This window comes from Shewanella litoralis, assembly GCF_009828585.1.
GTDB classification, from domain to species: Bacteria; Pseudomonadota; Gammaproteobacteria; order Enterobacterales; family Shewanellaceae; genus Shewanella; species Shewanella litoralis.
The window spans coordinates 57,672-115,342 of record NZ_WSRZ01000014.1 but is presented as its reverse complement, the minus strand read 5'-3'; the positions used below and the strand labels follow the sequence as shown (position 1 = coordinate 115,342).

The 57,671-nt window shown below is 43.1% G+C and carries 49 protein-coding genes and 2 pseudogenes (1 of these 51 only partly in view); 23 read left to right on the top strand and 28 right to left on the bottom strand.

Annotation, left to right across the window (positions count from 1 at the left end; genetic code table 11):
• The 3 genes from norW to GQA99_RS12630 all read right to left on the bottom strand — a co-directional run.
• Window positions 1-1,021: the 5' portion of an NADH:flavorubredoxin reductase NorW gene (norW, locus tag GQA99_RS12640; protein WP_160054243.1), read on the bottom strand. The gene continues 125 nt to the left of window position 1, outside the view; only the first 1,021 of its 1,146 coding nucleotides appear in the window; its start codon is at window positions 1,019-1,021; its stop codon lies off the left edge, out of view.
• The gene (gene norV / locus GQA99_RS12635) at window positions 1,018-2,511 is read right to left on the bottom strand and encodes an anaerobic nitric oxide reductase flavorubredoxin (RefSeq protein WP_160054242.1); all 1,494 of its coding nucleotides are present in this window, start codon (window positions 2,509-2,511) and stop codon (window positions 1,018-1,020) included. The genes norW and norV overlap by 4 nt, the downstream gene beginning before the upstream one ends.
• A gap of 233 nt (window positions 2,512-2,744) precedes the next feature.
• Window positions 2,745-3,566 (bottom strand): LysR family transcriptional regulator, encoded by an 822-nt coding sequence (locus GQA99_RS12630; protein ID WP_229785880.1) that lies wholly within the window; start codon window positions 3,564-3,566, stop codon window positions 2,745-2,747.
• Between the two features lie 114 nt (window positions 3,567-3,680).
• Between GQA99_RS12630 and GQA99_RS12625 the strand changes: the two genes are divergently transcribed.
• On the top strand, window positions 3,681-4,871 hold the full coding sequence (locus GQA99_RS12625) for a YbfB/YjiJ family MFS transporter (protein ID WP_160054240.1): 1,191 nt from the start codon (window positions 3,681-3,683) through the stop codon (window positions 4,869-4,871).
• A 133-nt stretch (window positions 4,872-5,004) separates the two neighbouring features.
• A complete protein-coding gene (locus tag GQA99_RS12620) occupies window positions 5,005-5,463 on the top strand; it encodes a GNAT family N-acetyltransferase (protein WP_160054239.1) in 459 nt (152 codons plus the stop codon).
• A gap of 45 nt (window positions 5,464-5,508) precedes the next feature.
• Here GQA99_RS12620 and GQA99_RS12615 read toward each other — a convergent pair whose 3' ends face one another.
• Complete coding sequence (locus tag GQA99_RS12615) at window positions 5,509-6,078, bottom strand: VOC family protein (protein WP_160054238.1); 570 nt, start codon at window positions 6,076-6,078, stop codon at window positions 5,509-5,511.
• A gap of 38 nt (window positions 6,079-6,116) precedes the next feature.
• Window positions 6,117-6,599: a L,D-transpeptidase family protein gene (locus GQA99_RS12610; RefSeq protein ID WP_229785884.1), complete on the bottom strand. Its 483-nt coding sequence runs from the start codon at window positions 6,597-6,599 to the stop codon at window positions 6,117-6,119.
• Between the two features lie 210 nt (window positions 6,600-6,809).
• On the opposite strand from GQA99_RS12610, the gene GQA99_RS12605 reads away from it, so the two are divergent.
• Both GQA99_RS12605 and GQA99_RS12600 read left to right on the top strand, forming a co-directional pair.
• Window positions 6,810-7,640: an ion transporter gene (locus GQA99_RS12605; RefSeq protein WP_160054236.1), complete on the top strand. Its 831-nt coding sequence runs from the start codon at window positions 6,810-6,812 to the stop codon at window positions 7,638-7,640.
• Window positions 7,641-7,726: 86 nt separating this feature from the next.
• Window positions 7,727-9,220 (top strand): MATE family efflux transporter, encoded by a 1,494-nt coding sequence (locus tag GQA99_RS12600; protein ID WP_160054235.1) that lies wholly within the window; start codon window positions 7,727-7,729, stop codon window positions 9,218-9,220.
• Window positions 9,221-9,308: 88 nt separating this feature from the next.
• Here the strand turns inward: GQA99_RS12600 and GQA99_RS12595 are convergent, their stop codons facing one another.
• The 4 genes from GQA99_RS12595 to GQA99_RS12580 all read right to left on the bottom strand — a co-directional run bounded on the left by GQA99_RS12595 (window position 9,309) and on the right by GQA99_RS12580 (window position 14,028).
• Window positions 9,309-9,533: a DUF2986 domain-containing protein gene (locus GQA99_RS12595; protein ID WP_160054234.1), complete on the bottom strand. Its 225-nt coding sequence runs from the start codon at window positions 9,531-9,533 to the stop codon at window positions 9,309-9,311.
• Window positions 9,534-9,738: 205 nt separating this feature from the next.
• On the bottom strand, window positions 9,739-10,188 hold the full coding sequence (locus tag GQA99_RS12590; RefSeq protein WP_160054233.1) for a hypothetical protein: 450 nt from the start codon (window positions 10,186-10,188) through the stop codon (window positions 9,739-9,741).
• Window positions 10,189-10,351: 163 nt separating this feature from the next.
• Window positions 10,352-10,708, bottom strand: coding sequence for a glutaredoxin family protein (locus GQA99_RS12585; protein ID WP_160054232.1), 357 nt, complete (start codon window positions 10,706-10,708; stop codon window positions 10,352-10,354).
• A gap of 107 nt (window positions 10,709-10,815) precedes the next feature.
• On the bottom strand, window positions 10,816-14,028 hold the full coding sequence (locus GQA99_RS12580) for a DUF748 domain-containing protein (protein WP_160054231.1): 3,213 nt from the start codon (window positions 14,026-14,028) through the stop codon (window positions 10,816-10,818).
• 339 nt (window positions 14,029-14,367) lie between these two features.
• Between GQA99_RS12580 and GQA99_RS12575 the strand changes: the two genes are divergently transcribed.
• The 4 genes from GQA99_RS12575 to GQA99_RS12560 all read left to right on the top strand — a co-directional run bounded on the left by GQA99_RS12575 (window position 14,368) and on the right by GQA99_RS12560 (window position 16,222).
• The gene (locus tag GQA99_RS12575) at window positions 14,368-14,751 is read left to right on the top strand and encodes a GNAT family N-acetyltransferase (protein ID WP_160054230.1); all 384 of its coding nucleotides are present in this window, start codon (window positions 14,368-14,370) and stop codon (window positions 14,749-14,751) included.
• 155 nt (window positions 14,752-14,906) lie between these two features.
• The gene (locus tag GQA99_RS12570; RefSeq protein ID WP_160054229.1) at window positions 14,907-15,605 is read left to right on the top strand and encodes a DUF445 domain-containing protein; all 699 of its coding nucleotides are present in this window, start codon (window positions 14,907-14,909) and stop codon (window positions 15,603-15,605) included.
• Window positions 15,606-15,696: 91 nt separating this feature from the next.
• Window positions 15,697-16,047, top strand: coding sequence for a VOC family protein (locus GQA99_RS12565; RefSeq protein ID WP_160054228.1), 351 nt, complete (start codon window positions 15,697-15,699; stop codon window positions 16,045-16,047).
• The gene (locus tag GQA99_RS12560; protein ID WP_160054227.1) at window positions 16,022-16,222 is read left to right on the top strand and encodes a DUF1289 domain-containing protein; all 201 of its coding nucleotides are present in this window, start codon (window positions 16,022-16,024) and stop codon (window positions 16,220-16,222) included. Before GQA99_RS12565 ends, GQA99_RS12560 begins: the two co-directional genes overlap by 26 nt.
• A 17-nt stretch (window positions 16,223-16,239) precedes the next feature.
• Here the strand turns inward: GQA99_RS12560 and GQA99_RS12555 are convergent, their stop codons facing one another.
• From GQA99_RS12555 to GQA99_RS12535, 5 genes and pseudogenes are all read right to left on the bottom strand, one after another.
• Complete coding sequence (locus GQA99_RS12555) at window positions 16,240-16,746, bottom strand: GNAT family N-acetyltransferase (protein WP_160054226.1); 507 nt, start codon at window positions 16,744-16,746, stop codon at window positions 16,240-16,242.
• Window positions 16,747-16,833: 87 nt separating this feature from the next.
• Window positions 16,834-18,498 carry an asparagine synthase B gene (gene asnB, locus GQA99_RS12550; RefSeq protein ID WP_160054225.1) on the bottom strand — a complete coding sequence of 555 codons (1,665 nt, stop codon included), beginning with the start codon at window positions 18,496-18,498 and terminating at the stop codon, window positions 16,834-16,836.
• 439 nt (window positions 18,499-18,937) lie between these two features.
• Window positions 18,938-20,590, bottom strand: a complete 1,653-nt coding sequence (locus GQA99_RS12545; protein WP_160054224.1) for a M28 family metallopeptidase — start codon at window positions 20,588-20,590, stop codon at window positions 18,938-18,940.
• 125 nt (window positions 20,591-20,715) lie between these two features.
• Window positions 20,716-21,150, bottom strand: a pseudogene (locus GQA99_RS12540) (HAD hydrolase-like protein); the annotation flags it as partial.
• Window positions 21,151-21,230: 80 nt separating this feature from the next.
• Window positions 21,231-22,067 (bottom strand): DUF8453 domain-containing protein, encoded by an 837-nt coding sequence (locus GQA99_RS12535; protein WP_160054223.1) that lies wholly within the window; start codon window positions 22,065-22,067, stop codon window positions 21,231-21,233.
• 389 nt (window positions 22,068-22,456) lie between these two features.
• Between GQA99_RS12535 and GQA99_RS12530 the strand changes: the two genes are divergently transcribed.
• Together GQA99_RS12530 and GQA99_RS12525 are read left to right on the top strand one after the other, a co-directional pair.
• A complete protein-coding gene (locus GQA99_RS12530) occupies window positions 22,457-23,059 on the top strand; it encodes a hypothetical protein (RefSeq protein ID WP_160054222.1) in 603 nt (200 codons plus the stop codon).
• Window positions 23,046-24,152, top strand: a complete 1,107-nt coding sequence (locus GQA99_RS12525) for a helix-turn-helix domain-containing protein (RefSeq protein ID WP_160054221.1) — start codon at window positions 23,046-23,048, stop codon at window positions 24,150-24,152. Before GQA99_RS12530 ends, GQA99_RS12525 begins: the two co-directional genes overlap by 14 nt.
• A gap of 97 nt (window positions 24,153-24,249) precedes the next feature.
• Here the strand turns inward: GQA99_RS12525 and GQA99_RS12520 are convergent, their stop codons facing one another.
• From GQA99_RS12520 to GQA99_RS12505, 4 genes and pseudogenes are all read right to left on the bottom strand, one after another.
• Window positions 24,250-24,774 (bottom strand): hypothetical protein, encoded by a 525-nt coding sequence (locus GQA99_RS12520; protein ID WP_160054220.1) that lies wholly within the window; start codon window positions 24,772-24,774, stop codon window positions 24,250-24,252.
• Window positions 24,774-25,121: a hypothetical protein gene (locus GQA99_RS12515; RefSeq protein WP_160054219.1), complete on the bottom strand. Its 348-nt coding sequence runs from the start codon at window positions 25,119-25,121 to the stop codon at window positions 24,774-24,776. The genes GQA99_RS12520 and GQA99_RS12515 overlap by 1 nt, the downstream gene beginning before the upstream one ends.
• Before the next feature lie 13 nt (window positions 25,122-25,134).
• On the bottom strand, window positions 25,135-25,329 hold the full coding sequence (locus tag GQA99_RS12510; RefSeq protein WP_160054218.1) for a hypothetical protein: 195 nt from the start codon (window positions 25,327-25,329) through the stop codon (window positions 25,135-25,137).
• Between the two features lie 151 nt (window positions 25,330-25,480).
• A pseudogene (locus GQA99_RS12505) lies at window positions 25,481-25,795 on the bottom strand (UMP phosphatase); the annotation flags it as partial.
• Window positions 25,796-26,359: 564 nt separating this feature from the next.
• Here GQA99_RS12505 and GQA99_RS12500 point away from each other — a divergent pair.
• Window positions 26,360-27,940, top strand: a complete 1,581-nt coding sequence (locus tag GQA99_RS12500) for a methyl-accepting chemotaxis protein (protein ID WP_160054217.1) — start codon at window positions 26,360-26,362, stop codon at window positions 27,938-27,940.
• A 136-nt stretch (window positions 27,941-28,076) separates the two neighbouring features.
• Here GQA99_RS12500 and GQA99_RS12495 read toward each other — a convergent pair whose 3' ends face one another.
• Window positions 28,077-29,453, bottom strand: coding sequence for an L-serine ammonia-lyase (locus tag GQA99_RS12495; protein WP_160054216.1), 1,377 nt, complete (start codon window positions 29,451-29,453; stop codon window positions 28,077-28,079).
• A 220-nt stretch (window positions 29,454-29,673) separates the two neighbouring features.
• Here GQA99_RS12495 and nagZ point away from each other — a divergent pair, with 220 nt between their 5' ends.
• Window positions 29,674-30,681: a beta-N-acetylhexosaminidase gene (gene nagZ / locus GQA99_RS12490; RefSeq protein ID WP_160054215.1), complete on the top strand. Its 1,008-nt coding sequence runs from the start codon at window positions 29,674-29,676 to the stop codon at window positions 30,679-30,681.
• Between the two features lie 107 nt (window positions 30,682-30,788).
• Here the strand turns inward: nagZ and GQA99_RS12485 are convergent, their stop codons facing one another.
• From GQA99_RS12485 to GQA99_RS12475, 3 genes are all read right to left on the bottom strand, one after another.
• Window positions 30,789-31,784, bottom strand: a complete 996-nt coding sequence (locus tag GQA99_RS12485; RefSeq protein WP_160054214.1) for a peptidoglycan binding protein CsiV — start codon at window positions 31,782-31,784, stop codon at window positions 30,789-30,791.
• Window positions 31,784-35,308 (bottom strand): transcription-repair coupling factor, encoded by a 3,525-nt coding sequence (gene mfd, locus GQA99_RS12480; protein WP_160054213.1) that lies wholly within the window; start codon window positions 35,306-35,308, stop codon window positions 31,784-31,786. The genes GQA99_RS12485 and mfd overlap by 1 nt, the downstream gene beginning before the upstream one ends.
• A gap of 65 nt (window positions 35,309-35,373) precedes the next feature.
• The gene (locus GQA99_RS12475) at window positions 35,374-35,973 is read right to left on the bottom strand and encodes a hypothetical protein (RefSeq protein WP_160054212.1); all 600 of its coding nucleotides are present in this window, start codon (window positions 35,971-35,973) and stop codon (window positions 35,374-35,376) included.
• Window positions 35,974-36,130: 157 nt separating this feature from the next.
• Between GQA99_RS12475 and GQA99_RS12470 the strand changes: the two genes are divergently transcribed.
• The 5 genes from GQA99_RS12470 (at window position 36,131) to GQA99_RS12450 (ending at window position 40,098) form a co-directional block, all read left to right on the top strand.
• Entirely contained in the window at window positions 36,131-37,375 is a 1,245-nt protein-coding gene (locus tag GQA99_RS12470) for a lipoprotein-releasing ABC transporter permease subunit (protein WP_160054211.1), read from the top strand.
• Complete coding sequence (lolD, locus tag GQA99_RS12465; protein WP_160054210.1) at window positions 37,375-38,088, top strand: lipoprotein-releasing ABC transporter ATP-binding protein LolD; 714 nt, start codon at window positions 37,375-37,377, stop codon at window positions 38,086-38,088. Before GQA99_RS12470 ends, lolD begins: the two co-directional genes overlap by 1 nt.
• Window positions 38,085-39,326, top strand: coding sequence for a lipoprotein-releasing ABC transporter permease subunit LolE (gene lolE, locus GQA99_RS12460; protein WP_160054209.1), 1,242 nt, complete (start codon window positions 38,085-38,087; stop codon window positions 39,324-39,326). The genes lolD and lolE overlap by 4 nt, the downstream gene beginning before the upstream one ends.
• Before the next feature lie 17 nt (window positions 39,327-39,343).
• Entirely contained in the window at window positions 39,344-39,586 is a 243-nt protein-coding gene (locus GQA99_RS12455; protein WP_160054208.1) for a DUF3624 domain-containing protein, read from the top strand.
• 80 nt (window positions 39,587-39,666) lie between these two features.
• A complete protein-coding gene (locus GQA99_RS12450) occupies window positions 39,667-40,098 on the top strand; it encodes a MarR family winged helix-turn-helix transcriptional regulator (RefSeq protein WP_160054207.1) in 432 nt (143 codons plus the stop codon).
• An 89-nt stretch (window positions 40,099-40,187) separates the two neighbouring features.
• On the opposite strand, the gene GQA99_RS12445 is transcribed toward GQA99_RS12450, so the two are convergent.
• On the bottom strand, window positions 40,188-40,697 hold the full coding sequence (locus GQA99_RS12445; RefSeq protein ID WP_160054206.1) for a DUF2062 domain-containing protein: 510 nt from the start codon (window positions 40,695-40,697) through the stop codon (window positions 40,188-40,190).
• A gap of 31 nt (window positions 40,698-40,728) precedes the next feature.
• Here GQA99_RS12445 and GQA99_RS12440 point away from each other — a divergent pair, with 31 nt between their 5' ends.
• The 5 genes from GQA99_RS12440 (at window position 40,729) to GQA99_RS12420 (ending at window position 47,248) form a co-directional block, all read left to right on the top strand.
• Window positions 40,729-43,197 (top strand): DNA internalization-related competence protein ComEC/Rec2, encoded by a 2,469-nt coding sequence (locus GQA99_RS12440; protein WP_338091741.1) that lies wholly within the window; start codon window positions 40,729-40,731, stop codon window positions 43,195-43,197.
• Window positions 43,198-43,234: 37 nt separating this feature from the next.
• Window positions 43,235-45,046 (top strand): lipid A export permease/ATP-binding protein MsbA, encoded by a 1,812-nt coding sequence (msbA, locus tag GQA99_RS12435; protein ID WP_160054204.1) that lies wholly within the window; start codon window positions 43,235-43,237, stop codon window positions 45,044-45,046.
• Window positions 45,047-45,058: 12 nt separating this feature from the next.
• Entirely contained in the window at window positions 45,059-46,066 is a 1,008-nt protein-coding gene (lpxK, locus tag GQA99_RS12430; RefSeq protein ID WP_160054203.1) for a tetraacyldisaccharide 4'-kinase, read from the top strand.
• Entirely contained in the window at window positions 46,056-46,232 is a 177-nt protein-coding gene (locus tag GQA99_RS12425) for a Trm112 family protein (protein WP_160054202.1), read from the top strand. The genes lpxK and GQA99_RS12425 overlap by 11 nt, the downstream gene beginning before the upstream one ends.
• A 260-nt stretch (window positions 46,233-46,492) precedes the next feature.
• Complete coding sequence (locus tag GQA99_RS12420) at window positions 46,493-47,248, top strand: BUD32 family EKC/KEOPS complex subunit (RefSeq protein ID WP_160054201.1); 756 nt, start codon at window positions 46,493-46,495, stop codon at window positions 47,246-47,248.
• A gap of 151 nt (window positions 47,249-47,399) precedes the next feature.
• On the opposite strand, the gene GQA99_RS12415 is transcribed toward GQA99_RS12420, so the two are convergent.
• From GQA99_RS12415 to GQA99_RS12400, 4 genes are all read right to left on the bottom strand, one after another.
• Window positions 47,400-48,287: an MBL fold metallo-hydrolase gene (locus GQA99_RS12415; protein WP_229785881.1), complete on the bottom strand. Its 888-nt coding sequence runs from the start codon at window positions 48,285-48,287 to the stop codon at window positions 47,400-47,402.
• Window positions 48,288-48,391: 104 nt separating this feature from the next.
• On the bottom strand, window positions 48,392-51,457 hold the full coding sequence (locus GQA99_RS12410) for an efflux RND transporter permease subunit (protein ID WP_160054200.1): 3,066 nt from the start codon (window positions 51,455-51,457) through the stop codon (window positions 48,392-48,394).
• On the bottom strand, window positions 51,454-54,705 hold the full coding sequence (locus GQA99_RS12405; protein ID WP_160054199.1) for an efflux RND transporter permease subunit: 3,252 nt from the start codon (window positions 54,703-54,705) through the stop codon (window positions 51,454-51,456). Before GQA99_RS12405 ends, GQA99_RS12410 begins: the two co-directional genes overlap by 4 nt.
• A 12-nt stretch (window positions 54,706-54,717) precedes the next feature.
• Window positions 54,718-55,791 (bottom strand): efflux RND transporter periplasmic adaptor subunit, encoded by a 1,074-nt coding sequence (locus tag GQA99_RS12400; RefSeq protein ID WP_160054198.1) that lies wholly within the window; start codon window positions 55,789-55,791, stop codon window positions 54,718-54,720.
• Between the two features lie 315 nt (window positions 55,792-56,106).
• Between GQA99_RS12400 and rhlP the strand changes: the two genes are divergently transcribed.
• Window positions 56,107-56,955, top strand: coding sequence for a rhombotarget lipoprotein (rhlP, locus tag GQA99_RS12395; protein ID WP_160054197.1), 849 nt, complete (start codon window positions 56,107-56,109; stop codon window positions 56,953-56,955).
• 210 nt (window positions 56,956-57,165) lie between these two features.
• On the opposite strand, the gene GQA99_RS12390 is transcribed toward rhlP, so the two are convergent.
• Entirely contained in the window at window positions 57,166-57,657 is a 492-nt protein-coding gene (locus GQA99_RS12390; RefSeq protein WP_160054196.1) for an OmpA family protein, read from the bottom strand.
• Window positions 57,658-57,671 lie beyond the last annotated feature (14 nt).

Below are 57,671 nucleotides of genomic sequence, written 5' to 3'. Positions count from 1 at the left end.
TATCTACCTGCCAAGACGCCACATCTTTAACCGTGCTGCCACCTAATTGAATGGGCATTTGTGGGGTTTTAACCTTAACTAACATCGCCGGTAAACTTAACGTGGTGGGTTGGCCTAATAAGGTTTTTGCCAGTGCATTGGCGCTTAACAAAATGGGCTGCAAATACGACATCACTTTGCCATTGATTTCGGCGCAATCGCCTAAAGCATAAATATGCTTAACCGAGGTTTGCAGCTGCTGATTAACCACTATGCCGTTATTCACCTCAAGGCCTGTTTGTGCAGCTAAGGCCACATTAGGCTTTAATCCGGCTGCCGAAATAACGCAATCGATATGATGGGTTTTGCCAGAACTCAGCGTGGCACACAGGGTTGACTCATTTTCATTAAGTGCCGTTACCGTTTGGCCAAACTCAAACTCTACACCGGCTTCAGTAAGCTTAGTTTGCAGCGCAGACGCAACGAGGTCGGGCAACATGTTCGCCATTACGCCTTTACTTGGGTCGACCACCACCACGTGTTTACCGCTGCGACTTAAATCCATTGCGATTTCGGTGCCTATCAGCCCCGCGCCAATCAGCATTATGCGCTTCGCCTCATGCAATTGCTGTTGTGCGCTGGCAAACTCTTGCAGGCTGTTTAAGGTCATCACTTTGTTACTCGCGTCACCTTGCATAGTGGGGACAAATGTTTTGGCCCCAGTCGCCAACACTAATTGTGAATAAGGGTAGGCGACATCGTTAACCCATACACGTTGTTGTTGGCTATCAATGCTGTCTACTCGCGTTAAGGCATGCAAAGTAATGTTGTACTGTGCCGCAAACTCCTGCGCTGATTGGCGAATTAAATCAGTACTGGTTTGCTGATTACTAAATACATGGCTCAAATCTGGTTTACTGTAGTCGTGACCTTCATCAAGGGTAAAAACGGTAATCGGTTGTTGTGTATCTGTACGTCTAATGGTTTTAATTAATTGATATGAACCAAAGCCGCTGCCAATAATGATGATAGGTGCACTCATGATGCTTTCCTCTGTGCAATCGGTGTAAATACCTCTTTACCTAAACCACAATCAGGGCAAAGGAAAAAGTCTGGTACTTCGCACCAAGGCGTTCCCGGCTGTACATCTTGGTTTGGCTCGCCTAATACGGGTTGATATACCCAGTTACACACGGTGCATAGCATCTCTTGTGTATCGCTAATGCTTGCGCTTGATGCACATGGTGTTGGTGCTGCAGGTGCTACAGTTTCTGTTAATTTAACCGCTTGATTTTGGTTAAGAGGCGATGAAATAGAATCGACATTGCTGAGATCGTGTAACGCCCAGCTTTTGGCTATTTGGCGGCCATGTTCACGGCATTCGCGCATGGCTTTTCCGTCGGGTTTCCATTTTGCTTTTAGGCCGACAGTGGTTTCAAATCCGGCGTCGGTCAGGCGAGTGTGAATGCGGTCTACTGCGCCGCCATTCCAACCGTAGCTACCAAATGCACCGGCTTTTTTATCTTTAAAACGTAATCCAGTGATTTCTTCTAGCATGCCTGCCACTTTTGGCATCATGACATTATTCATGGTTGATGAGCCGACTAAAATCCCTTTAGAGCGAAATACATTAGCAAGAATGTCATTTTTGTCGTGGCGCGCCACATTAAATACTTTAACAGAAACGCCAGGGTCAACATCATGGATCCCCTGAGCAATGGCATCTGCCATCAAACGGGTGTTGTTAGACATTGAGTCGTAGAAAATAGTGATGCGGTCTTCTTGGTAGTTATCAGCCCATTGCAAATACTGATGGATAATCTGTGTTGGGTTATCACGCCACACCACGCCATGGGCGGTGGCAATCATATCAACAGGCAGGTTAAAGCCTAAAACCTCGTTAATTTTAGCGGTTACCAGTGCACTAAACGGGGTTAAAATATTGGAGTAATAGCGTAAGCATTGATCCATTAATTCAATCTGATCAACTTCATCATTAAACAAGCGTTCATCGCAGTAATGTTGACCAAACGCATCGTTACTAAATAACACGGCATCTTCGGTTAAATAGGTCATCATACTGTCTGGCCAGTGCAACATTGGGGTTTCAATAAAGACCAATTGCTTGCCGTTACCGATATCTAGGCTATCGCCAGTTTTGACAATATTGAAGTTCCATTCAGGGTGGTGATGCAAGCCGGTAATAGAGTCGATGGCATTTTCGGTACAATAAATTGGGGTATTAGGAATTTTTGCCATGAGTGCGGCTAATGCGCCAGAGTGATCTTCTTCAGCATGGTTTATCACAATGTAATCAATTAGATTAAGATCAATTTCCATCTCAAGGTTTTGAATGAATTGTAGGCTGAAACGATGGTCAACGGTATCGATTAAGACATTTTTTTGCTCACGTATAAGGTAACTGTTGTAACTGGTGCCTTTAGTGGTTTTATATTCAGTGCCATGAAAATCAAGAATTTCCCAGTCGCGTTGGCCAACCCAGTTGATGTTGTTTTTAATGTGAATAGTCATATTTACACCTGTAATAATTGAAAGTTAATCGTTAAAAAGTAAAGTTCTTATCTGTTAACGATGTTATTGCAGGTGTCGTGCCAATATTTTAAGTTGTTATTTATCAGTGCTTTATTGTTTTGCTGTAAATCTACAATGTCATATAGACAGTAGTGGCTGGTGTAAAAATGACACCGGTATAGTCATAATGACACCTTTGAGGCGTCCACTTCTGTGTGGACAATATGGTTAAGTTATTTTGTCAGCAAGGTGGCTAGGGTTAAAATACCAGACTCTAATGGGCTGCCTTTACGATAAACAATCGATAACTGAACATGTTTAGGGCCATGGCTCACAGGTGTCATCACCAATGATTTTTCATAGCGGCTGCCAGCCACCATATTCTTACCAATAATGGTATAACCTAAACCTGCAGCAATGCAGCCTAACACGCCATCTGCACTACTCATTATCATGAGTTCATCATTGCCTCGACCTGCTTGTTGGCGCCATAGCATGGCATGTTGTCGGTAACCACAGCCTTCATCTCTCACCAATAATACCGGGTCATATTCGCTGTCTCGCGGCGTCACCATGATCAATTCTTCTTTAACGATTGGGATCACTACCAGGTTTTCATGTTTTGGGGCATTGCCTATTGCGGCACAATCCACCTTATTGTTAAGCACTGAAAATACGAGCCTTTCACTGGTGTCGGTATGAATTTTGGTGCGAATTTCAGCATGGTTGAGCTTGAGTTGTTTAAGCGCTAATGGCATGTGTACGGCAGCAAATGTTTCGGGCATACCGACACGTAACTCGTAAGTGTCTTTATTACGTGAAATAGCTGAAATAGCTTGATGTTGTAATAACAATATTTGCTCAGCGTAATCGTATAACTGTTGCCCGTTTGGGGTTAACTGCAGCTTTCTGCCTATCAGTGTAAACAGTTTGGTGTCGAGCTCTGCTTCGAGCTTCTTAATCCGGTTAGTAATATTAGACTGCACGGTATTGAGTTTATCTGCCGCGCCTTTAATGCCTTGTTCATCGACCACGGCTTTAAACGTTTTGAGCATTAACATTTCCATATAGTTCTCAATATAAGAAGTTTTGGTTCAAAATAATTCAATTTTTAACATTAGCAGGTTGACGTATTGTTTGTTAATCATTTTTCGATTAGGCGCAAGATAATGTTAAAGGAATTGACCGCTTTTCGTGTGTATTTTGCAGGTATTTGCAGTTTAATTGTCACCGTTGGGGTGGCACGATTTTCCTATAGTTTGTTATTACCGATAATGCAGGACAGTGCTGGCTTAACTGAGTCTGGTGGTGGTTGGTTGGCGACCACTAATTTTATGGGTTATATGTTTGGCGTGTTTGTGGCGGCGAGCATGCATAATCTGCATTACAAATATAATTTACATCGTGTTTATTTACTCTTGAGTGTGGTGACTTCTGCCGCCATGGTGGTGACGACTGATATCGTCACTTGGGCGGTATTACGCTTTTTCGCCGGTGTTTGTGCCTCTGGCGGGTTTATCATTGCTTCTGGTCTTATCTTAAAGTGGCTGGTAAGACACAATCACCGTGCAGAATTAGGGATCCATTTTGCGGGTGCAGGCTTGAGCATTATTATCACTTCATTATTATTCGAGCTAATGCTTGGGCTGTCGGCTGATTGGCAGCAGCAATGGCTGGCCCTAGCGCTGCTGGCTGTTGTGGTTTCTATTCCAGCGTGGTTGTGGATGCCGCATCCAACAGCGGGTGAGCAGCAAGGCGAGGTTGCTAACGATAATCCACCCAGCCGCGAATTTAAGTTGCTGATGATGCTAGCCTATTTTTGTGCCGGTTATGGCTATGTCGTTAGCTCAACCTTTATTGTCGATATTGTCGAGCGCACAGAGGGATTACAAGGCCAGGGCAGTTTAGCATTTTTGTTAATTGGTATTGCTGCCACGCCTGCCGCATTAGTGTGGGATAGAATTGCCCGCAAAACCGGTTATGTAAAAGCGTTATTAGCCGCTTACTGTTTGCAAGCCGTGGGGATTATTCTGCCTGTGATGAACGACAGCTTAACCGTGGTGATTGTCAGCGCGTTATGTTTTGGTGGCACCTTCATCGCCTGTGTCAGCTTAGTGTTAACCATGGCGGGTAAGTTTTATCCCAGTAACCCCGCCAAATTTATGGGCACCATGACCTTATCCTATGGCGCGGCGCAAATTATTGCGCCTGTTCCGACGGGCTATTTAGCCGAATACTTTGGTAATTATGATATTGGTTTATATGTTTCGGCCAGTGTAGTGATGATGGGAACGCTATTTTTACTCGGTTTACTTAGACTCGAAAGTCGCGCTGTGGCTAAAAAGCTTGTTGTTAATTAAGGTGATTTTATTTAACGTGTAGGGGGTCATAATTACAATTTAGTTGCGAAATTTAACCCCCTAGCCGTGTGGCTAAAAATTGTATATAAATTAATGCTTAACTAAAACACTTACCCCTAAGGAATGTTAGTAGATGGAGATACAAGTGGATGACTTACAAGATGCAGGGGTCATTGAATTATTACAAGCGCACTTAGCTGATATGTATGCAACTTCGCCACCCGAAAGTGTCCATGCCTTAGATATCGATGCGCTAGCTCATCCTAGTATTACGTTTTGGTGCGCGAAGCTTCAAGGCGAGGTATTAGGTTGCGTGGCGATAAAACAGCTCAATGAAACCCATGGCGAAATAAAGTCAATGCGCACATCCGCAGCGGCGAGAAACCAAGGGGTGGCCACTGAATTGTTATTGCATTTGCTCAATGAGGCTAAGCGTCGTGGTTATCAGCAGTTGAGTTTAGAAACCGGCTCGATGGACTTTTTTGCCCCCGCAAGACGTTTGTATCAACGTCATGGTTTTGAGTATTGCGGCCCATTTGCAGACTATCAGGCTGATCCTAATAGTCTGTTTATGACACGATTCATTGATTGAGTGAATAGAGGTCAGTGTTGTTTTTGCTCGAGCCGAGTAATGTGCTTACTGTTCGCTGGCGATAATAGTTTGAATATCATGCGGATGCACTTTTACGCAAATGCCATTGGCTTTAAATGCAATGGTTGGGTTGGCTAAGCGTTCGTTATCACCTTTTGGTGAGCTCTGTTTCACCTTAATCTTTCCAACCCCAGCTTGAGCATTATCGATAATGCTGGCCAATTGTGGTGCGTGTTCAATTAGCTCGGCAACAAGGGCTTCACAGGTTTGCGCTTGTGATGGAAACACCAACTCAATATGTTCCCAACCTTCTACTGGGTAAGCTTTATCTGATGGAAAGGGCAGTTCAACACAGGTGATTTGCATAGAGCCGATCACTAACGGCTCAGTAAGCTTAATGATTAAAATGGGCCTGCCATTAATCATGTTATTCGATATTACCTCACCATATTGGCTAAATTCATCAGCAAGTAACTGCGCTGTTTGGTTGTTATTGACGCGCAATGCGGCGTGATCGGCCTGTAAAGATAAACGGTCTAATCCTAGCTGCTCAATAAAGGCGGTTATCCGAACGCTAAAGTCAGCCCAGGTTTGTTGTAGATGTTGGTAGTTCATGTGCTCACTCAAACAATTAAAAGCGAAAACGACAGTGGCTATGGCCAAATTTCAATTGGGGTGCCGGCATCAATCATTTGCCAAAGCTCGTCCATTTCTTTGTTGGTGACCGCAATACAACCATTGGTCCAGTTGTATTTTTGAGCTTCTTCTGGCGGTAACGGCGAGCGTGGGTTTTCTCCGTGGATCATAATCATGCCACCTGCAGGAATACCGAGTGCATCAGCACGTAATTTATCTTCTTCATTAGGGTATGAAATATGAATAGACTTATAAAAAGCACTGTCTGACTTTTTATAATCTAAAGTGTAGCGGCCCTGTGGCGTGCGTTGATCGCCTTCTTTGAGTTTGTGGCCTTGTGGCACATCGCCCATAGCAATCAGGTAACTCTTGACCACTTTACCGTCACGCATGACTGACATACGCGATTCTGATTTATTGACCACTACAAGGTCGACTTTGGCTTTTAACGATTGAGACGATGAAGCATTTGCCAACAGTGGGCAAAAAAACATAACCATGAATAATATAGGAAGCGCGCGCATGAAATCTCCGTAAACCAATGACCATTTTAATTTTTATTGTAAAATGACTGATTCCGAATGTTAAAACTCGGCAGTCAATGTTAGATTTTAACGACATCAAGGGTTAATTGATATTAGTTAACCGTGTTTATTTGCAAGTTTTTTGCAAGTTCGTCTAAAAGATTACCTAATATAGCGAAACCTGAAATGAATACCGAAGAAAAGTCCGACAGCCCGCTAAAACAAAAACTGCGAAATGTTATTTTTGGCACTGAAACACCAGAGGGTAAACGGTTCGATATCATATTGATGATATGCATTGTGCTGAGTGTAGTGTTGATTTTTATTGACACTATTGAGCACATCAATGAGCAATATGGTCAGCTTATTAGTATCGCAGAATGGAGCTTTACGGTATTGTTTACCGTTGAGTACATATTACGGTTATATTGTTCCCTCAATCGTTTACACTATGCCCGCAGTTTTTTTGGTGTGGTCGATTTAGTGTCGATTTTACCCAGCTATTTAGGCTTAATCTTCCCGGGAGCAAACGTGGCCTTGGCGCTACGGGTGTTGCGTTTATTCCGGGTGTTTAGAGTGTTAAAGCTATTGCGCTATTTAAGCGATGGCCACTTGTTATTAAAAGCCATGGTGCAGTCTAGCCGTAAAGTGTTTATGTTTTTCTTTTCGGTCAGCCTCATCATCATGGTGCTCAGTGTGATTATGTACGTGGTCGAAGGGCCAAATAATGGCTTTACCTCAATCCCTAAATCCATGTATTGGACGGTAGTGACCATTACCACCGTCGGCTATGGCGATATTACCCCGCAAACGCCATTAGGTCAGGGTATTGCCGCATTAACGATGTTGATTGGCTATTCGATTATTGCCATACCTACGGGGATTTTAACTGCGGAGATTTCTCATGAAATGGTGAGAACCCGCGATTTACGTAAGTGCAGTAATTGTGGCAAAAAAGGCCATGATAACGACGCAGAATACTGTAATCATTGTGGCAGCGAGTTAGAAAAACTCTGATGTGCATTATTAATTTTGCCATTTTTAGACCCAGCTCTTTATCATCGAAAATTGTTTTGCTGGGTGATTTTTATTAAAGGATAAGCATGACCACAGCTAAGTTTGTCGAAGGCCCAATTTTACGTCACATATTGGTGATGAGCTCGACCGCTGCGGTCGGTATTTCGGCGCTCTTCGTTGTTGATTTACTCGATATTTTCTTTTTAAGTTTGTTGGGCGAAGTTGAACTGGCTGCCGCGGCGGGTTACGCCAGCACTATCTCATTTTTCACCACCTCGATTGGTATTGGCTTGTCGATTGCGCTTGGCGCTTTGGTGTCCAAAGCTGTCGGCTCAAAAAATATCGAGTTAGCAAAACGGTTGTTTTTAAACAGTGCCATCGTGACGCTATTAACCAGTGTGCTGGTGGCCATTGTTGTGTACATTTTTATTCCTGAGTTATTAGCACTTGTTGGGGCGACAGGGCGCACAGCTGAACTGGCTGAAAGCTACCTAATCATCTTAGTGCCTTCGTTACCGTTTATTTGTTTAGCCATGGCGTTAGGCGGTGCACTGCGTGCGGTGGGCGACGCTAAATTGTCGATGATGTCGACATTAGCTGGTGGCGGCGTCAATGCGGTGCTTGATCCTATCTTTATTTTTACCTTATCTATGGGGATAGAAGGCGCAGCTGCGGCTTCGGTATTAGCCCGTATCGCGGTATTTATTATCTCTGCCCGTGGCGTGGTGGTTAAGCATAAGTTAATGGGGCGATTTTCCTGGGTGGAGTTTAAACAAGATTTAGGCGTGATTTTTGCCATTGCAGCTCCTGCGATGTTAACCAATGTGGCTACGCCCATTGGCAATGCGGTGGTAACGCGAGCCATTGCAGACTTTGGCGACAGTTATGTTGCAGGCTGGGCGGTGTTAGGCCGGTTAATTCCCGTGACCTTTGGGATGATTTTTGCTTTATCGGGTGCCGTTGGGCCCATTGTGGGGCAAAACTTTGGCGCAAATGAGTTCGAGCGAGTAAGGCTAAGCTTGACCAAGGCAATACAATTTTGTGTGGTGTACGTATTAGCCATGTCTCTCATCCTGTTTTTGCTGCGTAACGTAATTGTGAGCAGTTTTGACATGAAAGGTGATGCAGCCGAGTTGATTTTGTTTTTCTGCCAGTATATTGCAGTATTCTTTATTTTCTCGGGGATTTTATTTATTGCCAATGCCTCATTTAATAATTTAGGTAAGGCCAAGTATTCAACCTTGTTTAATGTTGGCAAGGCCACCGTGGGCACAATCCCATTTGTGTATTTTGGTGCCCAGTGGGGTGGGGTGTATGGCGTGTTAATTGGCCAGGTGATTGGCGCGATTATCTTTGGTGTTGTCGGTATGCTGTGTGCGTATCGCCTCGTTGATAAAATCAGTCAGCAAGGCCTGGTGTCTGTTGATGCCAATAAAAAGCTATTAGAAGATGATGCGATGAATATTGATATGGTCGCTGCGCCATTACCGACCTCGGGACGAACCCAAATGGGCCAGTTAGATGAAGAACCTTTGTGTAAGCAATTAGCCCAACAAGATGCTAAGGCAAACAAAGAGTAATGAGTATAAAGTGAATGACATCAAAAAGCCCCTATGACGATTAGCGTCATAGGGGCTTTTTAGTTGCGCGCAATAGACGCCAAGTGATTTACTTTTTGTCTGCCGTTTCCGGTGTTTCAACAACGGCTTCAGCTGGTGCGTCGACTTCGTTATTGGCTGCTTGCTCATCTGCTGCTAACGCAATTTTTTCACGTTCAGCTTTAGAGATATAGCGTTCAACCGGTTTGCTACTCGGATTTGATGGCACCACTTTGTTGGCACGTGCTTTGGCACGTTTGGCCAACTTTTTGATCATTTCTTGCTTTCTATTCATCTGACTTCTTACTGTGTAAACGACAAACTATTCATATCATTTCAGAAGATAAATGGCTTATCAAAGCGTGAAGACGCTGGTCTAACTGCCATCGGCGACTTCACGAGAAAATTGGAGGCTAATTCTAGCGTAATTGCCACGCTGGATACAGCAGTTTATAAAATACCGATCAAATGAGCCACTCAAGCGAGTACCTGAAATAAGCTTAACGACCGAATTTTTGAATGTCTTCCTCGGTGGCGCCATCGTTACACTCACCGCGAACTTCTGCGCGATCGGGTTCAACATAACGACTTAATTCGACAAAACTCGCTTTGCAGTAACCGCTCATTTCGATGGTTTTTTGTAAGCCTAAATCAACTTGTTGATGCCAAAGCTCCAGGCGTTCTTCTGCATTACGTTGCTCAATAATATAGCTTTGCAAGTCTTGTTTGCGGCGGTTTATCCGTTGTTCATGTGGTTGGTCGTTTGGCAGAGGGCGATCTGTTACCGTGGCCAGTTTCGCTTTATACGTAAAGAGTTTAATGCCATCGCCTTTTATTTGCGTGCTAAACGTATCGCGAAATTGTCCGGCAAAATCCATTGGATCAGGTGGGCTTGCACTGCATGCACTCAATAACACCACGCCACATATTACCAGACTATTTTTAAACACAGATAAACCCCTAAAGCACAATAATGGCGTAAATCATAACCTAAGCGGTTGGATGGATGATAGCCCACAGCAAGGTAAATTAACTTAAAGAGGGTGTTTACACTGTTAATCAGCAAAAAATAAGCCGCAACAAGTGCGGCTTATTTATCAATGCTAAGGGCATCTAGGCAAATCGTTCGTTTAAATAGCTCGTAATGGCTTTAGACTCGTACAACCATTGTGTTTGGCCGTCCTGTTCAATACGTAAACACGGTACTTGCAATTTACCGCCTTGTGCTGTGAGTATTGCTTTGTTTTGCTCTTGCTTGGCATCAACAATGTTGATGTTCAAATTTTGACGACGCATTTCACGGCGTACTTTTACACAAAACGGGCATGCAGCATATTGATATAACGCCAATGACTGAGTTTGTTGGTCGATAACGGCTTGTTGCTCTTGCGGGCGTTGGCGTTTTTTAGGCGCAAATACGAAATTTAATAACAAAATAATTCGACCTAAAATCCAGCGAACAATGAACATATCTATCCTCAAGTATCATCACGTGAAGACCAAACCGTTGTGGCGGCATGGCCTAAATTAAATTAGCCGCAGTCTACTCCAACTTTAGCGCAGATAACAAGCCCGGGTTATTTTGCTTGCAACTCTAACAATGCTGATGCCGCAGTTTGATTGGTGTTTATACGGCTTTCGAGCACAAAAACTTTTCCTGCATCAATTTGGCCTTGTTCGACTAAATAGGCTTTCACTGCTCTGGCGCGTGCTTGAGCAAGCAGACCTAAATCATCAATGCTTACCTCTTGATTGTTTTTCAACATATTGTACAGCGCGATGTGCCAGCGTGTTGTAAGCTCTTGCAGGCTAAGCTCGGGAGCTTCTGCCAATAATGTCTGTTTGATAACGTTTGGCTGTTGCCCTAAATCCTGTTCCACTAGCACATAAAGTGCATCGGTGAGCGGGCCTGACTCTGGGTACTGACTTGCCGATAAATGTTTGGGTAAGTTACGCAGTTTAATGGCAGCCGTTTTGGCCAGTTTTTTGTGAAGTTTTAGTTCTGCTAATGCGGGCTTATCGTTAGCCACATCAACACTGCCCTTAATATTGAGGTTTAATAACGGTCTTTCTATTAAGGCGCTGGCTAATTTATCCAGGGTTAATTGCTGTTGGTGCTCAATAGCGCTGACTCCATAATCAAAGCCGACTTTATCGATGGCTTCTTCACCGCCAACAAGCCCAGCTATAAATGAAAACGGTGAGGTTACGGCTTTGGTGATCAAATTACCGATGGCATTAATTATAATACTGCCAAAGCTAAAACTGGGGGAGTTAATGTCTCCAGACACATCAACCCCTAAATCTATTACTCCGTGACGGTCTTGCAGTAATGCTACTGCCAAGCTAACCGGTAAGCTGGTTGCTAAGTCGCTATTACTGCGTTTGCCCAGTTGTAACTGGTCGATAACCAGGTGATTACTGCCAACAAGCACGTTGTCTTTTAATTTATAGTTTAAATCAAGCGACAACTGACCTTTGTCGATGTAATAGCCAGCGTAAGTGCCCGAATAAGGGTTAACCGATGTGAGTTCTACTTTTTTAAAGTTGAGGTTTAAATCTAAGTAGGGTTGCTCTAGTAGCGGATTAACATCACCTTTTAAGGTCACCGGCGCATATTTATCTATTTTACCGGCTAAGTCGACTGATGCAGTAGTTTGCGGGTTAGACGATAAATTTGTGATTTCGCCATTGAGCATTTCAATGCCTGAGGCAAAATTGGGTGTTAACGAGTTATCCGCAAAAAAGGCTGAGCTGTCTTTAACCGCAATACGATTAATGTTGAGCTGCATTTCTGGTGTGTTGGTAGCGCTTTGTTGTTCGGCGATGTCATCTGTAGCCGCTAACTTAGGTTCCGCCGAACTGTCCTTTACTGTCACGCCGACTTGGTCTTGGCTATTGTCATGGATCAATTGGCTAATATTGGTACTTCGGTCTGCAGAAATAATTAAACGTGCGAAGAGGGCGTCGAAGTCAATTTCGTCTATGTCTATTTTTGCTTGTTTACGGTCATAAGATAGCTGGTTTATCGCCATGGTTTCCCAGTTTAATAAAGGCTGCTTAAGCACGTTATCTTTAATGTCGAGCTGTTCAATTTTAGCACTACCTTGATATACCAAAGTTTCGTTAGCGTCTGCGATGAGTTTGCCTTGAGTTGAAAACACTCCATCTTCTAAAGTGACATTAATGTATGGGGCGATATACGGCTGCAAGCGCGTTAGCATCATATTGCTAAAATCGATGTCAGCTTGAATACTTTGCGCTAATACATCCACTTGACCACTAGAGCTCAATTGGCTTTGACCGTTAATTTCGGTTGAGAATTGATAATCTATCGGACTGGAAAAATCAGATATGATTTTGCCTGTGCTGACATTAATTGGCCCGAGCTGCCAAATGATGATGTTGTCGCTAGCAATGCCTTCGCCTAATGCGACTTGATACTGTTCGAGCTTAATTTTGTTAAGTGTGACAAGCCATGGCTTGCCTTGACTGTCTGTGTTTGTGGCATCAATTTGTACAGCGCTATTTGACGTTTCAGTGTTTGTCATTCCACTCGCTATGGTTTTAGAAGCGTCGGTTTCATTCTCTGTAATTTCAATCGCGGCTGTTTCTGTCGCTGCGTTTTCAGTCGTAGCCGATTCAATTGAAGTTGCTGAAGCGTCACTTCCAAGCTCTAAATCAGTGTTTTTCGGAAGTAACAAGGCAACAAGATCAGCACCTGTGGGAGTAATATTAAGGTTAATTTTGCCATTTTCGCTGTAAAATTCATCAATGGTGACTTGTTGTTTTGGGGTATCAACATTGATGTTATTTAACGCCAGAACATCAATCGAGATTTTTTCATCTTGTTGGTGTACCGCTTTTACGTTTTCAATCACCACCCGAGCTTTGGCAATGTGAATATCACTTATTGGCTCGAGCTGAGCATTTTGCAGGGCTACACGAAAGTGTCCGTTTACGCTGAGTTGGCCCTGGGCTAAATTGATAGCAAATAATTGGTCGATAAAAGACCAGTAGCGCGATAAATCGATGTTGGCAACCTTGATATCCCCCTGAAGCATGAGTGGGGCTAACTGTAGCTGTCCTTGCAGGCTTAATGCCCCCTGGAATTGATCTTCAATGGCGATATTAAACTGATTAACCAGGTTTTGTTGATCATCAATAGCCGCCATAATACTGTCAAATTGGCTTAGTTTTAGTTGGATATTTGGGTAGCTGATTTTTGTGTCAGTGACCTTATCGTTTAACGTGAATGTTCCGTCAATGAGTTGAATATTTGCCATGCGCATCGACAGCATTTCTGCCGATTGAGGTTGTTGCTCTGCTTGTTGCACGCTGCTATTACTGGCTATGTGTTCAATAATGTCAGTGAAGTTAAACACATCATGTTGTTGGTTATCTTGACTGCGGCTCACTTGAATTTTAGGTTGTTCAAGCACGACATCTTCGAGGACTAACCCCATTAACCGGATCGATTGCCACACTTGTAAGTTGGCATATAAGCGTTCAAAACTGACAAATTGTGCATCTTGTTTTTGCTCGTTAATGGTAAAGCCTGTGACAGTGAGCTCTGTGGTAAATGGGTTAATCTCAATGTTTTGCAATGTTACCTCGCGACCTAAAATGTCGCTTAATTGCTGTGGCAATTGCTGTTTAGCAACCGCTGGGATTAATCCGCCTAATATGGCACAAAAGAGTAGATACAAGCTCACAATGGCCAATAGCCATTTTTGATAGCGAGGACGGCGTTTAACGCCTGTGCGAAGTTGAGCAAAAAAGGATGTCATAGGAAATTTCTTGATAAATGCAGGTTCACAGTGAGCCATAGTAACAAATAAATTTCGCTACTAGGGATTATTTTACAGTAGAAACAGATTAATTTACTTTGTGCTTTATTGATGCTAGATTGTTAAATATCTAAATTAAGTTTATGTAATTAATAGATTTTATATTCATATTGTGACGATGTTTTGTTCGCTTAGTAAACTAATACTTTGTTCACAATTACATGCACTGGCTGTTTGCGCATAAAACCACCCGGTTGTTTACGGCGCCGAGTACAGTGACTCATTAACTTAATCAATAGCGAGTTATCTCGCTGTGATGACTATTTTCAAGGATGATAAATGCAAATTCGTCTTGCTTCGAGCATCGATTTAGAACCACTGAGCACCTTGTTTGATCTGTATCGTCAGCAATTAAATCAACCCCAAGATTATGCCGCTTGTCATGCCTTTTTAAAGCATCGCCTGGCCGAAAACGACACGATGATTTTTGTGTGCATTAAAGATGATAACATGGTGGGTTTTACGCAATTATACCCATCATTTTCATCTTTATTACTTGCCCCAGTTTGGTATTTAGAAGACGTGTTTGTGTTAGCAGAATATCAACAACAAGATGTTGCCGATCAAATGCATCAAAAGGCAGAGCTGTTGGCACAAAGCACTGGGGTGTTATTGATTAACCGTTATGAGCAACAAGTTGCAAATGAACAATGTACAGCTTAAGACTCGCGTAATTTATTGACCGACACTGACTACAAGCTATAAACCTCGGTTCTATTTTCTGATAAAATAGTCGAGGTTTTTTTGTGTCCTCTATATAGGAACTACATTCAAAGTGTGGCCGATTATCGGGGCGGAATAATGTTAAGGAACAGAGATTGAACAAGAGCGTCGCGACAAATTTAATAGCCGCCATTTTTGTATTGGTTGGTTATGGCTTAGAACAGCAAATCGTATTCACCATTGGCTTATTTGCGTTATCTGGCGCAATAACTAACTGGTTGGCCATTCATATGTTGTTCGAAAAAGTCCCGGGGTTATATGGTTCGGGCGTGGTGCCATCGCGTTTTGAAGAGTTTAAGGCCGGTATTCAGCATTTAATGATGCAACAGTTCTTTACCCAGGAAAACATTGATCGATTTTTAACGAGCAGCAGTGCCAGTCATATTGATTTGACGCCCGTGATTGAAAAAATTGATTTGGCGCCGTCTTTCGATGCACTGGTTGATACCATTGAGAAGTCATCGTTTGGTGGCATGCTGGCAATGTTTGGCGGCACAGAAGCGCTTGTCCCATTAAAAGAGCCTTTTATTGAGAAAATGAAACAATCTTTGGTCGAACTCGCGCAAAGTGATCAATTTAACGCTATTTTAATTAATGAGCTTGAGAAACCGAGTGTTATGGCCGATATGCAAGCTAAAGTGGCTAATATTGTTGAGCAACGCTTAAACGAACTGACCCCAGAATTGGTGAAGCAGATTGTGCAAGATATGATTAAAACGCATCTTGGTTGGTTAGTGGTATGGGGCGGCGTGTTTGGTGGCATTATTGGTGCGGCGGCTGCGTTGGTACAATAAGTCGTTGGTGCAATAAGTCGGCAATAAATTACATGCCAAAGCCACTGTATACATTAGATACAGTGTTTAATTCAATTTAACTGAGGTCAATATGAGCCAGCACAACAAGATTAATTATCTCGAAATACCGGTAAAAGATGTGCTGGCCACTAAAGCTTTTTTTAGCCAGGTGTTTGGTTGGCAGTTTCAGGACTACGGTCCTGATTACAGTTGCTTTTTACAGGTGGGTATTGACGGCGGTTTTTACCAGTCGTCAACCCAATTTACTTTAGCAACTGGCAGCCCGTTGATTGTACTTTACAGCCAGGATTTACTGGCGACACAAGCCGCAATTACCCACGCCGGTGGGTTGATTAGCCGCGATATTTTTAGTTTTCCAGGTGGAAGACGTTTTCATTTCAAGGACGTAAATGGTAATGAATATGCGGTATGGTCAGAATAAACCCACAGTTGAAACGCCTTGTGTTAGGCATTGCTGCCTAGACAGTAACGATGTGTGCTTAGGTTGCCGTCGCTCTTTAGATGAGATCTTGGCTTGGCATTCGATGAACGATCAGCAAAAAAGCGCGCTGATAGACATTATGCAGCAACGCGCTATTGCCTGTAAAAATCGTTAAGACTATTGGCGTTAGTGTTATGAGGTCGTTTGTGTCTCAATGTCAGTTCTAAAAAGAATAAACCCGCGCGCTTGATAATTGTGCAGTGCACTTGGGTGATCTAACGAGCAGGTATGCACCCATACTCTTTGGGTATCGGGTAGTGACCAGGCATGTTCAATAGCTTGCGTCAGTAAATAGCCGCCAAATCCTCTACCGATAAAACGCTCTGCTAAACCAAAATACATAATTTCGACATTGCCATTTTCTTGTTGCTGTAATTCAAAATAACCTGCTGGCGCCCCATCGACATAAGCAACATACAAATGCAGGTTATCGGCTTCGCTATAGGCTTGCCATTGGCTGTTTGTCCACGTCAGCTTATCAATCCATTCCCATGCTGCGCCCACAAACTGATATAGAAATCGATTAAACTGATATTGTTTAACCTTGGCCTCGATTAACGTTAATCCGTTTGATTGCGGCTTAGCGTTGAGTTGACTGCGGTCGGTCATTTCTAAATTATAAATACTGATCTCTGGCATTTATTGGGTTCTCTTTTTGTGCTTTTGAGTGGCAAGTATAAACAAAAACACCACCGATTAAGGTGGTGTTTGCTATGCGACTTGCTATTAATAAGCGCTAGCGTGAACGTTTTTCACTGCGCGGCCCGATGGGTCGTTAATGCCTTGTAAGCTTGCATCCCACAACAGAGCTTCTGGCGTAGAGCAGGCTACTGTTTTACCACCCGGTACCGTTTCTGCTGCACTGGCTAGTGGGAAGAACTCTTCAAAGAAGCTGCGATAGAAGTACGCTTCTTTTGACTCCGGCGTGTTGTATGGGAAACGGAATTTAGCATTAGCAAATTGCACGTCATCAACGTTAGCTGCAGCATGTGCTTTTAAGCCGTCAATCCACGAATAGCCTACACCATCGCTAAATTGCTCTTTTTGACGCCACACCACTTCTTTCGGTAATTTGTGCTCAAATGCTTGACGTAAAATGTGTTTCTCGATGCGGCCATCTTTAGACATTTTGGCTTCTGGGTTTACACGCATTGCCACGTCAATAAACTCTTTATCTAAGAAAGGCACTCGGGCTTCTAGTCCCCATGCGGCCATGGCTTTGTTAGCACGTAAGCAGTCAAATAAATGCAGTTTATCTAACTTGCGCACTAATTCTTCATGAAATGCTTGAGCGTTAGGCGCTTTATGGAAATATAGGTAACCACCAAATAATTCATCAGCACCTTCGCCAGATAGCACCATTTTAATGCCCATGGCTTTGATTTTTCGTGCCATTAAGTACATTGGCGTTGCGGCACGAATGGTGGTGACATCGTAAGTTTCTAAGTGATAAATCACTTCTTTAATTGCATCTAAGCCTTCCTGGAAGGTGTATACAATAGGGTGGTGAATGGTGCCAATGGCATCGGCCACTTTTTGCGCGGCAACTAAATCTGGAGATTCTGCTAAACCCACCGCAAATGAGTGAAGTTGTGGCCACCATGCACCCGTTTCACCATCGTTTTCGATACGGTGCTTAGCGTAGGTTTGAGTAATGGCTGAAATCACAGACGAGTCCAAACCACCTGATAAAAGCACGCCGTAGGGCACATCTGACATTAACTGACGTTTTACCGCCGCTTCTAATGCTTCACGCAATTCTTCAACGCTAGCTGGGTTGTCTTTTACTGCATCAAAATCTTTCCAATCACGTTGGTAGTATTGGGTTGGTTTGCCATCGGCTGAATATAAATACTGCCCTGGTAGAAACTCCGCTACCGTTTTACATACTGGCATTAGCGCTTTCATTTCAGAGGCTACATAAAAGTTACCTGATGAATCAAAACCTGTGTACAGCGGAATAATTCCAATATGGTCACGGCCAATAAGGTAAGTGCCTTTGGCTTTGTCGTATAGAACAAAGGCAAAGATGCCGTTGAGTTTGTCTAAAAAGTCACAGCCATATTCTTGATAAAGCGATAAGATCACTTCGCAGTCTGAGTTAGTTTGATACTGGTATTTATCGCCTAACTGCGCCTTGAGTTGCTTGTGGTTATAGATTTCACCGTTAACGGCAAGCACAAGGTTTCCGTCTAGGCTAATGAGTGGCTGGGCACCGTGGTCTACGTCAACGATGGCAAGACGTTCATGCGCTAAAATCGCTTTGTCGTCTGCGTAAATGCCAGACCAATCAGGTCCGCGGTGACGCAGTAACTTTGACATTTCTAAAGCAACTTGACGTAGTTGGCTTGCATCTGTTTTGATATCTAAAATTGAAAATATTGAACACATAATACGGCTCCAGCAGTGTTGGCTAATCTTTATCTGTTTGCTACTTTGCCAGCATTTTCGTTAACTGCCAAGTCTATTTTTTGAGATAACGTCACAAATAAGCTCATTTTAATGATTTAATCTCTTTTTGTTTTGCGTTTGATTGGTGATTGTTTTGTATAAAGTTGAATTTGTTGTTGGATCGATAATTATATTGCCAAAATCGCCAAAAAATTTAGGATTTATCAATACAAACTCAATAAATTCCTAGTTGCACTGAACGAGTGCGTTTGCCGTTTATTTGAACAAATTAGCTGTGATAGCTGTTTTCTTGGGATTCTGCAGCCAAAGTGAGCGGGTTATGCCCCGATGCAATGCACAACCATTGTGCAAAAAACATAAAAAAAAGCCCATCAAACAATGATGGGCAAATCCTTGGGTGGGAAGGAATACGAAGAGATTAGTTTGCTGGTCGAAGCGGGTGAAACTCTGAGCCGGCATAATAGCCTGGCCAATCTTGATTGTTACCTAACTCAGCAGCTGCTTGGTAGTACACGCCCAAATCTTGTAATGCGCCAGACAAATCCCAATCTGCACGGTAATGATCACATACGTTGTGATAACAGCCTTTCATTTGCTCACTCATTGTCGCTTTATACTTCGCGGTTGCTTCATCAAGCGGCTCTGCGCCGCCACCGGCAAATACCGCTGGAACGCCTAACTTGGCAAAGCTGAAATGATCTGAGCGGAAAAAACCGCCAGAAGCGGGATTGCTTTCGCCAGTGGTGACCCGGTTTTGACTTGCCGCTGCCTTATCTAAATACACTTCTAACTCAGACTGGCCTTTGCCGACAATGGTGTAATCTTTGGTTTTACCATACACATTGGTACTGTCGAGATTAAATACCGCCACCGTTTTATCGATAGGATAAAGTGGATTGGCTGCAAAGTAGCGTGAACCGAGTAAGCCTTGCTCTTCACCCGTGGTGGCAATAAAGGTTAATGAGCGTTTAAGGCCATTACCCGCTTTAGCTTGCTCGGCAAATTGACGGGCTATTTCTAAAATACCGGCGGTGCCTGAGGCATTATCTAGGGCGCCATTGTAGATTTGGTCGCCTTCTTTACTGTCATCGGTACCGATATGATCCCAGTGAGCGGTAAACAGAATATGTTCATTAACCTGGCTAGAACCAGGTAAGGTGGCCACGACATTATAACTGTCGGCATAGTCCGCTTTATTGGTAAATTCGATAGAGGCATTTTGGGCTAAGTCGACATTTAATGCGCTGTCTGCCGCGCGGTCCATTAACGAAGGTAATGATAAGCCCGCTTTGTTAAACAAGTTATTGGCAATGTCTAAGGTTATCCAACCTTCAACTTGTACTCGTTTGTCTTGTTCAGTTTTGTTCAGCACTAAATCTTGTTGCGCACCTGTCCAGCTGTTTTCAACCACAGACCAAGGGTAGGATGCGGGTTTGGTGTCGTGGATAATAATCGCGCCCAGTGCACCTTGACGGCTGGCTTCTTCAAATTTGTAGCTCCAGCGACCGTAATACGTCATGGCATTGCCATTAAACTTTTTATCATTAGGGTGGGCAAAACCTGGATCATTGACCAATATAATGGCTATTTTGCCTTGCATATCGATGTCTTGATAATCGTTCCACTCGTATTCCGGTGCATTGATGCCATAACCCACAAATACTAATGGGGCATCTTTAATACTGACTTGTTGATTGTCGTGGCGACTGCCTAGCACAATATCTTGGCGATATTGCATTGCTATACCCGCTAAATTGACCTGTTGTTGTTCGCTCGCGGTGTAACTCACCATCGGCACAGGTTGTAAAAAACTGCCATTATTTGCACCGATAAGGCCCATTTTGGTAAATGCGGCAGACAGATAGTTAAGGGTGAGCTTTTCGCCCTGGGTTGTGGGTGCGCGGCCTTCAAATTTGTCTGATGATAAGGTTTCAATATCGGTTCTAAAGCGCTGCTCGTCAAAGCTCACTTGAGTTGTTTTTTTTGGAGTATCTTGTGCTGGGGTGGTTGACTCACCACCATTACATGCACTGAGCAGCGCTACAGCGCAAAGAGGAAACAGTCGTTTCATGCTCTATCCTGATTATCGTTTTTATTATTTCGGACCAGCATAATGAATCAAGCCAGCGCGCTATGACAAGGGCTCTGGCTTGATAATGTGTTACCTAATGTAAATGTAATGACTTACATGTGTCTTTACACCACGTCAATATCACCGGCGCATGCAAACACATGGTTTGGTCTAAATGGCTCTTTTTCAATGTCGCTCATTTGGCTCACGCCACTGGTGACTAGAATGGTTTCAAGCCCAGCTTGAAAGCCCGCTAAAATATCGGTGCGCATATTGTCGCCAATAATAATGGTATTTTCAGAATGGCCTTGAATATGATTCAGCGCTGAGCGAATAATCCATGAGCTTGGCTTTCCCACGTAAAAAGGCATTTTGCCGGTAATCCGCTCAATGGCGGCACACAATGCGCCACAAGCTGGGCTATAAGCTGGGCCGTGTGTATCAGGGTTGGTGGCAATAAAGCGCGCGCCGCCTGCTACAAAGCGAGACGCTTTATGGATCATGTCCCAATTGTATGAACGGGTTTCGCCCACAATCACAAAATCTGGGTTAATGTCGGTGGATATTGACACCTGAGTTGAAGGCTTAACCCTTACTATAACAAGAATACGCAGATGTGTTTAGTAAGGGCGGCAAAAAATTACTTCGTGTTTTTTTGAAGAAATTCGGCATGCCTTTTTTTTATCGCTTGAGTTTGAATATCTCGATCTTTTGCGGTGTAAGTATTAACATTTAGCTTTTTGGAGGATGTAGTCATTTGCTCAATTACCTTTCTGAGTTTTTCTAAATCACCAGCCATTTTATGTAGAGGGTCGCCACCACCTATTTCTGTAATGCCTTTGAATTCAGCAAAGTCAATCGTTAACTCATTAGTATAGATGTTACCTTCAACATCTGAATATGAAACTTCTATTGTGAAAAAATGGGTGAGAAAATCATCTTCTTTAAGGTCAAAAAAACTAAACAAGAAGCTATCTACTTTTTGACGAATTCCTAAAGAATGCATGCCATTAGAAAAAACATGAAGTTCTAGGAATGCATCTACAATTATATTATTGCCTTTAGCAATTTCATTACCATTTTTATCAATAAACTTGAAACTAACATTTCTCGCAATACCTTTTCCTAAGTTGGATACATCAACCATCATTAAATTAAATGATAAATTACTATGTTTAAGCGCAACTGAAACGTTAGGTCTAATATTCTCTTTTCTAAGATTGTTAACTTGCTCTATTTGAGCCTCTCTTAGATACCAAGTTTCTTTTGCTAAAATGAATGTTAAAACTGCGATCGCAACTGTAGCAACTGCTGACACCCAAGAAGATAATGAGTCAGCAGTTAAAACAGAAGATACTTGAATTTCAATGCCTACAACAATTCCGAGTATAAAAATTAATGGAGCACATACAAGCCCAATAATTATGACTAAAGGGATTAAGCTTCTCTCATTTTTACGCTTTTTCGTAACTTCCATGTGTGCTCCTATTACTGTGCAAAATGCTATTAAAAGCATTCTATCGCGTTATGTAGATATGGCAAGAAGTAGGGGAGGTAACTAGCTGTTTTAAAATGAGGTTTGTGAAGTAGTGCAGAGGGCGTTACTATAAGTGCAATACGTATTAGACCACTGTAATGGCTAAGCCCGCTCAAGTCAGCTAACCCTTACTATAACAACAATATGTAGATGTGTTTAGTAAGGGCTTCAAATCGCTTTAAAGCGATATTTTAATGATCTAAAAACTGTTGGTTTACAAATCTAATAATGCGCATACTTACAGTTGACAAAAGTTAATTTAAGCATAGAATGGCGTTAGTTGACATTTCACAACTAATGCACAGTTTAACTTAACTCAAGGATTTAAAATGGTAGCTAATCACCCTGTAGATTTTTCCACGGATTTGACTGAAGAGCGTCTCAACATTGTTTGCAATCTCTGCTTAGATGCAATTGCAGATAGCTTGATTGATTCCAGTTCAATTTATGATACTCCATGGACAAAAGGGTGTCTTGCCTATGGAAGGTTACAGGGGTTAGTGATTCATATGGCGAAGAGTAGGGACTATGAATGGATTGTTCTTGCAAATAAGACTATGGATTTTACCGCTCGCATAGGCTCAACTCTCGTTCAGTTTGTAGTAGATGACCCATATAACCCTAAAAAAACTCACAGACTACACACTAATTCCGTTGAAAATATGCAACTCAGTCTAGATTTCGAAAGTAAAGCTAGAGTTGATGTAGCTACATGGAGAGTATTTATTACTTTTGATAAACATGACCAACAAGTTCAACCATCAGCTGTTCTTGTTGGATTCGATTTTAATCAAAATCCTATTTGTTTTTGGAATTATGAAGATACGATACCTATGCCAGTAGCCGCAGAATTAACGAATGTAGTAGAAATTCCTGAACCACAACTAGCCCGTAAACAAAATCGCGATGATGAAGTAAATGAAACAAGGTAACTTTTTCTCTGATAGTATTTTGTCAGATTATAATGGTGATAAATTAAGAATTGCTCGCGTAGCATCAGGTTATTCATTAGTCGATGTCGGAGCAGAACTTGGGGTTACACGCCAATATGCACATAAGCTCGAAAACGAAGCTGTTCCTTCGGATGAACAGCTAGCTCAACTGGCACGTCTATTAAATGTGAAAGAAAGCTTTTTCTTTAGTCAAAGACGAAGACCTATAGAGGTTGAGCAATGTCATTTTCGGAGTTTGAGATCATCAACTCAAACATTGAAAAAAATGACAATGGCGCAAGTTGAAATCTTTGATGATAATTTTCTCCGTTTTTTAAATGAAGAAGTAGAGTTTCCAGCCGTAAGACTGTTAGATGTATGTGATAGTGATATTCAATCTGCCATTTCAATAGAAGTTATAGCCGAAAAGTTTCGTAGAGAACTTGGTCTAGGATTAGGTCCTATTTCAAATGTAATTAAACTTGCGGAATCTATTGGTTGTATTGTTGTTAATTTACAAGAAGCTGACGAACGTATTGATGCCTTTTCTGTTTACAATGGACGTCCGATTATAGTTAGAAATACTGCGAAAAGCAGTCCATGTAGATTACGATTCGATATCTCTCACGAGATAGGGCATTTAATCATGCATAGAGGTGTAGAGACCGGCTGTCGTGTCACTGAAAGCCAAGCTAATAGTTTTGCGAGTGCTTTTTTAATGCCAAGATCAAGCTTTAGCGCTGAATTTCCAAAAATGCGTGGCCAATATTTTAATTGGGAAGCTTTAGAGGATCTTAAAGTTCGCTGGGGCGTTAGCTTAAAAGCAATCTTATATAGAGCAAGCAAACTAGGTTTGATTACTCCTGAAAAAGCTAAAACAGGTTTTACAACTCTTGCTCGTAGTGGCCAAGCAAAAGTGGAAAATGGAGACGAGCGATTAACTGCCGAGGAACCTATGATTATTCAAAGGGCTATCGATATGTTAGATGTATACACTTGGACAAAGCTACTTCAAAAAAGTGGACTAAAAGACGAAGTATTGATTAACCGATACCGACTAAGAATACCGAAGCCTCATTTAGTATCAATTTGATTTATTCGTAAAAATATTATTTTCAACCCTTACTATAACAACATCACATAGATTTATTTAGTAAGGGTTTTCAAGCTACCTTAGAGCAAAAATAATTTTATTTTTCATGGCGATGCCACTCTTTATAGACCTTCCAAATCGCCTCAAAATTTGAGGTAGATTCAGGATGCATCAAACGTGCATAACTTGTTCTTTTTGGGTCACAAATGTTCTTGATTTCATTTATATATGTTCTTCTGAATCTTTCTTTGTTTGTTTTATCATCAAGATATTTTCCAAATGCATCTTCATAAGCATTTAGGAAATTTTCAGTAGATGAGCGCCAATTGCCTTCAAGAAACTCCAAATGAGGTAATTCTTCTTCACTTAAATTAGCTTTATCTCGTCCTTTTAAAAACTCTGGAATTTTTAAACCACAATCTTCCATACGTATACGAGCGTTTGCGATCTGCTCTCTTAAGGACGTTTCCGTTTGACCTATAGCAATGATATTGGCCCTGTCAGCATTACTGATAGATTCTTTACTTGCGCTAGCAGCTTTTGAGGAAAAATAAATGGTTACAAGCATGCTTAGGAATGCAACACCTGCACTACCTGTGGTTATATAGCCAATAGCATCCATTATTTCTTACCACCTAGCATATTCTCAATTACATCAGCTAAGTCTGACAAATCATCATTACTTGCTGATTCATTGAGTTGAAAGTTTTTCTGCACTGTTCTCGGTAAGCCAAGCTCTCGATTTATTTCGTCGATGATTATGCGCTTGTCGTCTTCAGTGATGGCTTTGTTAGTAAGCTGGTAAGTTATGCCATCAATATCACGCTTAACGGCTTTTATTTCTTGTTGTGTTTTTGAATTTATAAAATCTTTTGGATCAATTTTACTTTTGTTTATAAAACCATCAGATTTTATTGCGTCTTTAATTCGCTTAGCATAATCATGTGCTAGACCTTGCAATGTTGCCATTTTAAACTCCTTTTTAAAGTTGATTGTGATTTTCAACGATCACATTTCCTGTTTCATTCTCTTTATAAACAGTCTGGTTAAACTCGACTTGAACAAGCTTATCTCCTCTCATTTTTAAACGATAAAAATCTAAGCCACCGAAGAAAATCTCAGTGTCATCATCGTAGAGCCTTATCATCTCTTTAAGATCACCGATTGTTAATGTCATACTGCACTCTCCTTAGTAAATATCTGGTTAGAAGCATTCTATCGCGTTCGTAAGATATGGCAAGAAGTAGGGAGGTAACTAGCTGTTTTAAAATGAGGTTTGTGATGTAGTGCGAGAGGTATTACTATAAGTGCAGATTGTATTACACCACTGTTATGGTAAAGCCTGCGTTATACAACTCGTGGGTGAGGGCGCCTTCACCAATCACAAAGGCTTTGGTGCCGGTTTGGTGTTTAAGAAAATCAGCCGTTGCCATTGCCGAAGTATAAAAGCAGGTTTCGGGCACATTAATGCCTGCAGCACCCAGACGGTTTTGTAAGTCTTTACCGGTTTGTACAGGATAATTAGTGAGGATAACCAGCGGATTGCCTTGCTCTAAGATGCGGTGAATAAATTTATCACTACCTGGAATTAACTTGTTGTCGTGCAGTAACACACCATCAATATCACATATAATATTTTTCATTCTGTCATTTCTTCCTTCAAATACAACCTGCCTACATCTAATGCTAATTCAGGCCAGAAAACAACGATTAAATACAAAAAATGCAGGTATTGAATTAACAGCATATGTCGTTAAATGAAGGTTATTTGAAGAGATAAATAAGAGTGATGGTTATGTTAATTATTACTTTCATTGTGCTAACACATATACCTCCTGTCTTGCAGTCACACCTTTAGCTAGATCGTTAGATTACCTTTTTTCATTCGGACCTCCTTCCTAAAGCGGTCATCTAACACTCTGCGGGTCTTTCAAGCGACAAAATAACGCAAAAAACACCAAGGCCATTTCTATGTGCCTCAGGCTAAAGTATGATGATGTTATAAATTTGTGAGGGATTATAAGTTTTTAAGGGTTTTGGGACTGTCTTTAGCATGCATTTTTTATGTTTATAAGATGTAGTGCATATAATTGATTTGCACTTAATGACAGTCAATATACCGAGCGTTATCCTATAAACTGGATTGACTTAATTCCGATACAGGTGTCTCAACGATGTTTGATTTATCAATAAAAAGAATGCTGCAGATGACGATTGTTTTAGCGTTATTTGCACTGATTATTCTTTCTTGGATTGGCAGTTCTTTGCAATCACGAATTCATCAAGGTGTATTAAATGAAGAGGCACAAGTTGGTGCTATTTTCGCGCTTAAAGACACGCGTTATTTTGTGGTGCAAATTCAGCAATTTCTAACCGATGTTGGCGCCACTAAAAGCGATGAAGCTAAAGCTGAAGCATTAGAAAGTCTCAATGGCGCGCTAGAAAAGCTTGATTTATTGATTACTTTCGCGCCAGAAGTGAGTCAAATAGCGCAAGAGATTAAACGCAAAGTGAATGATTTGCATGCCTCTGGCGTTAACATGGCTGATGCCTATTTAACTCAAGGTACTGAGGCGGGCAATCACCTGATGAAAGGGGGGGGTGGATTTGATGAAGTGTCATCTAACCTGGCTGATGATTTAGATTTATTGGCAGATGATATTGACGGCAAATTTGAAGCCGCAGTACAAGAGACCTTGTTAGCTACGCAATCTGCTGCGAGAGTACAGTTGTGGGGTAATGTTTCCCTTGGTGTGTTTCTTGCCATTATTTTATTGATACTTTACCGCGCGATTGTTAATCCTTTGAGAATATTAGATGATTCGATGCGCAATATCGCCTCGGGTGCAAAAGATTTAACCGTTAAACTGGATGACAGCGGCAACACTGAAATCGCTAAAGTTGCCCGTAGCTTTAACCTGTTTGTACGCCAAATACGCGAGTTAATTACTGACTTTAATGACAACAGCCAGCAATTGGGCACCGCAAGTGTGCAGTTAACTTCTTCAAGCAATGAAACCTTAGCCGGTATGCAGCGTCTACAAAGTGAGACGGAACAAGTCGCTACAGCGATGAATCAAATGCAAGCTACCGTGATTGAAGTGGCCAACAATGCCGAATTAGCCGCGCAAGCAGCCAAGGACTCTGATGCCCAGGCCGTGCAGGGTGACAAAGTGGTGCAACTTACCATTACCTCTATTGAGCAGTTAGCCAATGGTGTTGAGCATGCAGCAACCGCGTTGAATCAACTTGAGAAAGATACCGATAATATTGGCAGTATTTTAGAGGTTATTCGCAGTATTTCTGACCAAACCAACTTACTGGCTCTTAACGCAGCGATTGAAGCCGCACGCGCAGGCGAGCATGGTCGAGGTTTTGCGGTAGTGGCGGATGAAGTACGAACATTATCAAAGCGCACACAAGATTCGACTAATCAAATTCAGCAAATGATTGGCCAGTTACAAAACGGTGTGAAAGATGCGGTGACCGTGATGGATTCAAGTCGTCAGCAAGCATTTAAGAGCACAGAGCAAGCCGCACAAGCGGGTGAAGCTCTCAGTAAAATTACTCAATCGGTTGCGACTATATCCAATATGGCCACTCAAATTGCTACAGCCGCTGAAGAGCAAACCGCAGTGACGGATGAGATTAATCGTAATATTGTTAATATCAGTGACGAAGCAGGATTAACGGCGAACAACGCGCAGCAGTCTTACAGTGCCAGCGTGCAAGTCGATGAGTTATCACAGCAACTACGTGGACAAATTGGTCAGTTTAAAACGCATTAGTGAATGACTTAACCCACAATACGAACACTGTTTGTGCTTATTGATTTGATTAATGAAATGCTACAAAAATGCCTGTTATCGCTAACAGGCATTTTTTATTGTGTTGATGTGGTCAATGGTCAACTGCTAGTCAAACTTAACATTCAACGATGTTAACCGCTAAACCACCTTTGGCGGTTTCTTTGTATTTGCTGCGCATATCTTTACCAGTGTCCATCATGGTTTTGATGACTTTGTCTAGCGACACCTTGTGGTTACCGTCACCGCGCAGTGCCATGCGAGAAGCATTAATGGCTTTTACCGCGCCCATCGCATTACGTTCAATACACGGAACTTGCACGAGTCCGCCTACCGGATCACAGGTTAACCCCAGGTTATGTTCCATACCGATTTCTGCGGCGTTTTCGACGTGCTCAACCGTGCCGCCCATAATCTCAGTTAAGGCACCTGCTGCCATCGAACAGGCTACGCCTACTTCGCCCTGACAACCGACTTCAGCGCCAGAGATAGAGGCATTTTTCTTGTATAAAATGCCAATTGCAGCCGCGGTCAGTAAATAGCGGCTACAGACATCAATATCGACTTCTTGTACAAACATGTCGTAGTAACACAATACCGCAGGGATAATCCCCGCAGCACCGTTGGTTGGCGCGGTAACAACACGGTCGCCCGCGGCATTTTGCTCGTTAACCGACAAGGCAAATAAATCAACCCAATCCATTGCAGTTAGCGGGTCGGTATTATTACGACCTTCGGCTTTTAAACGGCGATACAGAGCAGGCGCTCGGCGACGAAGCTTTAAGCCGCCCGGTAAAATACCTTCTTTTTGATAACCGCGCTCTACGCAGTTTTTCATGGTTTGCCAAATTTTCCACAAACCTTGTTTAATGTTTTCTTCGCTGGCGATACTCAGTTCGTTTGACATCATTAATGATGAAATGCTTAAACCGTTATCACAACACAATTGTAATAACTGCAAGGCACTATTGAAGTCGTATGGTGCTTGCTCAATGGGGGTAGCAGGTGATGCATTACGTTGGGTGATTTCATCTTCATCAAGAATAAAGCCGCCGCCAACAGAGTAATAGGTACGTTGGTAAATGCATTCGCCTTTAGAGTATGCATATAACGTCATGGCATTGGCGTGAGCGGGTAAGGTTTTACGTCTGTGGTAAGTGATACCATCATCACGGGTAAATTTCACTAAACGGCCATCGGCGAGGGTGAGTTTTTGAGTGGTTGAGACCGCTTCTAAAATTGCATCAATGCCATCGGTATCGACGGTTTCTGGATCTTCACCCATTAAACCTAAAATGACCGCTTTACCGGTACCATGGCCTTTGCCTGTTTGGCCTAAAGAACCAAATAATTCTGCTTGTAATTCATCGGTTTGATCCAATAAATTGTTGTCTGCAACATGTTGAATAAAAATTTTACCAGCCTTCATCGGGCCCACTGTGTGTGAGCTTGAAGGACCAATACCAATTTTGAACATGTCAAATACGCTAATCATCTTGTGTAACCCTTGCTGAGTCGTTTATTGTTTTCGTTATTAGTGAGTATAATCGCCTTATATCAACTTGGCGGTTTATCTCTTTTGTTAGCAGAGTATCCCACAGTTTGATGGATGACAGTTCATTAGATTTTTTTATGCATAATTTTCACATTAGCTTGTCTTATCATGCACAATAACCACAAAATTTCGATGCTATCGATAGGATTAGGGGAACAGTTTGAGCTATTTAATGATGGATTTAGCCGGTTTAACAGTATCAAATCTGGAAACTGAGCAATTACAACACCCAAAAGTGGGCGGAATAATCTTATTTACACGTAATTTTGAAAGTAAAAATCAATTAATAGAATTGGTTAAGCAAGTTCGCCGTATTCGGCCAGAATTGTTAATTGCTGTAGATCATGAAGGTGGCCGGGTTCAGCGTTTTCGCGAGGGTTTTAGTTTAATTCCTGCAATGGGAGATATTTTACCTGCTGCGAACATGGATTTAACATTAGCAAAACAATGGGCGAAAGAATGTGGTTTTTTAATGGCGATTGAGCTGTTAGCGTGTGATATTGATTTAAGTTTTGCCCCAGTCTTAGATGTAAACGGTATAAGTGAAGTGATTGGTAAACGCAGTTTTAGCCCTGATCCTGCACACGTTAGTGCGCTAGCTGAGCAGTTTATTCTCGGCATGAACGAAGCGGGTATGGCGGCTGTGGGTAAGCATTTTCCTGGGCACGGCAGTGTTGCCGCTGATTCGCACATTGCAATGCCAGTGGACCCTCGTACTAAAGACGTGATTGACGCATTTGATATGTTGCCATTTAAGCAACTTATTGGCCAAAAACAGCTACAGGGGGTAATGCCTGCACATGTTGTGTATTCTGCCATTGACCCAAACCCTGCTGGGTTTTCAGCATACTGGTTACAAACCGTGTTACGCCAACAATTAGCCTTTGATGGGGTGATATTTTCTGATGATTTGGGCATGAAAGGCGCCAGCTTTGCGGGTGACTATCAAGGACGTGCTAAAGCGGCTTTAGAGGCAGGTTGCGACATGATTTTAGTGTGTAACGATCCTGTCGGGGTACAAACATTATTGAGCGAATTTGTTTGGCCTGCAGATGAACCTCTGCACACGGCATTGGCCCTTAAAGGTCAGCCAGAACAGGTAAAACAAGCACTAGGGCAACTGACTCGCATCGAGGCGGCTAAGCAATTGGTGAGCAACATTACTTAAGTTTGTATACCGTTTTTATCCCGAAATCAGGATGAAAGGTTAAGCACTCAACGTAAAAAAAACCGGATCAACAGATCCGGTTTTTTATTGGCTTAATCTCGAACGGGTTAACCTGAGTAAGGTTCTGGCTCAGCCTGTGGTTTATAGCCGGTTAAATCAATTGGCTTAACGTTAGTGGGTTGCGCCATTTTACGAATTTGCATCACAATGCCCATTTGTGGGTGGTCAAAATAATGTAACTCGCCACTTTTTACTCGACGGTTTTGAATCAACGGAATACTTTGCAGATAAGGGGCCAATTGCTTTTTGCCATCAATATCTAATGCAGCGTATTCGTTAAAGGCTGCTGGAGTCGATTCAATCATTTTTTGGGTTGGTTTGCGCAACGCCAAATTATTTTCGATGTACAGGTAATGGCTTAGGTAAATGTTAATTGAGCCATCTAGTTCCCACACAGGGCTAATTTTAGGCGCTTCGTAAAAACCACCCAATGCACTGTAATCACCCACTGGCATGCTGTTACTGGTGTCTGCCGGTTTATTCACGCTTAGGCCGTGGTAATCAAAGGTTTTAGAGAAATCTTTACCACCAAAAATACGCACCGGTTTTGCTGCTCGACGAGACTGCATATTTTGCTGCCAGGTTAAATGGACTAACCCTTTAACGTAAGGCTCGCGGCTGATGGTGCGAATAATATCAGCAAATTGACCCTGGCTTTGAGCCAGTAATAGCGGACCTTGCCCTAAGTAAGCCGATTGTGGGCTGCTGGCCCCAATATTAAACGGGACCTGACTTGGGTGAGTGGCAATATTATTACTCACTTTAGGGTCGTTACAGTTACTGGTGTCACTGGCCCAGTCGGTTGAGGTACAACCGTTGAGTCCCACTGCCACGCCAGTGATGTCGGTGCTGATCACCGGAGTGATAATATCGACAGTGTTATTGGCTAATTTGGGTGGCGATGCATCGAGCCATTTTTCAACCGATGGGTGTTGGCGTTCAAATACAAATACTTCAACTTCAAACCATGATTCTGCATGGGCTGAAAAGCTGTGGGATAGCGCTGTGATAGCGGCGATAGAAATCGCAAATTTACGAAGCACTATTTGTCTCCAGTTTGATGTTTAGCGAACTGTTCAAGCAAGGTATTGACTAATTCAAGACGCTCTTTGCTTGTTTCAGCAGGAATGGTGAACTTTAACTTATTTGGCCCGTCCATTCGATAGATTTGTGGCTGGTTTTGCAACAAACCAATAATAAACATTGGATCAACACAGTTTTCTTGACCAAATTCAACGCTGCCGCCTTTGGCATGCATTTCAATTTTTACAATGCCCAGCGCAGTAGCTTGATGTTTAAACAGGGTGATGGCCATCAAGTTACGGGTGGGATCTGGCAACATACCAAAGCGATCAATAAATTCGACTTTAAGCTCGTCGAGCATATTATCGTTTTCGCAATTGGCGATCCGTTTGTACAGTGACAAGCGCATATTGACGTCGCTGACATAATCTTCAGGCAGCAAAGCAGGGATGCGTAAGTCGATTTCTGCTTTAGCGCTCATCATATAGGCAAGTGAGGGCTCTTTACCTTCTTTTAAGGCTTTAACGGCAGATTCGAGCATTTCCATGTATAAGCTAAAACCAATTTTAGAAATATGACCGCTTTGCTCATCGCCTAATAATTCACCTGCGCCGCGAATTTCTAAATCTTGAGTGGCAAGCATAAAGCCTGCACCAAGGTCTTCTAATGCGCCAATGGCTTCAAGGCGTTTACGGGCGTCGGGTGTCATGCGTTTTGGGTGCGGTGTCATCATGTAAGCATAAGCTTGATGATGCGAGCGCCCCACACGACCACGCAACTGGTGCAACTGGGCTAAACCAAACATATCGGCACGGTCAATAATAATGGTGTTGGCACTGGGTACGTCGATACCGGTTTCGATAATGGTGGTACACACCAACACGTTAAAACGCTGGTGATAAAAGTCTGACATCACTTTTTCAAGATCGCGTTCACGCATTTGCCCGTGGGCGGTAACAACTCGCGCTTCTGGCAATAAATCGCGTATGTTTTGAGCTGTTTTTTCAATGGTTTCAACGTTGTTGTGTAAGTAATACACCTGGCCACCACGAAGGATTTCACGCAAGATGGCTTCGCGGGCTGTGGCTTTATCGTATTCGCGCACAAAGGTTTTTACCGCTAAACGTTTGGCGGGTGGCGTGGCGATAATCGACAAATCACGCATGCCCGACATGGCCATGTTTAAGGTTCGTGGGATTGGGGTGGCGGTTAACGTTAAAATGTCGACGTTAGCTCGTAGCGCTTTAATCTTTTCTTTTTGACGTACACCAAAACGATGTTCTTCATCGATAATCAACAAGCCTAAATTATTAAAGTCGGCTTCTGCGGACAATAATTTATGGGTGCCAATCACAATGTCGACTTTACCGGCAGATAATTGCTCAACCACGCTGTTTTGCTCTTTGCTGGTTCTAAAGCGTGACATCACTTCGATGACAATTGGCCAATCGGCAAAACGGTCTTTAAAGTTTTCGTAGTGTTGTTGCGCAAGTAGGGTGGTTGGCACTAACACCACAACTTGTTTACCGGCATTAACGGCCACAAATGCGGCGCGCATGGCCACTTCGGTTTTACCAAAGCCCACATCACCACATACTAAACGGTCCATAGCCAGCGGTGCTTGTAAATCTTCTAATACGGCTTGAATGGCGGTTTCTTGATCGACGGTTTCCTCAAACGGAAAGCCCAGGCTAAATTGCGCATATTCTTGCTCATCAATGGCCATGGCTTCACCTGGGCGAGCCTGCCGACGGGCATAGACATCTAATAACTCAGCTGCAACGTCTCGGATACGTTCAATGGCTTTGCGTTTGGCTTTGGCCCAGGTTTCGTTACCGAGCTTGTTTAGGTGCGCATCACCATCGCCACTGGCGTTAAAACGGCTAATTAAGTGCAATGACGACACTGGCACATAAAGTTTATCGCCGCCAGAATATTCAAGCTTTAAATATTCAGCAACCAGCCCACCGGTATCGAGGGTTTCTAAGCCCTGATACAAGGCTACACCGTGCTCTAAATGCACAATAGGTTGGCCGACTTTTAGCTCCGCTAGGTTTTTAACGAGTACATCAGAGCTAACTTGTTTTTGCTTTTCTCGGCGACGTTGTTGAGAAATCCGTTGGCCAAATAATTCGGTTTCGCAAATAATGCTCACCACACCTTTAGGTGTATCGGTAAGCACACAGCCACGGCTGAGCGGCGACACCATTAAGCCTATTTTGTCTTTGGCTTCGAGGTAGTCATTAATGTGGTTGAACTGTTTAGGTTTGATGCCAATTTTACCGAGCAGTTCAAGTAGGGCTTCACGGCGACCTTCAGACTCGGCACTAAACAATAATTGTGTCTGCTGGGCACTGTACTCTTGCAAGGCAATTAACGGCTGCTTGAGTTTATGGTTGGCATTAATGTCGGGCAGTGTTTCAACATTGGCGACGATTGCATGAGTCGGTAATTCAATTTGCGCTAATGGCTGCCCAGCGTTATCGGTGTCGTTGACATGATGCTGCTGAATCATTTGCGTGCGAGTTAATGGCTTAAAGGCGGCAAATAACTCGTCATGCAATAGGTACAGCTCTTGCGGTGCCAGAAGGGGTCTTAATGGATCGATACGTCTGTCTTCGTATCGTACTGCCACTTCGTGTAAATGGTTTTTACTGGCTTTGTCGATGTCGCCCAGGGTAATTAATTGGCTGTCGTTGGGCAAATAGTCAAATAGTGTTGCGGTTTCATCAAAAAACAGCGGTAAGTAGTTTTCAATGCCCGCTGGCATCAAATTACGGCTGACCAGTTGATAAACAGACTCTGCTTCTTTAGATATCACTTCAAAGCGGCGGCGATAGCGCTGTCTAAAGCCTTCAATGGCATTACTGTCTGTTGGGAATTCTTTTGCGGGCAACATGCGAATGGCATCGCGCGCCATGCCTGAACGCTGGGTATCGACATCAAAAAAGCGAATCGATTCAACTTCATCATCAAACAGTTCAATACGCAGTGGTTGGCGCGAACCGGTCGGGAAAATATCAATAATTGAGCCGCGAATCGCAAACTCGCCATGCTCGTACACTTGTTCAACTAAGTGATAGCCTGTGTCGGTTAGGTGCTGTCTGGCTTGCTGAAGGCTGTAATTATCGCCCTTGTTCAACACCATGACATTGGCGGTCATAAATGATTTAGGCGGCAGGCGAACCATTAAGGTATTGACTGGAACAATGACCACGTTGTGCTGGCTTTGACTGATATTGGCGAGGGTTTCGAGTCGCTGGGAGATCAAGTCTTGATGCGGTGAAAAGTTGTCGTAAGGTAAGGTTTCACGGTCTGGAAATAAGCACACGTTGATATTGCTGTTGTGCAATAAATAACTAAGCTCGACTTCAAGCGACAACGCACTGGGCGTGTCGTGAGTCACAATAATGCTGGTACCAGGTTGTTGCTGAATTAACTTGGCTAAGGTGATGGCTTGAGATACCCCACCTAATGTTGCCAAAGTTTGAAGTTGTTGGCCTTTTTTTACACTCGGCGGCGTGAGTACACTAAATTGTTTCATTAAAATCTTTTTCAGTTCCGTTTGCAGTCAAATTGTATTGAAACGCCATTATGTTTACGCGGTTGTTAGCGTCGTTGCTTATCAATATTCTGTTTACGCTTTTTAAGCATTTTTTGTTGCACGGCTAAGCTGGCTTTGACCAGTTGTTCGATATCATCTTCAAGAATTTGGCTAAACTCAAGTTCACAATGCCATTGCGGTACCTGGTTTGGCTCATCTTGGTTAATCGGTGTGCACTGTTTGACCTGACAAATGCACAATAAGGCGACCAGTTCTGTGTGCAGATAAAGATGGGTTTTATGATAATCGCCCACGTTAAGTGCAAACGAACTGGTAATACTAATACCGCTGCCACCAAATTGGTTGCCGCTAACTTGTTGGCCTTCTTGCACTTCTTTTTCAAGTACGTGTTGCAACACTAAATCGACTTTGCGAGATTGCAACTTTAAGAAATCGACAACTGCTTTGGCATCGTTATCTAAATGACGTAATTGCAATAGGCAACTGGCCTCGAGATTTTTAACTTCCGTTAATAACCTTAAGCCAACCGATTGCATGTCTTTAAGTTCATCTTCACTGGGTAAGCCCTGGCTTGCATCCCACGGCGACAAGTACGCGTTAAAGTTATGAGGCACACTAAAATAAGAATTGCTGTCAGGTATCAAGGTTTACCTCTTTATTTATCGCACTAATAGCCCTATTATCGTGCCCAACTTAATGATTTAGCAAGTCATACACAATGGCTTGTTGGTTTCATCTGCAAAATTAGCTTGATTGTCAGACTAATACGCTGTGATTAGCGCATAGGATTAGTATTTTTTTATGAATTTCGGATTTTCGTTTTTTATCGGCTACCGTTACTGGCGTGCCCGAAAAGCCAATGCATTTGCCTCCTTTATTACCTTTTTTGCTGTGTCAGGTATTTTTTTGGGCGTCGCAGCATTAATTGTGGTCAGCTCGGTAATGAATGGCCTCGAAGGCCAGCTAAAAAACCGTATTTTGGGCGCAGTGCCGCAATTAACCTTAATTAGCGAGCAAGGCTTTACAGATTGGCAACTGCTGAGCCAGCGTGTGTTGGCTGAGGGTGGATTAAGCTCGAGTGTCCGTGGCATGGTGCCAAGCACCACTACGCAGGCGATGATCCAGTCAAGCAAAAATATCAGTGCAGTGCAGGTGTATGGCGTATATCCACAGCTTGAGCAAACGTTATCGAGTATTGCCTCGCATACCTATTCAAATGCTTTTGAGCAACTTAGCGCGGGTGATTACCATATTGTCCTTGGCAGTGAGTTAGCGCGAAAGCTTGATGTGAATACCGGCGATAGAATTCGCTTGCTCAGTGGCGATGGCGTGGTGTATTCCCCTATGGGCCCGGTGCCGAGCCAGCGTAAATTTACCGTGGCGGGCGTATTTGAAATGGGCTCACAGGTTGATGGCAGCGTTGCGTATGTGCATTATCAAGATGCACGCAAGTTGATGCGACAAAACAGCCTGGAAATAAATGAGTTACGGGTGTATTTGTCGGACCCTTTTACTGCACCGCAAACTGCTTCAAAAATGGTCAATGCCTTTACCAAGCAAGGGGTTGAGATTAAAACCAGTGATTGGCGTCAAGACTATGGTCATTTATTTTCTGCTGTAAAAATGGAAAAAAATATGATGTCGTTGATGCTGAGTTTAATTGTGGCTGTTGCTGCATTTAACATGGTGTCGGCACTTGTGATGATGGTGGTCGATAAAACCACTGACGTTGCCGTGCTTAAAACTCAGGGCGTGACTACATCATCTGTGATGGCGATCTTTATTGTGCAAGGGCTGCTAAATGCTGTACTGGGGTTAGTCTTAGGCACGATTGTCGGCATAGGTTTAACCCTTAATTTGAACAGTATATTGTCGGTGCTTGGTATTGCCATTTTAGGCGCGGGGCAAACCTTGCCAGTTGCCTTGTCTGTCACCCAATTGAGTTTTATCATTGTTGGCTCGCTTTTAATTACCTTACTTGCCACTCTTTACCCTGCGCTGTCGGCTGCAAGGGTTCAACCTGCTACTGCTTTGAGATACGAATAATGAGTCAAACACACACCACGTTATTACAAGTTAGCCACGTCAGTAAGCAATATCATGACGGCGAAGTCACAACTCATGTGTTGTCTGGCGTTGATTTAACCGTTTACAAAGGCGAGCAATTAGCCATTGTAGGGAGTTCTGGCTCAGGTAAAAGTACCTTGTTACACATTATGGGCACCTTAGACACCCCGACAGCTGGCTCTGTGCTGCTTGACGGTGAAGATCTATACAGCATGTCTGCCATGAGACAAGCTCAGGTGCGTAATCAGGATTTAGGCTTTATATACCAGTTTCATCATTTATTGCCTGAGTTTACCGCCATAGAAAACGTGGCAATGCCGGCATTTATTCAAGGTAGAGATAAAAAGCAAACCTTAGCCGATGCACAAAAATTACTTGAACGTGTGGGGCTTGGGCACCGCCTAAACCATATTCCGGCGCAATTATCAGGTGGCGAGCGTCAACGAGTAGCAATTGCTCGGGCGTTAATTAACAAACCTAAATTGGTACTGGCCGATGAACCTACCGGTAACCTCGATGCCAGCAGTGCCGATAATGTCTATGCGATGATCCGTGAATTGGCTCAGCAGTTTGATACCGCATTTGTTGTGGTAACGCACGACCATAAACTCGCCGCTAAAATGGACCGTCAATTAACCATGAAAGATGGTGTGTTACAAATCGTAGCTAACACAACAGGGCAAGCCGAATGAGTAAGTGGTTACCGTTAACAATAGGTTGGCGCTTTTTTCGTGCAAAACAATCCAATAGCTTTATTGGGTTTATTTCGTTTGCCTCAACAGCGGGGATTGCATTGGGTGTGGGCGTGTTGATTTTATTGCTGTCGACCATGAACGGCTTTGAAAAAGAGTTACAACAACGCTTGTTGGGTGTGGCATCTCATGGTGAACTCGTGGGTGTTAACGAGCCGATAGCCGATTGGCAAGTGATTGCAAAAAGTGCACAACATTCACCACAAATTACCGGTGTGGCACCATTTATTCGCTTGCAAGGATTAGTGCAAAAACCGGGAGGCTTTCAAGGCCTTGTGGTCAGCGGGATTGATATTAATTACGAAGCTGATGTATCGACTATTAAACAATATATGTCTGCTACCGCGTGGCAATCTTTGCAAGGCAATCAAAACAACATCGTTTTAGGCCGCAGTTTACTCGATAAGCTGCAGCTTAAAATAGGTGATACTGTGGCAATGTTCACCCCTGATGCCAATAATAGCCAATTGACGTCGGCCAAAAGCCACCGCTTTGTGGTATCGGGTGTTTACAATGTGGGCGGCGAAATCGAATCAACTCAAGCGTATGTGCCCATTGAATATTTAGCCGATGTTTTAGGGTTAGGTACTGGGGTAAGCGGCGTGCGTATACAGGTTGCTAACGTGCTTAATGCCGCTTCAGTCACACGTGATTTAGGCTTTGCTCAAGAGCAATATTTATACATAAATGATTGGACCCGCTCGCAAGGGCACGTGTATCAAGACATTCAATTAGTACGCCTGGTAATGTATTTAGTCCTGGCACTGGTGATTGCGGTGGCGTGTTTTAATATTGTCTCGACACTGGTGATGGCCGTGCGCGACAAGGCCTCAGAAATTGCCATTTTAATGACCATGGGCATTAGCCGCGGCGCGATAATGACCATTTTTATACTCCAAGGGGCGTTAAATGGTGTCATGGGTTGTACTATTGGTGGCATTTTAGGGGTTGTTTTTGCGTATAATTTAAGTGCGATTGCGCAGGGGCTTGAACAGCTTTTTGGCTTTCAGCTCTTAGCGTCGGATATTTATTTTATCGACTTTTTACCGTCAGAGTTACATACCCAGGATGTGGTTGTGGTGTTGGTTATGGGGCTGGTGATGAGCTTGCTTGCCACCATTTATCCAGCCTGGAAAGCAACTAAGATTGCCCCAGCAACAGCGTTAGCGGGCCGTTAAGGTGTGCAGGTAGTCTAATGGCTTGTCAGCAATGCAGTGACTCGGTATTTAAACAAAAAATTGGCCGCTGTAAGCGCTGTATGGTGCAATTAACGGTATTGAGTTTACTGATCTGGCCGAGCTGGTGGTATTACTTTGCTGCGACGCCCAAAGTGGTTGAGTCGATCGCAGTGCTGTTTTTTGCATTCAGTTTTACTGGCCTGCTTGGTTTGCATGTAGTGGTTTGGTGTTATCGTCGTATAACGTTATTACGTCTGTGATCCGTGTTGAAGGCGTTCTCTCACTTTGATATATAGCCGTTTTCTATCACTGTAGGATAAGGTTGCACTAAGGAAGTCTTGTGTCTGAGAATATAAAAGAGCCACTGTTTCATTTACTCCACAGCATGAAGCGTTCGCTACGCCAGGCGATGGCTAGCGATGATTTAGGCATTACACCACTGCACATGCGGGTGCTTAAAATTATATCGTTTAACAATAAGCAGGTGACTGCCAACGATATTGTCCAAAAGACGCTAATTGATAAAGCGCAGTTGGCAAGGTTGATAAAAGAATTAATCAACCTGGATTATGTGTTTAAGTTAGACAATCCAACAGATAAGCGCAGCTATTTTTTAGGCGTAAGCTCAAGTGGATCCGAAGTGGTTCAACGGTTAACGGTTGCTGAAGAACATGTTAACGAAATAATGAAGCGTGGCCTGAGCGAACAAGAAATTGCTGATTTTGTAAGGTTAGCGAAACAAATGGCGCATAATTTAAATCATCAAGACTGACGGCTTTGCAACCACGCATCAGCAATTGAGAAAACAAAAGGCCACAATATTCATTGTGGCCTTTTTTGATCTCGTGATTTTGTGTCACATTATTCACCTTTACGCTTTTGCCATTTAAACAAAATCGAATAGCGCCACATGCTTTTTATTACCACAAAACCGATCAGCGCAGAAATAATCGCTAATGCTAAGCAACCCACCAGGAAGGGCGGGCCGATGGTTGACACTGAGGCTTCAATCCACGCCCAAGTGGCTTCAAATTGAAATGCTTGTGCTTTATGGCCAAGGATTTTAGTCCCTAACAAATACGCGCCATAAAACATAATGGGCATAGTTAATGGATTGGTTATCCACACAAGTGCAACCGCGACAGGTAAATTGACGTTAAATAAAATGGCAAAACCTGCTGCCACGACCATTTGAAATGGCATGGGGATCCAAGCCACAAACAAGCCTACAGCAAACGCACCAGGTGCTGATTTTCGATTAAGAGCCCATAAATTTGGCTTGTGTAATAATTTGCCAAACATCCGTAAATACTTGTGCTCACGGAGTGTTTCTGGTTTTGGCATAAACCTTTGTATTAATTTTTTTGGCATATTTGTCGATTAATGTCTTAACTCATTCACTATGAATCGATTTATCTATGGCTTTTGTGCCTGTTCTTTATCAGCGATGTTATGGCCATCGCTGGCACCCATCTGGTGTTTGCCTATCTTGTGCTTGTTGGTGTTGTTCTGCCTTAAAAAAGCCCCTTTTTTTGCGGGGATCTTTTTTGCCGTTCTGTGGCTCAGTGCGTTTTTTAAATGTCTTTATTTGCACCAAAATGCTGAAAAACCCCAACAAATTCAATTTACGGCGCAGATAGTAACACTTGTGAGTCAAAACAGCGACTGGATAAGTTTCGATGTGCGGGTTATACCACAACGACAAAACCTATCGTTCTTTGAGACCATAGTATCCTCTAATGTGCAGCGATATTACCGATTAACTTGGCAAAAGCCAGCGAAAATTGAACTAGGACAAATTTGGCAGTTTAGTGCCAGAATGAAAGGCATCAGCAGCATTCAAAATCAGGGGGGCTTTAATCAACAAAAGCATCTTATTAGTCGGCATATTACAGCGAAAGGGCGGGTTAAACAGGCTGAGTTACTCAGTCATGCTTCTAGTATCAGGCAAGAAATTATTGATATCACTTTACCGGTTTTAGCAAAACTGACAGAAGGCGAAATTTTACGTGCTCTGATTTTTGGTGATAAAAGCCAATTAAGCGAACAACGTTGGCAACAGCTACGGCAAACAGGTGCTGGGCATTTGGTGGCAATTTCTGGATTACATTTATCGGTCGTATTCGGCCTGTTTTATGGACTGTTAATCTTGCTGTCACGCCTGTTTGTTGCCTCTCAACATCGGGGCTATGGCGTAGGCATAATCCTTATTGCGGCGGGGATTACCCTTGGCTACGGTTATTTGTCTGGCTTTGCTGTGGCAACTCAGCGTGCGCTGTTGATGATGTTGCTATTGGTCATTTTTACTGTGGTCAAACAATACAGCAATAGCTGGGACCGTTTACTGTATGCATTATGTATCGTGTTATTGCTTGATCCATTTGCCATGTTAAGTGCGGGCTTTTGGTTATCATTTTTGGCATTAAGCATAATATTATTGGCCGTTAAACCAGAGCGTATCGAAGCCGAGCCTAACTTGGCTCACTTGCAAGATAAGCCGCAAGCCATTTTTGTTCGTGTAAGCACAACACTTAAACGTTTTTATCATAAAGCTGTACTTGGCATTAAAGTCTTGTGGGCTATTCAATGGCGTTTAGCAATAGGCCTAGGGTTATTGCAGGCCGTGTTGTTTGGCACTATGTCACCACACAGTATATGGCTCAATTTATTGTTTGTACCTTGGTTTAGTGTGGTGGTTATCCCCGTGGCGATGTTAAGTTTTTGCCTGTGGTTAGCCATGTTTGTTGTTTTGCGTGTATTGACCCTTGAGCCTGCGATGATAAATGGGGGCGGAGAGGTGCTTTTTTACCTTGCCAATCTCAGTTTGGCTCCATTTGTGTGGTTGTTATCAATAAGCGATCATTTGCCATTGAGTCTGGTTAAGATCACCGAGCAGTGGATTATCGCTATTGTGTTTTTATGCATCGCACTTGGATTACTGTATTACCGCCGCTATAGCAGCCGTTATACAACGTGGACATGGTATGGCGTTGCGATGTTACTATGTCTGCCCATCGTGTTACAAACTTACGCGGTGAGTCGGCATGAATTGCATGTTGGTCATCAACCTAACGCTGCGCCGCATTGGCAAATGCATGTGCTTGATGTGGCTCAGGGCATGGCGGTCGTTCTGCAACAAGGTCAACATGGAGTAATTTATGATACTGGCGCGGCATACGGTGACTTTAGCTATGCCGCACGCGCTATCGTGCCGTTTATTGCGGCCAAAGGGGTCACTCGTATCGATTATATTGTGGTGAGCCATGCTGATAACGACCATGTTGGTGGTTTATCGCTGTTATCTCAAACTTATCCAAACAGCAAGATTATTGCAGATTTTAACGTAAAGCCTTACGCCAAGCGTCCAGCCAATCAGACATGTCGTGGTAAGCTTTGGTGGCAGGGTATTGAGTTACAATTTATCGACAATACTCTGCAAAGCGATAATGACAATGATCAATCTTGTGTCATGCGTTTAGATGATGGCAAGAGTGCTGTGCTGTTGACCGGAGATATTGAGGCGCCACGTGAGCGAGCACTGCTAAAAGCAGATGTAACATTGGCAGTAGAGGTATTATTAGTGCCTCACCATGGAAGTCGCACCTCGTCAACTCCCGCTTTTATTGCTGCGGTACAACCTCAAGTTGCCATTGTCACCGCAGGTTTTGCTAATCAGTATGGCTTTCCTAAAAACGATGTCATGGCACGATATCAAGACCGCGGGATATCCACCTTGCATACCGGGCATCAAGGGCAAATAAGCCTAAGCTTCACAGAAAAAGGCTACAAAATAGCCACTTACCGCCAACAATTAGCGCCATTTTGGTACAATCAATTGTTTAAATTTGGTGAGTCACTTAAAGCAGAGTAGAATACGCCTCATGTTTGCTAGTTAAGTATTGGATTCAATGTCTGCATCAACTTCGAATGAAAAAAATGAAATGTGGGTCGTTTTTAAACGCCTAATGACTTATGTCGCGCCAATGAAAACCATGTTTATTATGGCAGTGCTTGCGCTACTGACCTATGGTGCCGTCGACGCCGCTTTTATTGCCTTTATTAAGCCGTTTATTGATGAGGGATTTAGCCAAACGCCTTCGGTTGTTGCTGGCGTCGATGTGCCGACTCACGGTGGTTTTAATGCCGATAATGACATTATGTTTATGGCGCCAATTGTGGTCATTTTAATGTTCACCTTGCGTGGGGTTGCTAACTTTGTATCGACCTACTGTGTGTCATTTATCAGTGCACAACTGATTATGGACATGCGTCAGCAAGTGTTTGAGCACTATTTACGATTACCAGTGAGCTACATTGACCGTGAAAATAGCGGTAATTTAATCTCTCGAGTGACCTTTGACACCGAGCAAATAGCTAGAGCATCTGGCAGCGCGCTTATTTCTATCGTGCGCGACAGTATGACCGCAGTGGGTATGTTGGCGATTATGTTCTATTACTCGTGGAAACTGTCACTGTGTATTTTAGTAATAGGGCCGATTATCGGTATCGTGATAAGCGTTGTGAGTCGTCGCTTTCGTAAAGTCTCTAAGCAAATTCAATCAGCAATGGGCGGTGTTACCGCAACCACTGAGCAAATGATTAAAGGCCATAAAAACGTGTTGGTGTTCGGTGGTCAGAAAACTGAAGTAGACCGTTTTTTCCACGTCAATGATCGTAACCGTTATCAAAATATGAAACTCGCCGTTGCTCAGGCGGTGAGTCAGCCATTGATTATGGTGATAGGGTCGTTTGCGTTGGCATTTGTATTGTATGCCGCGACTTGGGACAGCATGAAAACTGATTTAACCGCGGGTACGTTTGCGGCTATTTTAGGCGCCATGCTAGCCATGTTACAGCCGATTAAAAACTTAACCCGTGTGAATGCTGAGTTTCAGCGTGGTATTGCAGCGTGTACCACAGTATTTGAATTATTAGACACCGCGCCTGAACCCGATAATGGCCCGTTTTCTATTGATAGAGTTAAAGGAAAGTTGCGTTTTGATAATGTAACTTTTGCCTACCCAGAACAAGCAAAACCGGCACTTAATGGCATTAACTTTGAAGTGCAACCGGGTAAAACCGTGGCGTTAGTTGGCCGTTCTGGCTCTGGAAAATCAACGATTGCCAGTTTGATAACCCGTTTTTATGGTGGCTTGAGTGAGGGAGATATCACCCTAGATGACACCAGTATTTATGACTATCAGCTCAAATCTTTGCGTAATCAGGTGGCATTAGTGTCACAGCAAGTGACGTTATTTAATGACACCTTTGCGAACAATATTGCTTATGCCTACCCAGGTGAAGTGAGCCGCGAACAAATCGTACGCGCAGCAGAACTTGCTTATGCCATGGAGTTTATTAACACCTTACCGGATGGACTTGATACACCAGTCGGCGAAAACGGCGTGTTACTTTCTGGTGGTCAACGTCAACGTATTGCCATTGCACGAGCCATGCTTCGTGATGCGCCAGTGCTGATTTTAGATGAAGCAACCTCAGCATTAGACACCGAATCTGAAAAAGCCATTCAAAAAGGCTTAGATAATTTGCGCCATAATCGTACCTCAATTGTGATTGCCCACCGTTTATCGACCATTGAAAGTGCCGATGAGATTTTGGTCATTGATCAAGGGCAAATTGTGGAGCGCGGTAATCACAATGAACTGATTGCCCAAGAGGGCATTTACGCGAATTTGTACAAGATGCAGTTTAGTCAGTAAGGGTTCGGTGGAATGCAGCAATTAATCCATCGTATTTGGTATCAGCATCATTGGGCTAAATGGTTATTATTGCCACTGTCCTGGTTGTTTGGTGTGATATCCATGCTAAGACGAACTTTGTTCAATCTGGGTATTGAGCACGCTACCACATTGCCTGTGCCTGTCATTGTGGTGGGCAATATTACCGCTGGTGGCAGTGGTAAAACACCTACTGTGATTTACCTGATTGAATTGCTGCGCCAACAAGGTTATACCCCTGGCGTGATTAGCCGTGGATATGGCGTTGATATACCAGGTTGCCTAGCGGTTAATGCGGGGGCTAAAGCCACTGAGGTTGGTGATGAACCTGCCATGATAGTGGCTCGCACTCAGGTGCCCATGGTGGTTGGCGCGAAACGTGTCGATGCTGCCCATATGTTGTTAGCCAATAATGATATTGATGTGATTATCAGTGATGACGGCTTACAGCATTATGCGTTAGCCCGCGATATTGAAATCGCCTTAGTTGATGGCGAGCGTCGATATGGTAATCAATGTCTTATCCCAGCTGGGCCGTTACGTGAAGGGCTATGGCGTTTAAACAGTGTTGATTTTGTGATTAATAACGGTGGTCCAGCCTATACCAATGAAGTGCTGATGAGTTTAACGCCCGCACCGTTAATCCAGGTTGATAATACTTTGACTCAACAGTTTGACTCACAGCAGGCTGTAGTTGCTATGGCTGCTATCGGTAATCCGCAACGCTTTTTTAATACCCTGAGCCAATTAGGTTATAAAATAGCGAATGCGGTTGAGTTTACTGACCACCAGGCATTTGACTCCGCGCAACTGCATACATTGTCTAAAACACACCCATTAGTGATGACAGAAAAAGATGCGGTTAAATGTCGCGATTTTGCTGAAAGTCACTGGTGGTATTTACCGGTAAATGCGAAGCTTACCCCAGAATTTGATCACGCATTGTTGAGCCAATTACAGCAAGTGGCTCAAACTAAAAAAGGACTGTCTCATGGCATTTGATAAAAAACTACTCGAAATTGTGGCTTGCCCTGTATGTAAAGGTAAGTTGGAATACGACAAAACAGCACAACAATTGATCTGTAAGTTTGATAAGTTAGCTTACCCTATTACAGAAGGTATCCCGGTGCTGTTAGAAAACCGTGCGACACCTTGGGTTGCTGAATAAACCGTAAACACGTAAATCGTGATATGGTGCTTTAAACGTCCTTCGGGGCGTTTTTTTATGCCCGTGTTTCAAACTTTACTGAATTCCGTAACGGATGTTATCGATGTATTTGGAATGTTAACACGCTATAGAAAAAGTGAAGGTAAAACGCTAAATGCATATCTAATAACAATAAAAACCATTGGTTTAATTGAACTTATTATCAGTGAGGCAGATAATTTACCTATCAGTAATACACGTGTTTTTGACTAGGTAGTCTTATGGCTGAACATGAAGGTTTTCAACAATTAGTTGCTGAAGTCATTCGTGAACATCGCGGTGAGCGAGTGGTCTCGTTTGAGTTTCAAGGCAAACGTTATTGGCTTAAGCAAGTAGAGAAACTCGCAGGCGCTATGCGTTTGCTTAAACAAAATTCAACACACGCATTACACAAAGAAATAGACGTACTCACTGAGTTGGCTAAGCATGGCGCACCTGTGCCTGCGGTGGTTGAAGTCGGTGATGGTTATATGGTGATTGAAGATGCGGGCGCAACCATTAAAGAATTGCTTGCCCATGATAAAGCAGCCCTCTGGCCCAACATTCTTAATGATGTCGCAATTGCCTTGGCAAGGTTGCACGCTATGCATTTTTCACACGGTCGTCCGGCTCTGCGTGACATCAGTTGGCAAGATGGCGAGGTCAAGTTCATTGATTTTGAAGCACATCAACAGGACAAATCGATAGTATCGCAACAAGTGAGAGATTTGCTGGTGTTTATTCACAGCTTGTATCGCTATATTGGCCCTCGAAATGCGTTGATTTCTCACGCTATTGACGCTTATCGCTGCGCAGGGGGCGAGGCGATATGGCAAAAAGCTAAACAATTTTTAGCGTCTTGGCAATGGTTGTATTATTTTGCTTGGTCGTTTCGCTATGCTGGTGGCAAAGATTTAAAACCCGTGTATTGGGTGCTTTGGCATTTTAGGCAACAAGATAGATTACCGTGCGAGACTAAAACAAAAAAAGCTTGCTGATGGGCAAGCTTTTTCGATTTTATACCACTATTGAGATTTAGTTTGGGTATTTAGTGTTGTTGCTTAGTGTTGTTAATCAGTAAGCGTTTTATCGATAGTTATTCAGTGGCTCTTATTCATTGACTGTAAGTCACAAATAGAACGTCAGTTATTACTCGTCAGCTTTTGGACTGAGATCTTCATACAAGGTGTCTATCCATTTTTCTGCTGAGATAAACTGCCATCCCCAATCTTTATACTCTTTTGGGACGCCTTGTTGTTTGATTTTAGCCAGGTCGTGACCCATTTCAATTTCGCCGCGCATCCAATTAATACAATCATCAAGCATATGCTTAAATTTCAATAATTCATTACGGGTTGCTAGTTCACCATGGCCTGGGATCACCTGCACCTTATTATCGAGTTTATCTAAAATTGCGCTGACATTGTCACGATACCCTATTACTGAACCGCCACCTTTTAGGTCTATGTAAGGAAAGCGGTCTTTAAAATACAAGTCGCCCATGTGGATAATGTTGGCTTTTTGCCACATGACGACACTGTCACCATCGGTATGGCCAGGACCTAGGTGAATCACTTCTAGGGTATCTTGATTAAAATGAATCGAGATGTTTTCAGCAAAGGTAATGACCGGTAAGGCTGATTTTGGGGTTTTGCTGTCTTCACGTAATCGTTTTAATACATTGTGGTGAGCTAAAATGGTACCCGTAGCGCCAAAGTGTGCATTACCACCAGTGTGATCGCCATGGTAATGGGTATTAACAATGTATTTAGGTGCTCCAGCTTGTATCTCATTTAATGAGGCTGAAATTTTATCGGCCAATGGGGCGAACTGATCATCAATAATCAAAATACCGTCGCTTCCCGCTGACACGCCAATGTTACCGCCAGCACCCATAAACATATAGGTATTGTCATTCAGCTTTTTTGAGGTGATGTTGACATCGCTCATGCTGTCATCGGCTATTGCACTGCTACTGATCGCCAATATGGCCAATGCACTTAGTTTAATCATCTTTGTTTGAAATCTCTGTTTCATATTTGTCCCTTTATTTGTGCTGGATAACCGGTAATCAACCATATTAATACTGATGCTCTGGCCTGGTTGATCACTTTTAGGTTGCAAGCTTGTTATTAAAAATCTTATCGGGTCCAAGGTAACACCTTTTGGGCAAAATTGTTGGCTAAACCCAATCTAATCGCAGCCTTATGGCGAACTAAATATAGTGCTTGATAACACAAAGGCACTAAATATAAGCTGGTGACAGTGGAGAAGGTGAGTCCGCCGATAATGGCAATGGCCATTGGTGAATAGGGTGGGCCGCCGCCACCGATTTGAGTATCGCCCATGGCCAATGGTACTAAGCCCAGTACGGTTGTCGCTACCGTCATTAATACCGGACGTAAACGGGTAATACACACGCTAATAATGGTATCGCTGAGTTTGTCTAAATCCGGTGTCATTTGATTAATTTGATCCACCAATACAATACCGTTATTGACCACAATACCCATTAAAATCAAGATACCAATCATAGCCATGACCGACATCGGCGTGCCCGTTAACCACAAAGCCCAAAATACCCCAGTAATGGAAAACATTATCGAGGTGATAATGGCGGTGGGTAGCAATAATGATTCAAACAATGCCGCCATGACGATATAAATCATCGCGATAGCTAAAATCATGTTCACTGCCATGATAGATTGGTCTTCATCTTGACGTTCAAAACCACCACGTAGTGAATAGCCATATCCGTAAGGAAAATTCACCGAATCCATGACTTGGGTGATTTTCTCTTGTGCTTCTTCTGTGGTGAAATCATCGAGGTTAGCGCCAATCGACAGTGCAGTTTGGCGATTAAAGTGCCTGATGGTGTCAAAGCGTGGCACTACCGTGGCTGTGGCTAAACTGTCGAGAGTATAAACACGGTCACCCTGGCGAATAATCGGCAATTGTTTGAGTTTTTCAAGCGAGTTTTGCCAACTTTTATCATAAGCCAGCTCAATACGAAGTTCACCGCTTGGGTCATGCCTAAATGAACGTAAAGGTGACCCTCTAAGGGCGATTGCAATGTTTGAGGCGATATCGCTTAAGGTCAGATCAAGCCTTGCAGCCATTTCACGATCTATCACCACAATCACTTCTTGTTGTGCTCCGTTGACTTCTGATCTCACATCAACAAGGCCATCAATGTTACTTAATAACGGCAAGACTTGTTCGCTGAGGCGAATAAGCTCGGTGGTAGAGCGGCCTGTTAATGTGACCCTTATTCCGCTATTTTCATTGCCCCAACCAAACTGGGGAGTGGCGATTGAAAACTTAGGAAACCCCTCGCGGATCATCTTTTTCAACTCGCTCATTTCTATTGGAATATCTTTTTTTAGTAAAATGGTTGATTGCGCATCGTGTGGCGCGTAATAACTGTATACCGCGTCGATATAAAAGGTGTCTTTGTTGCTGTAGAGGTAATCCTCCATACGATTAATCATCGCTTCGGTCACCGCCAAATTATGCCGACCTTCTAATTGATAGTTGATGTATAAGCGATCATTGCCTTCACCATCACCCTGGTCTTGTTGCACTAGGCTTAACGGCAGGGCAGTTGAAATGAGTAGCGCGATAGCAATCACACCAGAACGTTTAGGGCGGGTTAATATCCAGGTTAAGCTGCGTTGATAAAACAGCCCTAAACGGTTGTGGTCATTAACGGGCTCAACCTCAAAGTGAAACCGATTAAGCATCAGTGGAATAAGCGTTTTAGCCACTAATAAAGAGGCGGCTAACGAGATGCAAATAGCCACGGCAACGTGTTCTAAAAAGATGGTCAGCTGGACTTTAACGCCAAAAATATTGGGTAGAAATACGATTGCAGTGGTGAGTGTGCCCGCCAATATCGCCAGTGAGACTTTTTCAACGCCTGTTAGTACTGCCAGCTGATTGGCTTTTATTTGGCAGGTATCATCGATATGCGCGGCTTGCTTTTCTTGCAGTACACTTTCAGTGACTACCACGGCATTATCAATCAGCATGCCGACGGCTAATAACAGACCCATCATGGACAAAATATTCAGGCTGTAGCCTAAAAAGTACATTCCGGCCAAGGTCATGCATAACGAAATCGGCACAGATGATACAACGACTAAAGTCATTTTGAGATTGCGTAAAAACAAATACAACACCCCAAATGATAATACCGCGCCCATTAAGCCAGACAACAATAAATCCTTAAGAGATGATTTAACGCCGTAAGCCTGGTCTTCCATGATAAACAGCTTAATACCATTAAATTGCTGGTCTTGTTTAACCTGCTCGATGACCTTAAGCACCCGATCAGACACTTCAACAAGGTTAGCGCCCGATTCTTTAAATACATCAATTCCTACAGCATATTTTTGATCTAAATGGCGGCCTTCTATTTTTTCTGGCAAGGCGTAACTGACCGTTGCGATGTCTTGTAAGTGAACCCCTGGCACAATCACCAGTGCATTGATGTCGTCTAGGCTGGTAAATTCACCTTTTGGTGTCACCTGATACACCTGTGAATTGGTGCGAATGGTACCGGCGCTAATGACAAAGTTTTCGGATAATAAACGGGTGCGTAAATCGAGGCTGTTGATCCCAGACGATGCGAGTTTGTCGGCATTTAATCTAATTTCAATTTGTTTTTGTTCTACACCATACAGGGTAACTTTAGACACCCCATCGACGCGCTCGAGTGGTTTACGTAACTGCTTATCGAGTAAATCAAATGCGTTTGAAAGTTCGCGCTCGCTTGATATACGGATAGTCAGCACGGGCATGTCGGCCGTCGAAAATTGTTGGATCATGACTCGCTCGACATCGGTCGGCAGTAAGTGCCGCACTGAATCGATTTTTTCACGCGCTTCTAAGCTTTTCGTGGCAACGTCTTCACCCCATTTCATATTAAGCTGAATAAAAGCGCCATCTTGGGTTGAGTCTGAGCGCACTTCTTCAATGCCGCTCATGGTAGCGAGCGACTCCTCTAACACTTTGGTAATGTCACGTTCAACTTCAGCAGGGCTAGAGCCTTTGTAAGGCACATTAACCACAATTTGTGGAATATCGATGCCTGGAAACATCTCTAACGGCAGCATGCGGCTCGCGGCCATGCCAAAGAGCATTATGGCCAAGAAAAACATGCTGGTGGTGACCGGACGCTTTATTGCTAATTGAGTGATATTCATGCTGGTGTCTCCGCATTATTTATCGCTGTGTCATTAGCCGTATATTGCTTACGGTCAAATAGGGCATAAAGCGCTGGAATAACCAGTAATGTCAGTAATGTTGACATGCTTAAGCCAAAGATGACGGTAATGGCCATGGGGGCTCGCACTTCACTGCCATCGCCCATGCCAATCGCCATGGGCAATAACCCGAGTGTGGTGGTGAGGGTTGTCATCATAATCGGGCGTAAACGCGATTGCGCAGCATCATTAATGGCGCTGAGTTTATCCTGGCCTTCACGGCGCAGCTGGTTAATACGGTCAACCAATACAATGGCATTATTTACTACAATCCCTGCCAGCATAATAAGTCCAATAAACACCACCACACTTAGGTGTGTCCCGGTGATAAATAACCCGACAATACTGCCAGCCACTGCCATTGGCACCGCAATCAGAATCAGCAACGGATGCAATAGTGATTCAAACTGGCTTGCCATTACTAAGTAAACCAGAAAGATGGCCAACACTAAGGCGATTTTAAGCGAGTCAAATGAGTGTTCCATCTCTTCGTTCTGCCCACCAAAACGTGCCTGGATAGAACTAGGCAGTTGCTGTTTAGACAAGATTTGTTGCGCTTCGAGCACTGCTTCACTTAAATCCCCGTAAGCTAAGTTTGATGACACAATCGCCACCCGTTGTTGGCTTATACGGTTAATAGCTGAGGGGCCAATTTGTAAATGCACTGCGGCAATCGCACTTAGCGGGATAGGCTGCTTGCTATTAGGGTTAATAATCAATGATTCTATGTCGCTTATTTGGTCGCGTTCGGCTAATTCGCTGCGCACTAAAATGTCAACTTTACGATCTCTAACCGTGAATTGACTGGCAATAGTACCACCCACACGCTGCGCTATGCGATTAGCGACCGTTGGTGCATCCATACCTAATGCTGCTAAACGTTCATGATCAAAGCGAATACTGATCTCCGGTTGGCCATCTCGCAATGTGGTGTTGATGTCGCTAAAGCGGTCATTTTCACCTAAGGCTTTCACTAGCTGATCAGCACTTTGCTTAAGTAAACTTAAATCATAGCCCGAAAGCTCAATTTCTAACGGGGTTTTAAAACTAAACAGTTCAGGGTGCTCTATTTGCGCTTCAAGCTCAGGAATATTACGAGCGGTTTTGCGAAGCACCTGGCTGACGGCATTAAAGGCTAAATGGTCGGCTAATACTACTTGTAAACGGCCCCAGTTCTCACCGCCACGTGCAGTGTCTGATGTCATTAATCCGCCGCTACCAGCCTGGCTGTAGGCATGTTTTACATCATCGCGGTCTTTAATCGACAAGGCCAGTTGTTGTAAAACTGCATCTGTCTCACTGACTTCGGTGCCGGGCGGCAATAATATTTCGACATAGAACTCGCCCTGGTTCATGGGCGGAATAAGCTCCATGCCAAGCCTTGGCAACAAGCTGCTCGATGCTAAGGTCATTACCAGCGCGATAACAACAGTGAGCACTTGATGACGCAGCGCATGGTGTAAAATACGGTAATAAAATGATTCAACAAGGCGATAAACAGCATTAAAAGCGGCGCAAATGGGGGTTAATATTAATCCCAATATACTGCTGACGAATCGACTGATAACAATAATCGCGGTGAGTAATCCTGCGGGTAAATAGCTGAATAATAATGCAAATGGAAATTTTACTATCGCCAAGAGGTAATATCCAATTTTGCCTTTAACGCTAGTGGGTTTGGCCACTTTTGGCGTTTCGACCGGTTCTGGCAGGCTGGTAAATCCTTGGCGAGATGCCAACATCGGGATGGCGGTTAGCGCAACAAATAATGAAGCCAATAACGCAAAGGTCACTGTTAATGCCTGGTCTGCAAATAATGCCCCGGCAATTCCGTCAACAAACACTAATGGTAAAAACACGGCTAGCGTAGTTAAGGTTGAGGCAAAAATAGCCCCAGCAACTTCTTTACAGCCGGTTACCGCAGCATCAACTTTACTCATTCCGAGTGATTTATAACGGTCAATATTCTCCAGTACCACAATGGCGTTATCGACTAATAAACCGATAGCCAGCGCAATACCGCCAAGTGACATAATGTTTAAGCTTATATCGGCAAAATACATCATATTAAAGGTGGCAATGACCGAGAATGGGATAGATATGGAAATAATCAACGTGGCAATAATATCGCGTAAAAACAGATAAATAACCAACATGGCCAATAAGCTACCAAACAATGCCGCCGAGGTGACTTCATTGACGGCACTTTCAATAAATTCAGATTGATCGTAGATGACTTTTAATTGATTTTTATTGTCAGCGACATTGATTTTGGCCAGTTCATCTTGCAACTTTTTAGCGACAGCAACCGTATTGGCATCACCTTCTTTATAAATGGCGAGTTCAATCGACTCCATGTCACCAATACGGGTGATGTCACTGCGTTCTTTGAAGGCATCTGTGATTACCGCGATGTCTGATAATCTCACTAAGGTTTGCTCGTTACGATAAACAATGACCTGGCCAAGCTCTTCGAGTGAGTTGAATTGATTTAAGGTTCTGACGAGGTATTCTTTGTCACCTTGTATGACTTTACCGGCAGATAAATTGATGTTTTCTTCATTAATGCGACGTTTAATTTGGTCAGCATTGAGGTTTAATTGGCTGAGTTTTTGCTGATTTAGCTCAATATGCACTTCTTGCTCGAGTCCACCCGACAACCTAACGGCTGCCACGCCTGACAACGCTTCAAGGCGACGCTTAAGTTCTTCATCGGCAAAGGTGCGCATTTGTTTAAGTTGCTCTGCATCAGCGTTGGGCACTGAAAATGCTAAGCGCATAATGGGATCAAGATTTGGGTTAAAGCGTAATAACAGCGGTTTATTAATGTCTAACGGCAACTCAATGGTGTCGATTTTTTCGCGCACCTCTAGGCTTGCCATGTCCATATTGGTGCCCCATTCAAACTCGAGTACCACATCAGACATACCAGAGCGGGAAATCGAGCTGATTTTACGCAAGCCTTTTACCACACCGACCGCTTCTTCTATGGGCTTTGACACCAGTTGTTCAATCTCAACCGGCGCCGCGCCATCGTATGCCGTACGAATGGTTACACTAGGGTAGCTTAAGTCGGGTAGCAACTTTACTGCAAGGCGTGAAAATCCAACCATACCAAATAGCATTACGGCAAGCATGAACATCCATACAGTCACCGGACGGTTAACTGAGGTATTTATCATTGACATGATCTTGCTCCGTTATCGAATGGCTGCAAAGCTAAGTGGGGTGATAATTTCTACCAAGGATTGGTCTTTGAGGTTTTGCTGGCCGCGGATCACAATTTGCTCACCTGCGCTAACGCCCGATAAAATCTCAACCGTGTTGTTTTCACGATAACCCAGGCTAACTTCTCGGCGCTCTGCTTTAGTGTCTTTAATGACATACAAGGCTTGAGTATTGTCCTGGTTTATCAGGGCATTGTAAGGCACGGTTAATACATTTTGATGAGTGTCGTATTTAAGCTCGACGCGAGTAAACATGCCCGCTTTTAAGGCTGCATCTTGATTGGGTACCGCTAATGTCACTTTAAAGGTACCGCTTTGGGCATCAACAATTGGACTTATTCGCAATACTTGTGCATCGATACTGGTTTCATTATTACTTTGATGTTGCTGCACTATGCTGGCATGTTGGCCAATGCGTAAGCTGGATAATTGTTGTTCTGGTAGATGTAAAATCCCATGGAGTTGGTCTTGATTGACCACATAAAACAGTTCCTGAAACTCTTTAGCCATATTACCTAGTTTGATATGACGCGCAGCAATCACACCATCAATAGGTGAGGTGATTTGGCTTTCTTTAACTTGCAGCTCGGCGAGATCGCGTTGTGCTTTTGCAGCTTGTAAGTTGAACTCGAGTTTAGCCATGGCATCTTGGCTAATAAACTCTTTATTGCTCATTTTATTTAAACGATTTAATTCTTGCTCAATGATTTGTACTTCGGCTTCGGAGCGATTGAAATCGTAACGTTGGCGTTTAGCATCAATCACCGCAAGCACTTGCCCTTTAGTGACTCTATCGCCTTCTTCAACATTAATTTGCTCAACGATTCCGGCTATGCGGCTCATAACATGAGACTCTTCTGGTGCTTCGAGTGTGGCGGTTGTGCTATAAAATGACGACACATTACCCGTCTCAACCAGCGCTGTTTCAACCGGGATAGCAAATTTTTCTTCTTCTTTTGCTTGCTCTGCTTCTCCATTGCAGCCACTTAATGCTGCAATGCAAAGTAGTGGGATTGCCAATTTTTTCATGCTGTTGAACCTATCCATGGGGTACCTGCCAGTGTTATATTTTTAATTAAGTGACGGTTGAGCATAATGCTATGCCTTAATTAATAAACGTCACGTTATCATTTGTAACGAATGTTAATTAACGTCGATAATCAAATAGAAAGCACATAGCGTGCCAATAGTTTTATCTGTTATGTAACAGGGGTTTGCTTGGTTTTTGTGGGTGGGTTAGTAAAAATGACAATGTTAAAATAGTGAAAAAGATTAACTTTTAATGAGATCCGTTAATCGACTGATTAACGAGTATTTGATTGGGTATATACACGGATATAAGTACAACAAAAGGAAATTTGAATGAGAGTAACATGGTTAGTTATGGTCGCATCTGTCAGCCTATTATCGGCTTGCAGTATGTTAGTGAGCCAACAAACGGGCAAGCAATCTGTTTCAAGCAGTTTAATGGATTTCCTTTATCCTGAAAAAACAGATAAAGCCGCCCACAGTCCAGAAATACCGGTGTTGAGTTTACCTGTTAATGTTGGGATTGCTTTTGTCCCATCAGCCGGTTGGAAAGGTGATGCCATTCATAATAAAGATCAGTATGAGTTACTCGAAAAAGTCAAAACAGCATTTATGAAATACGATTATATTGACCGAATTGAGGTTATTCCCAGCACGTACCTGGCTGGTGGTGAAGGCTTTACTACATTAGACCAAGTAGGGCGCTTATACGATGTCGATGTGATGGCATTGGTGTCTTACGATCAAGTGACTCAGTCGGTAGAAAATAACGCTGCATTGTTGTACTGGACGATTGTTGGTATGTACGTTATTCCTGGAAATGAAAACACAGTGCAGACTTTTGTCGATACTGCAGTGTTTGATATTAAAAGCCGCAAAATGCTCTTTAGAGCACCAGGAATAAGCAAGCTCGAAAAACGCACTACTGCTGTCGGTATAGACGAAACATTGTCTGAAAAGTCGATGGAAGGATTTAATATCGCCGTGACGGATATGAGTCAAAACTTAGAAGATGAATTAGCGCGTTTTAAAGTGAGAGTAAAAGAAGAGAAAATCGCTAAGGTCGAACACAAAACTAATTACAGCGGTGGTGCGATCGATATTTATTTTAACCTGCTGATATTACTTGCTTTGTTTGTAAGGTTAAGAATCGCTAACACAAAAAATCACTCAATATTTTAGTGTGGAAGCAGACTCAAGTGGCTTTAGTGATAATGATTTAAATATTAAAACGTTAATAAGTATGTCGAATGGCTGTAGCAGTATTGATTTAAGTTATTAGAATAAAACAAAAAGGCCCAGCTTAACATTCACTTAGGCTGAGCCTTTTTATTAATCACCATAATAAAGCCATATTTATATAGCTGTATCACCATGATTTATCAGTGTAATTTACAACGTTTTACTTGCAACGGCAAAGTTCACTCGACGAATTTTAGAGCGTTCAGAGCGAGATAGTTTAACACCACGATCTTCAATCACTTTAGTACTAGACACTAATTGTTCATTAGATGTACCTAGCGATAATAAATATTCGACTAAACCATCAGCACGACGCTGTGCTAACGCTTTATTGTACTTAACGGTACCTTTATCATCAGTAAAACCTTGTACATCGATTTCTTTATCAGAATGGAAAGCAAGGTAATCCGCAATACAAGTCATGTGAGTATCAAGTTTGCTGTATGACTTATCGCTATTCACTTCAAAATACACAGGTCTAAAACCAACAATCGTTTCATCCTCTGCTTGTAAAGTAAATTCGATACACTCAGGAGAGGTTGTAAAAGTCTTAATGGGTTCAGATACAACAACGGGGGCGGTTTGACAGCCCGTAAGTGCAAGTAAAACGATAGCGGGTAATAAAAGGTTAACGCGTTTCATATTTATATTAGTCC

Bases quoted from the DNA above. Each gene is read 5' to 3' on its own strand.
- GQA99_RS12510 (WP_160054218.1), bottom strand. From the start codon at position 25,329: ATGACATTAACAATCGGTGATCTTAAAGAGATGATAAGGCTCTACGAT.
- GQA99_RS12615 (WP_160054238.1), bottom strand. From the start codon at position 6,078: ATGAACTACCAACATCTACAACAAACCTGGGCTGACTTTAGCGTTCGG.
- GQA99_RS12425 (WP_160054202.1), top strand. From the start codon at position 46,056: ATGGCATTTGATAAAAAACTACTCGAAATTGTGGCTTGCCCTGTATGT.
- GQA99_RS12625 (WP_160054240.1), top strand. From the start codon at position 3,681: ATGTTAAAGGAATTGACCGCTTTTCGTGTGTATTTTGCAGGTATTTGC.
- GQA99_RS12515 (WP_160054219.1), bottom strand. From the start codon at position 25,121: ATGGCAACATTGCAAGGTCTAGCACATGATTATGCTAAGCGAATTAAA.
- GQA99_RS12580 (WP_160054231.1), bottom strand. From the start codon at position 14,028: ATGACATCCTTTTTTGCTCAACTTCGCACAGGCGTTAAACGCCGTCCT.
- lpxK (WP_160054203.1), top strand. From the start codon at position 45,059: ATGCAGCAATTAATCCATCGTATTTGGTATCAGCATCATTGGGCTAAA.
- mfd (WP_160054213.1), bottom strand. From the start codon at position 35,308: ATGAAACAATTTAGTGTACTCACGCCGCCGAGTGTAAAAAAAGGCCAA.
- GQA99_RS12455 (WP_160054208.1), top strand. From the start codon at position 39,344: ATGGCTTGTCAGCAATGCAGTGACTCGGTATTTAAACAAAAAATTGGC.
- GQA99_RS12600 (WP_160054235.1), top strand. From the start codon at position 7,727: ATGACCACAGCTAAGTTTGTCGAAGGCCCAATTTTACGTCACATATTG.
- GQA99_RS12560 (WP_160054227.1), top strand. From the start codon at position 16,022: ATGAATATGCGGTATGGTCAGAATAAACCCACAGTTGAAACGCCTTGT.
- GQA99_RS12630 (WP_229785880.1), bottom strand. From the start codon at position 3,566: ATGCTCAAAACGTTTAAAGCCGTGGTCGATGAACAAGGCATTAAAGGC.
- GQA99_RS12420 (WP_160054201.1), top strand. From the start codon at position 46,493: ATGGCTGAACATGAAGGTTTTCAACAATTAGTTGCTGAAGTCATTCGT.
- GQA99_RS12495 (WP_160054216.1), bottom strand. From the start codon at position 29,453: ATGATTAGCGTATTTGACATGTTCAAAATTGGTATTGGTCCTTCAAGC.
- GQA99_RS12530 (WP_160054222.1), top strand. From the start codon at position 22,457: ATGGTAGCTAATCACCCTGTAGATTTTTCCACGGATTTGACTGAAGAG.
- GQA99_RS12620 (WP_160054239.1), top strand. From the start codon at position 5,005: ATGGAGATACAAGTGGATGACTTACAAGATGCAGGGGTCATTGAATTA.
- GQA99_RS12470 (WP_160054211.1), top strand. From the start codon at position 36,131: ATGAATTTCGGATTTTCGTTTTTTATCGGCTACCGTTACTGGCGTGCC.
- GQA99_RS12535 (WP_160054223.1), bottom strand. From the start codon at position 22,067: ATGGAAGTTACGAAAAAGCGTAAAAATGAGAGAAGCTTAATCCCTTTA.
- lolE (WP_160054209.1), top strand. From the start codon at position 38,085: ATGAGTAAGTGGTTACCGTTAACAATAGGTTGGCGCTTTTTTCGTGCA.
- GQA99_RS12610 (WP_229785884.1), bottom strand. From the start codon at position 6,599: ATGGTTATGTTTTTTTGCCCACTGTTGGCAAATGCTTCATCGTCTCAA.
- GQA99_RS12605 (WP_160054236.1), top strand. From the start codon at position 6,810: ATGAATACCGAAGAAAAGTCCGACAGCCCGCTAAAACAAAAACTGCGA.
- GQA99_RS12500 (WP_160054217.1), top strand. From the start codon at position 26,360: ATGACGATTGTTTTAGCGTTATTTGCACTGATTATTCTTTCTTGGATT.
- GQA99_RS12520 (WP_160054220.1), bottom strand. From the start codon at position 24,774: ATGGATGCTATTGGCTATATAACCACAGGTAGTGCAGGTGTTGCATTC.
- GQA99_RS12405 (WP_160054199.1), bottom strand. From the start codon at position 54,705: ATGTCAATGATAAATACCTCAGTTAACCGTCCGGTGACTGTATGGATG.
- GQA99_RS12445 (WP_160054206.1), bottom strand. From the start codon at position 40,697: ATGCCAAAAAAATTAATACAAAGGTTTATGCCAAAACCAGAAACACTC.
- lolD (WP_160054210.1), top strand. From the start codon at position 37,375: ATGAGTCAAACACACACCACGTTATTACAAGTTAGCCACGTCAGTAAG.
- GQA99_RS12390 (WP_160054196.1), bottom strand. From the start codon at position 57,657: ATGAAACGCGTTAACCTTTTATTACCCGCTATCGTTTTACTTGCACTT.
- GQA99_RS12545 (WP_160054224.1), bottom strand. From the start codon at position 20,590: ATGAAACGACTGTTTCCTCTTTGCGCTGTAGCGCTGCTCAGTGCATGT.
- rhlP (WP_160054197.1), top strand. From the start codon at position 56,107: ATGAGAGTAACATGGTTAGTTATGGTCGCATCTGTCAGCCTATTATCG.
- asnB (WP_160054225.1), bottom strand. From the start codon at position 18,498: ATGTGTTCAATATTTTCAATTTTAGATATCAAAACAGATGCAAGCCAA.
- GQA99_RS12565 (WP_160054228.1), top strand. From the start codon at position 15,697: ATGAGCCAGCACAACAAGATTAATTATCTCGAAATACCGGTAAAAGAT.
- GQA99_RS12585 (WP_160054232.1), bottom strand. From the start codon at position 10,708: ATGTTCATTGTTCGCTGGATTTTAGGTCGAATTATTTTGTTATTAAAT.
- GQA99_RS12400 (WP_160054198.1), bottom strand. From the start codon at position 55,791: ATGGATAGGTTCAACAGCATGAAAAAATTGGCAATCCCACTACTTTGC.
- GQA99_RS12415 (WP_229785881.1), bottom strand. From the start codon at position 48,287: ATGAAACAGAGATTTCAAACAAAGATGATTAAACTAAGTGCATTGGCC.
- GQA99_RS12575 (WP_160054230.1), top strand. From the start codon at position 14,368: ATGCAAATTCGTCTTGCTTCGAGCATCGATTTAGAACCACTGAGCACC.
- GQA99_RS12555 (WP_160054226.1), bottom strand. From the start codon at position 16,746: ATGCCAGAGATCAGTATTTATAATTTAGAAATGACCGACCGCAGTCAA.
- norV (WP_160054242.1), bottom strand. From the start codon at position 2,511: ATGACTATTCACATTAAAAACAACATCAACTGGGTTGGCCAACGCGAC.
- msbA (WP_160054204.1), top strand. From the start codon at position 43,235: ATGTCTGCATCAACTTCGAATGAAAAAAATGAAATGTGGGTCGTTTTT.
- GQA99_RS12410 (WP_160054200.1), bottom strand. From the start codon at position 51,457: ATGAATATCACTCAATTAGCAATAAAGCGTCCGGTCACCACCAGCATG.
- GQA99_RS12595 (WP_160054234.1), bottom strand. From the start codon at position 9,533: ATGAATAGAAAGCAAGAAATGATCAAAAAGTTGGCCAAACGTGCCAAA.
- GQA99_RS12440 (WP_338091741.1), top strand. From the start codon at position 40,729: ATGAATCGATTTATCTATGGCTTTTGTGCCTGTTCTTTATCAGCGATG.
- GQA99_RS12525 (WP_160054221.1), top strand. From the start codon at position 23,046: ATGAAACAAGGTAACTTTTTCTCTGATAGTATTTTGTCAGATTATAAT.